Here is a 57,671-nt window from a genome sequence, read left to right as displayed (position 1 = left end):
AACAAAGGTGCTGAACAGCACCGAAAAGGAGCCGTTGATAGCTAAACCGGTGATAAAAGCCAGTAACAGCGTTCCTTTATCGCGAGGGTTTTGCTCAATCATTTCATTATCCTTATCACATTACTCTTCGGGGGTTTCCAGGGTAACCGCCAGGCGCTCTTGCTCCCGGCGATACCAGTAATACGCGCCTTTGGCGATCATTCGCAGCTGCAGCACCAGACGCTCTTCCAGTTTGCGCCGCTGTTCGATATCCACATCCAGCGCTTCCGCGCCGGCGCTGAACACAATCGTCACCATCGCTTCCGCCTGCGCTTCGGTAAAGCTGCGCGGCATGCGGTTTTCCAGCTCAAGGTAGTCGGCCAGTTCAGCGATAAAGTGCTGAATCTCCCGCGCGACCGCCGCACGAAAAGCCGCTGAGGTGCCGGAGCGCTCGCGTAGTAAGAGACGAAAAGCGTTGGGATTGTTCCCGATGAACTCCATAAACGTGGCGACCGAGGTTTTGATAATGCTGCCGCCTTTGGCAATGCGCTGGCGCGCCTGGCGCATCAGCTGGCGCAGCATCAGGCCACTTTCATCGACCATCGTCAGGCCGAGCTCATCCACATCGCGAAAGTGACGGTAAAACGAGGTCGGTGCAATGCCGGCTTCGCGTGCCACTTCGCGTAAACTCAGGCTGGCAAAACTCCTTTCTGCACTTAACTGACTGAATGCCGCTTCAATCAGTGAACGTCGTGTACGTTCTTTTTGTTGCGCTCGAACGCCCATTTTCCCGGCCTTGTGAGTAATCAGGCAGGCACTATAACAAACTTTTCAGCGTACAGCGGCGCAAAGTTTGTGACCGCCTGTTAACCTCACTGATTGTCAAACTTTGCCAATTTACGCTGTTAGAATTCAGATGTGCGCGGCGAGATGTTAGAATCTCGTTGTAAAAATGTATAGAAACATAGGACGTACTGGTATGCAAAAGTCTTACGATTACGATGCCATTGTGATTGGCTCCGGTCCGGGCGGCGAAGGTGCGGCGATGGGGCTGGTGAAGCAGGGAGCGCGCATTGCAGTGATCGAACGCTACCACAACATCGGCGGCGGTTGTACTCACTGGGGAACCATCCCTTCCAAAGCTCTGCGTCACGCTGTCAGCCGTATCATCGAGTTCAATCAAAACCCTCTCTATAGCGATCACACCCGACTCCTGCGCTCCTCGTTCGCCGACATTCTGAATCATACTGAGAACGTCATCAGCCAGCAGACTGCCATGCGTCAGGGCTTTTACGAGCGTAACCGCTGTGAGCTTTATCAGGGCGACGCCCATTTTGTTGATGCCAACACCATCGAAGTGGAACAGCCAGACGGCACGCGGGAGCGCTTAACCGCAGAGAAGTTTGTCATCGCCTGTGGTTCCCGCCCGTATCACCCGGCGGACGTCGATTTTACCCATCCGCGCATTTACGACTCCGACTCCATCCTCAACCTGCATCATGAACCCGGCCACGTCATCATTTATGGTGCGGGCGTGATTGGCTGTGAATATGCGTCGATTTTCCGCGGCCTTAACGTCAAGGTTGACCTGATCAACACCCGCGATCGCCTGCTGGCGTTCCTCGATCAGGAGATGTCCGATTCGCTCTCTTATCACTTCTGGAACAGCGGCGTGGTGATTCGTCACAACGAAGAGTTTGAGAAGATTGAAGGTGTCAGCGATGGCGTCATCATGCACCTCAAGTCCGGCAAAAAGGTCAAAGCCGATTGCCTGCTGTACGCTAACGGCCGTACCGGTAATACCGATTCACTGGCGCTGGAAAACGTCGGGCTGGAAGCTGATGGCCGTGGACTGCTGAAAGTGAACAGTATGTATCAGACCGCGCAGCCGCATATCTATGCGGTGGGCGACGTGATTGGCTACCCGAGCCTGGCCTCTGCCGCTTACGATCAGGGCCGCATTGCCGCGCAGGCGATCATCAAAGGGGAAGCCACCGCGCACCTGATTGAAGATATCCCGACCGGGATTTACACCATTCCGGAAATCAGCTCCGTCGGCAAAACCGAACAGCAGCTGACGGCGATGAAAGTGCCGTATGAAGTGGGCCGTGCACAGTTTAAGCATCTGGCACGCGCGCAGATTGTCGGCATGCACGTCGGCAGTCTGAAGATCCTGTTCCACCGCGAAACCAAAGAGATTCTGGGTATTCACTGCTTTGGCGAGCGTGCGGCGGAGATCATCCACATCGGCCAGGCCATCATGGAGCAGAAGAACGGCGGTAACACGATTGAGTATTTCGTGAACACCACCTTCAACTACCCCACCATGGCCGAAGCCTACCGCGTGGCGGCGTTAAACGGCTTAAACCGCCTGTTTTAACGAACGGTCCAGGTAACCCTGCATGTGGGTTTTAATTGCTTCTGCCAGCTGCTCATAGCGGCTGCGCAGAGGCGATCCCGGACGATACACCAACGCGATGGTGCGCTGCGGCACCGGTTTGTAACACGGCAGATAGCACACGCCATCACGCACGCGCTCATTCGGCACCGCCAGCGACGGCAGCAAAGTGATACCGCTGCCGGCTGCTACCATGTTGCGCAGCGTTTCCAGGCTGGTCGCGCGGAAATGGGTATCTTCATCAGCGCCGGCTTCGAAGCAGAAGCCCATCGCCTGATCGCGCAAACAATGACCATCTTCCAGCATCAGCAGTTTCTCACCAGCCAGATCCGACATCGGCACACGATCGCGATCGTGCCACGGGTGATCCTGGTAGATCGCCAGCTTCATCGGCTCATCAAACAGCGGCACTTCAATAAAAGCTTCGCTCTCTTTTACCAGCGCCAGAATCGCGCAGTCGAGCTTACCGCTGTCGAGCTGCGCCAGCAGCTGCTGCGTTTGCGCCTCGTGCAGATACATCTCGAGTTTCGGGAAGGTCTGATGCAGCATCGGAATAATATGCGGCAGCAGATAGGGACCGGTAGTCGGAATCAGACCAATGTGCAGCGGCCCGGACATGGTTTCGCCCTGCTGGCTGGCCATCTCCTTCAGTACCTTCACTTCACGCAGCACGGTTCGCGCCTGATCCACCAGCAGCAGTCCAGCCTGAGTAAACAGCACCTTACGGCTGGTCCGTTCCAGCAGCATCACACCCAGTTCATCTTCCAGCTTGCGAATCTGCCCGCTCAGGGTCGGCTGGCTGACATGACAGGCATCAGCGGCACGACGAAAGTGGCGATGTTCCGCCAGCGAAACCAGATATTCCAGATCACGAATGTTCATTGATAGCCTCCAAACCACGATAGCCCGTGGCGATAGATAGAATAGCAATGAACGATTAGCCCTATCAAGCGGTGAACAGGAATAATACCGGCCATCTGATTAAGACCACAGATTGTTAAAGCGGCTAACGCAGACACGCAACAACAACAATCTGGAGCAGCACCTGCAACCTGCTCACGAAATCACTGAGTTGGCCGGGAGTGCCAGCCCTTTGATGATGTGCCTATAACTATATGTAATTCCGAAGCTAGAGGTTGGCGGGCTACTTAAAGCCCGCTTTTTTTTTGCCTCTGCATCACAGTGGCACATCACCCAGCAACTGCTGCAAATCCTGCTCCGTCAGCACCAGAGAGTGGCCAACGATACCGGACTGCGTCAGCTCCTGCTGCAGATCGTCATTATTCAGCACCAGCTCATACTGCTGCGTGGCCGGGTTAAGCTCCGCGTCCTGGAACAGGTTAACCGGCACGCTGGCCAGCAGATCATGCAGATGCAGGCCGCTGAGTGCCTCCGGCCGGGCCACATCTCCCGTAATATCATCCGCGACGATCAGGCTGACCGGCGCACTGACATTCCCTGCGCCGCATGTCACCACGATCTGATGCTCGCCAGCGGCCAGCGCATAAGACGGCGTAAAGGTCCATTTGTGATCGCTATCGACCAGCGCGCTGCCGAGCGGCTCATCGTTATCAAACAGCTCAACCCGGCTGCCAGGCTGGCCTTTACCGGAAAAGGTCGGCTGGGTTTGCGTGGTGCTCTCTTCCGGCCAGATAAACTGCGTGCCGCTGTGCATGGCGGTTAGCGTGACCGGCACAAAACCGGCGTCTTCGACGATCAGCGTAAAGGGGGCGCTGGCGCTCTGCGGCATTGCCGCCACCTGTGCCACGAACTGATGACTCCCGCCCGCCAGCGCGGCAGGCAGCGTAAAACTGAAGTAGCCGGTCTGAGCATCGCTGAGCGTGCTGCCCACTAACTCGCCGTGATGGTAACACTCAAGCGTGACGCCACGGCCGGCATAGCCGTTCAGCGCAGGGCGCGTATCGCGGGTGATCTCGCCATCGACAATAAAACCGCCGTCATTCACCGAGGCGGAATCGAAGGTGACAGGAACCTGGTTTTCAACGGCCGGCTCCAGAGGAAAGAAAGGGTAGCCAAAGCGTGAAGTGCTCATTTATGTTCTCCAAATTAACTGCGAGCACACTTTAAGAACTCTTCACGCCAGGCCGATCAAGAATTGTCTCTTTTTTACGAAAGAAATTTCCTGGCGCGCATTACGCCAGGTTTAAGCGCTGCTTCGCTTCGCCAATCGCCAGCGCCACCTGCTGTGGTGCTACGCCGCCGCGCGCGTTACGCTTATCGAGACAAGACTGCAGCGACAGCACCGGATAAACATCTTCCCCGATCGCCGCGCTAAACTGCTTAAACTGCGCCAGACTTAATGCTTCCAGCGCGACGCCTTGTTTGATCGCTTCCACCACGGTTTCGCCGACGATATGGTGCGCTTCGCGGAACGGCACGCCTTTGGCTACCAGATAATCGGCCAGTTCGGTCGAGTTGGCGTAACCCTGCTCGGCGGCTTCCTGACAGCGCGGACGCTTCACCTGAATGCCATCCAGCACCAGCGCTGACATATGCAGGCAGTCAAGCCAGGTATCGAGCGCATCGAACAGCCCTTCTTTGTCTTCCTGCATATCTTTGTTGTACGCCAGCGGCAGCCCTTTCAGCGTCATCATCATGCCGGTCAGTGCGCCCTGCACGCGACCGCACTTGCCGCGGATCAGCTCCAGCGCGTCCGGATTTTTCTTCTGCGGCATCAGCGATGAGCCCGACGTCACTTTATCGGACAGCTCAATAAAGCCGGCTTCACCGGTGTTGAAGAAGATCATGTCTTCAGCGAAGCGCGATAGGTGCACCATGCCAATCGAGGCATCAGACAGCAGCTCCAGCACGTGATCGCGGTCGGACACGGTATCCAGGCTGTTACGCGTGGCAGAGGCGAAGCCGAGCCAGCCGGCCAGCTGCTCACGGTCGATCTCATAAGCAGTACCGGCCAGCGCGCCGCAGCCCAGCGGGCTGACGTCCAGCCGCTTCAGCGTATCCTGCAGACGGCTCTCGTCGCGCGCCAGCATCTCAACGTAGGCCAGACACCAGTGGGCAAACGTCACCGGCTGCGCCCGCTGCAGGTGGGTGTAGCCCGGCATCACGGCATCCTGATTGGCCTCAGCCGTGGCTACCAGCGCCGACTGCAGCTCGCGCGTGGCTTCCAGCAGCAGTGCCACCTGCGTTTTACACCACAGTTTGAGATCGGTCGCCACCTGGTCGTTACGGCTGCGCCCGGTGTGCAGCTTTTTGCCCAGCGCGCCGACTTTATCGATCAGCTTGCCTTCCACCCAGCTGTGAATATCCTCGGCATCGCTCTGCAGAATCTGCTGCGGATTGGCGCGAACCTCTTCCAGCAGCGCATTCAGCGCGGCTTCCAGCTGCTGCTGCTCTTCACTGCTCAGCACGTTTACCGTGACCAGCGCTTTTGACCAGGCCACCGAACCGATGATGTCCTGCTCCGCCAGGCGGTAGTCAAACCGCAGTGAGTCGTTGAACTGTTTAAACCGTTGATCTGCCGCCTGCGAAAAACGTCCGCCCCAAAGTGCCATCTGCTTGCTCCTGAATCTGTTAAACAAAGGGCGGCCCGAAGCCGCCCCTGCAAAATATGTCGCCTGCCGCCGGTATTACTTCTTCTGCTCGTTCAGCGCGCGAATGCGTGAAGAGAGCGAGAACAGACGGATAAAGCCGCCCGCGTGACGGTGATCGTACACTTCGTCTTCGCCGAAGGTGGCAAACTCTTCTGAGTACAGGCTGTTCGCCGATTTTTTCTGGATCGCCGTGGCCTGGCCTTTATACAGCTGCAGTACCACTTCACCGTTCACCAGCTCTGCCAGCGATGCGGCAGCGGCCTGGATTGACTGACGCAGCGGTGCGAACCAGCGGCCGTCATACACCACGTAAGACATCTCCTGACCCAGCTGTTCACGCCATTTAAAGCTGTCGCGATCCAGTACCAGCTGCTCAACCGCACGCAGCGCGTTAACCATGATGGTGCCGCCAGGGGTTTCGTAGCAGCCGCGTGATTTGATGCCCACCAGACGGTTTTCCACGATATCAATCCGGCCTACGCCGTGTTTCGCCCCCAGCGCATTGAGTTTTTCCAGACACTGGAACGGGCTCAGTTTCTCACCGTTCACCGCAACAACCTGGCCTTTCTCCACGCTGACGGTGACGTTTTCGGGCTGATCCGGCGCTTCCAGCGGATCGACGGTCCACACCCAGCAATCTTTGTTTGGCGCGTTCCACGGGCTCTCCAGCACGCCACCTTCGGTCGAGATGTGCCAGGCGTTCTCATCACGGCTGTAGATTTTTTCCAGCGATGCGGTGGTCGGGATATTGCGCTCTTTCAGGTAATCCAGCAGCGCTTCACGCGAACGCAGGTTCCACTCACGCCATGGCGCCACCACTTTAAGCTGCGGTGCCAGCGCGGTATAGGTGGTTTCGAAACGCACCTGATCGTTGCCTTTACCGGTTGCGCCGTGGCACAGCGCGTCTGCGCCCACTTTCAGCGCCAGTTCAACCTGCGCTTTGGCGATGATAGGACGCGCCATTGAGGTGCCCAGCAGATAGGTGCCTTCGTACAGCGCACCGGTCTGCAGCACCGGGTAAACGTATTCGCTGATAAACTCTTCACGCAGATCGACCACGTGGCACTCAGACGCGCCCGACTGCAGCGCTTTCTTCTCTACGCCTTCCAGATCGGCCGGATCCTGACCAATGTTGGCCACGAACGCCACCACTTCACAACCACCGTAGTTCTCTTTCAGCCAGGGAATGATGGCCGAGGTATCCAGACCGCCCGAGTAAGCCAGAACGATTTTTTTGATGTTTTGCGTGCTCATGTCGTAATCCTTGATTATGCGAGAATCCGGGTGCCAATCGACACGCCGTTGAAAAGGGTTGGCAGCTGTTCAGCATGACGCCAGCTGGCGATATCCACCGGGCGGCCCAGCGTACGCGCCGCGTCGAGCGCCGCATGCACTTTCACAATCATGCCATCGGTAATAATGCCCTGGGCAATCAGCTGCTCGGCTTTGGCTGCAGTCATCTCGGCGATGCGCTGACCTTTGCCGTCGAGAATACCGCTGACGTCCGACAGCAGCACCAGATCGGCACCGATCGTCGCCGCCAGCGCGGTCGCGGCCTGGTCGGCGTTGACGTTCATCAGTTCGCCGCCGTCGGTGATGCCAATCGAGCTGATCACCGGCATATAGCCTGCATCCAGCAGCGTATTGAGCAGCTGCGGATTACCCGGCGTGGCGTTGCCAACATGCCCCAGTTCCTCATCGAACTGTGCCACGTTCACCAGGCCGGCATCGCCGAGGCATAAACCCACTGCGCCAATGCCGTACTTCTTCGCCCATGCCAGCAGCGTTTTGTTGGCGGTGCCGGCCAGCGCACCGGTAATAATGTCGATCTGATCGGCTGGCGTCACGCGCAAACCGTTCTTCTTTTTCACCGGCAGCGCCAGTTTCTTCATCAGCTCGTCCACCAGGCAGCCACCGCCGTGGACGATGATCAGCGGACGCTGATACTGCGTGCGGTACGCCAGCAGGGCATCAAACAGACGCGCCAGCGCTTCTTCGCTATCCAGCAGTACGCCGCCCAGCTTAATGATCAGAGGATTGCTCATGGTCAGGTTATCCGTCCGTTAAATCAGAGACAGCGTTTCGGGGAAGCCGAAACGAATATTGAGACACTGCACCGCCTGTGAGGAGGCGCCTTTCAGCAGGTTGTCTTCCGCTGCGACAACAATCAGGTGCTCGCCCTGCACGGCAAAGCCGATATCGCAGAACGGCAGGCCAACCACCCCTTTCAGCGCCGGTACGCCTTTGTCGTACAGCCGCACCAGTGGTTTATCGTGGTAAGCGCTGTGGAACGCCGCCGCCACATCCTGCTGGCTCACACCGGCGTTCAGACGGCAGGTGATGGTTTCCAGAATGCCGCGCGGGAAATTACCGAGATGCGGCGTGAAGATCACCGGCGTGCCGAGGTGGGCCACAATCTCCGGATGGTGGCGGTGATTGAAGAGACCGTACGGCTGCAGGCTGACCTCACAGAAGCTGGTGGTGACGCTGGCTTTACGTCCGGCACCGCTGACGCCGCTGGTGGCATTGATGACCGGCCACTGAGCCGGATTAAGCAGGCCAGCCTTAATCAGCGGTTTAAGCGCCAGCTGCGCGGCGGTCGGATAGCAACCCGGCACCGCCACCAGCTGCGCGTCTTTAATCTGCTCGTGGTTCCATTCGGCCAGGCCGTAAACGGCTTTGTCGAGCCACGCCTGGTGCTGATGGCTGAAACCGTAATACTGTTGATAAAAGCCGTCGTCGTTAACGCGGAACGCGCCTGAGAGGTCGAACACCACGCAGCCGGCTTTCAGGAATTCCGGGGCCAGATCGTGGCTGACTTCGTGTGCGGTGGCGAGGAACACCACATCGACCTTGCCGGCCCACTCTGCGGCATCACCCAGCGGCTGCAATGGCAAATCGACCCTGCCTTTCAGCTGCGGATGGAGATCGGAGAGTAACTTTCCGGCATCCGGGCTTTGCGCTGAAACCGCCAAAGCGGTTATGTTCATATGCGGGTGGCGATTCAGGTAGGTGGCAAGCTCTACGCCAGCATAACCACTGGCACCAACGATCAGCGTATTCAACATCAGGCTGTATACCTTATTACAGTCACACGTATCGGGTCGCGGCATTGCCCCGTTGCCCACGATGCCGTTTGCAGCTTTTTTCAGTTCACATGCAGACGACGTTAATGTATTTTTATTCACTATTAATGCATTAATATTGATACATCCTAACCCAGGGACCGTCAACAGTGAAGACAAAAATTCCACCTTTTATCGAACTCTACCGCCAGCTGATTGCAACACCGTCGATCAGCGCCACCGACAGCGCGCTGGATCAGAGCAATGAAACTTTAATCAATTTGCTGGCGGGCTGGTTCCGCGATCTCGGCTTCAGCGTGGAAGTCCAGCCGGTGCCGGGTACGCGCCACAAATTCAACCTGCTGGCGCGCAGCGGCAGCGGCGCAGGTGGCCTGCTGCTGGCGGGCCATACTGACACCGTGCCGTATGACGATGGCCGCTGGACGCGCGATCCCTTTACCCTGACCGAACACGATAACAAGCTGTACGGCTTAGGCACCGCCGACATGAAAGGCTTCTTTGCCTTTATTCTTGATGCGCTGCGTGACGTTGACGTGACGAAGCTCAGCAAACCGCTGTACATCCTCGCCACCGCCGATGAAGAGACCACGATGGCCGGCGCGAAATACTTCTCTGAATCGACCCAGCTGCGGCCGGACTGCGCCATCATCGGCGAACCGACGTCGCTGAAACCGGTGCGTGCCCACAAAGGCCATCTGTCGCACGCCATCCGCATTCAGGGTCAGTCCGGGCACTCCAGCGATCCGGCGCGCGGCGTGAACGCGATCGAGCTGATGCATGAATCCATTACTCAGCTGATGCAGCTGCGTAATACGCTGAAAGAGCGCTATCACCATGACGGCTTCGCCATTCCGTATCCGACCATGAACTTTGGCCATATCCACGGCGGCGACGCGGCGAACCGCATCTGCGCCTGCTGTGAGCTGCATATGGATATTCGTCCGCTGCCGGGACTGACGCTGAGCGATCTCGACGGTTTACTCAATGAAGCGCTGGCACCGGTGAGCGCGCGCTGGCCGGGCCGTCTGACTGTCGGTGAGCTGCATCCGCCGATTCCCGGTTACGAATGCCCGGCCGATCATGAACTGGTCAAAGTGGTGGAGAAGCTGCTGGGCGTGCCGACAGAAGTGGTGAATTACTGCACCGAAGCGCCGTTTATCCAGCAGTTGTGCCCGACGCTGGTGTTAGGGCCTGGATCCATCAATCAGGCGCACCAGCCAGATGAGTTTATTGATACCGCATTTATTAAGCCAACTCATGCGCTTATCACTCAGGTTGTGCAGCATTTTTGCCATTGATGATTAAAAGATGGGGCATTTCACTGCGAAATCAGCAAATTGCCCCGTCATTATCCGGGATTTGATAATAAGAATAACTTATCCCACCTCCTGTCAATTAAATTCGATGAATTTCCGATAGTTAGCAGCACGATACCGGCAATTTAAGTCAATTGACGAACAGGAAGAACCGTGGCTAGATAAAAGACGATGTTATGCCCGTTGGGTATAGAGGTTTTATATTTAAGACGATAAGGGTGTCAGGGTCACATGAACGAACAATATTCCGCAATGCGAAGTAATGTCAGTATGCTCGGCAAACTGCTCGGGGATACGATAAAGGATGCACTGGGAGAGAACATCCTCGATCGGGTGGAGACCATCCGCAAGCTCTCTAAGTCATCCCGTGCAGGAAATGACACTCATCGTAAGGAACTGCTCTCCACGCTGCAAAACCTGTCTAACGACGAGCTGCTGCCGGTGGCACGCGCGTTCAGCCAGTTCCTTAACCTCACCAACGTGGCAGAACAGTATCAAACCATTTCGCGCAGTGGCGACGGTGCTAACCATCCGGAGCTGCTGAAAAAGACCTTCGAGCGCCTGAAGCAGCAGAGCGATCTCAGCGAGCCGGCCATCCGCCAGGCGATTGAGGAGCTGTCGCTGGAGCTGGTGCTCACCGCCCACCCGACCGAAATTACCCGCCGCACGCTGATCCACAAGCTGGGCGAAGTGAACAGCTGTCTGCAGCAGCTCGACCACAGTGACATCACCGACTACGAACGCAACCAGGTTATGCGCCGTCTGCGTCAGCTGGTAGCGCAGGCATGGCACACCGATGAGATCCGTAAATATCGCCCGACGCCGGTAGATGAAGCCAAATGGGGCTTCGCGGTGGTGGAGAACAGCCTGTGGGAAGGCGTGCCGGCGTTTCTGCGCGAGCTGAACCAGCAGGTGGAAGAGAGCTTCGGCATCCAGCTGCCGGTGGATTTTGTGCCAATCAAATTTACCTCGTGGATGGGCGGCGACCGTGACGGTAACCCGAACGTCACCGCACCGATTACCCGCCACGTAATGCAGCTAAGCCGCTGGAAAGCCGCCGACCTGTTCCTGCGCGACATCGGCGTGCTGGTGTCCGAGCTGTCAATGTCCGAGTGCAGCGACGAAGTGCGCGAACTGTGTGGCGATGCGGAGGCGCTGGAGCCGTATCGTGTGATTCTGAAGCGTATCCGCAGCCAGCTGATGAGCACCCAGAGCTATCTGGAGCGCCGCCTGAAGGGCGAGCGCCTGCCGCGTCCGGCCGATCTGCTGGTTTCTAACGATCAACTGTGGCAGCCGCTGTTTGCTATTTACCAGTCGCTGCAGCAGTGCGGCATGGGCATCATCGCCAACGGCCAGCTGCTGGATACGCTGCGCCGCGTGAAGTGCTTCGGCGTGCCGCTGGTGCGTATCGATATCCGTCAGGAGAGCACCCGCCACACCGAAGCGATTGCCGAAGTGACGCGCTATCTCGGACTGGGCGACTACGAAAGCTGGTCAGAAGCCGACAAGCAGGCGTTTCTGATCCGTGAACTGAATTCCAAGCGGCCGCTGCTGCCGCGGCAGTGGGAGCCCAGCGACAATACGCGTGAAGTGCTGGATACCTGCAAAGTGGCGGCAGAAGCGCCGCAGGGCTCGATTGCCGCCTATGTGATTTCGATGGCCAAAACGCCGTCTGATGTGCTGGCGGTGCACCTGCTGCTGAAAGAGGCCGGCATCCCTTACGCAATGCCGGTGGCGCCGCTGTTTGAAACCCTCGACGACCTCAACAACGCCAATGACGTGATGAGCCAGCTGCTGAATATCGACTGGTATCGCGGCTTCATCAACGGCAAGCAGATGGTGATGATTGGCTATTCCGACTCGGCAAAAGATGCCGGCGTGATGGCAGCCAGCTGGGCACAGTATCAGGCCCAGGATGCGCTGATTAAAACCTGCGACAAAGCCGGCATTACCCTGACGCTGTTCCACGGACGCGGCGGTTCGATTGGCCGCGGTGGCGCACCGGCGCATGCAGCTCTGCTGTCACAGCCGCCGGGCAGCCTGAAAGGCGGCCTGCGCGTGACCGAACAGGGCGAAATGATCCGCTTCAAATATGGCCTGCCGGAAGTCACCATCGCCAGCCTGTCGCTTTACACCGGGGCGATTCTGGAAGCCAACCTGCTGCCACCGCCAGAACCAAAACGCGAATGGCAGGAGATCATGAACGGCCTGTCAGCCTATTCGTGCGCCATGTACCGCGGCTATGTGCGTGAAAATCCGGACTTCGTACCCTACTTCCGCTCGGCGACGCCAGAGCAGGAGCTGGGTAAACTGCCGCTCGGATCGCGCCCGGCGAAACGGCGTCCGACCGGCGGCGTAGAGTCGCTGCGCGCCATTCCGTGGATCTTTGCCTGGACGCAGAACCGCCTGATGCTGCCCGCGTGGCTGGGGGCCGGCGCGGCGCTGCAGAAAGCGATGGACGAAGGCCATCAGGATCAGCTGGAAACCATGTGCAGCGAATGGCCGTTCTTCGCCACGCGCCTCGGCATGCTGGAGATGGTGTTCTCGAAGGCTGACCTGTGGCTGGCGGAGTATTACGATCAGCGTCTGGTGGATAAATCGCTGTGGCCGCTCGGCAAACAGCTGCGCGATCAGCTCGATGCCGACATCAAAGCGGTACTGACCATCGCGAACGATGCGCATCTGATGGCGGACCAGCCGTGGATCGCCGAATCCATCGCGCTGCGTAACGTCTACACCGATCCGCTCAACGTGCTGCAGGCGGAACTGCTGCAGCGTGCGCGTGCGCAGGAAGAGCGCGGCGATGAACCTGATGCGCGCGTAGAACAGGCGCTGATGGTCACTATCGCTGGCGTCGCGGCCGGCATGCGTAACACCGGCTAACGGCTGGCAGCGCATCACAGCAAGAAGGGGGCCCTGAGGCCCCCTTCTCTTTTTTATCCTTTCACGCTTATGCCGCCAGCGTCGGGCGAACACCCAGCGTGTGGCAGATGGCGTAGCTCATCTCGGCGCGGTTCAGCGTGTAGAAGTGAAAGTCCTTCACCCCTTCGCGCGACAGGATTTTCACCATGTCCATGGCGATGTTGGCACCGACCATTTTGCGCGTCTCCGCATCATCATCCAGCCCGTCGAACATGGCGTTCATCCAGCCCGGTACGCGCACGTTGGTCATGGTGGCGAAACGTTGCAGCTGTTTAAAGTTGGAGACCGGCAGAATGCCCGGCACGATCTCCACGTCGATACCGGTGGCCACGCAGCGATCGCGAAAGCGCAGATAGCTCTCCACGTCGAAGAAAAACTGGGTAATCGCGCGACTGGCGCCGGCATCAATTTTTCGCTTCAGATTGATCAGATCCGCCTGCGCACTCTTCGCTTCCGGATGCACTTCGGGATAGGCCGCTACCGAGATGTCGAAATCACCGACCTCTTTCAGCAGCGACACCAGATCGCTGCCGTACATGTCCGGTTTGCCGCCGCCCGGTGGTAAATCGCCGCGCAGCGCCACGATATGGCGAATGCCGTTATTCCAGTAGTCACGCGCAATGGCGCGCAGTTCATCGCGCGTCGCATCAATACAGGTGAGATGCGGTGCCGCTTCCAGTCCGGTGCGCTCTTTAATGCCTTTGATGATGCTGTGAGTGCGGTCGCGCTCGCCGGAGTTGGCTCCGTAAGTGACCGAGACGAATTTGGGTTTCAGGCTGCTCAGGCGGTCGATGGAGTTCCACAGGGTTGTTTCCATTTCGCTGGTGCGGGGCGGGAAAAACTCAAAAGAGACATTAATTTGCCCGTTCAGCTCAGCCAGGCTCTGGTTCAGCGCTTCGCGCTGATTGGCATGAAAGAAACTCATCCTGTTACCTCATCATCACATATCGATTAATTTGCGAACCGCGAACATCCATACGTTTAGACGTCCAGATGCACAAAATGAACGATCTTCAGCTTAGCGTCAACATAAAATTGCTTGCCGGGCGTGACAAATATTCAACCAAAGTGAAAGGGATTCACCTGACGGGGAAGCAGAGGGAAAAACGCAGACAGCAGACGCCGTCTGCGCAGCAGGTTTACAGCAGTTGGGCGAGACGATTGATATCAGACTGGAGCGCCCCGGCGGTGACATCCCGGCCGGCACCCGGCCCACGGATCACCAGCGGATTGTCGCGATACCAGCGGCTTTCGATGGCAAACACGTTATCGCACGGCAGCAGCGCCGCCAGCGGATGTTCCGGACGCACTGCTTCCACGCCGACGCGCGCTTTACCGTTGGCATCGAAACGCGCCACGTAGCGCAGCACCAGCCCCATCTCCTGTGCGGCTTCGAAGCGCTGCAGCATCTGCTCGTTCAGCTCGTCGGCGTTTTCGAAGAAGTGGTCGATGGATTCGCCCTCGCACTGTGACGGCACCAGCGATTCAACCCGCACCTGATCCGGTTCGATGTCGTAACCGGCTTCGCGCGCCAGAATCACCAGTTTGCGCATCACGTCCTGACCGGAGAGATCGACGCGCGGGTCGGGCTCGGTTAAGCCCTGCTGCCACGCCTGATCGACCAGCTCGCTGAACGGCACCGTGCCGTCAAACTGCAGGAACAGCCACGACAGCGTGCCGGAGAAGATACCGCTGATCGCCAGAATGCTGTCGCCGCTTTCACGCAGGTCGCGCACCGTGTGATTGACCGGCAATCCGGCACCCACGGTCGCGTTATACAGCCAGTGGCGACCGGTTTTGGCGAAGGCATCGCGTACCTGACGCCAGCTCTGGCCGCTGGCAGCGCCGGCCACTTTGTTGGCGCTGATGACGTGGAAGCCGTGGCTGGCAAAATCGTGATACTGCTGCGCCAGCGAATCACTGGCGGTGACGTCGAGCACCACCAGATCGTCAAACGGGTGCGCGCGCATCCACAGGAACAGCGACTCTTCGTCGCGCGCTTCGGCTTCATCATCAAAGAAGGCCAGCGCCCGGCTGGCGTCGAGGCCGTCGTAGCTCAGCAGGCTGCGGCTACTGTCCGCCACGCCCGCCAGCACAAATTCAAACCCGGTACGCGCCGACAGCGTCTCCTGCTCGCGCGCGAACAGCTCCAGCCAGCGTGAGCCGATATTGCCTTTGCCGAACAGAATCAGGCCGATGCGCTTCTCGGCGCGGAACAACGACTGGTGCAGTCCCTGAATCAGATGCTGGGTCGGGCCGACGCGCAGCACCGCTACCAGGCTGATGTGATCTTCTGACTGCCAGACGAATTCGACCGGCTGGTCTTTGATCTGCTGCCAGAAGCGATGGCTGTGCAGCGGATTACGCGTTACGCCAGCACCGACCAGCGCCACCAGCGCCAGACCGTCGCGCAGCTGCAGATGACCGGGCAGCGCCGCGTCCTGCAGCAGGTTAAAGGCGCTGTTGACCACTTCCGAGGTGTAACACAGCTGCAGCAGGCGACGATCCGGATGGATACCCATCGCCAGCGGACGCAGCTGCGCGCGCTTCAGCAGCAGATCAATCTCTTTCTGCTGGGTGGCAAAATCGTGGCTATCGGGAATCTGAATCTCAACCAGGCAGACATCGTCGTGGCTGGTGACAATGCGCGCGCCGGTGCCGGACGCCAGCACACGCTCAATGCGCGTTGAGCCCTGCTCCGGCTGATAGCTGCAGCGCAGCTGTAAATCGATGTCGCTGTTGGAGACCGGCTGCAGCGTACGCGTGTGCAGCACCGGCGCCGCCAGTCGGGCCAGCTCGCTGGCCTCATCCAGCCGCAGCAGCGGCAGCAGGCAGGCATCGGAGACCTTGCGCGGGTCCGCGCTGTAAACGCCAGCCACGTCGCTCCAGATGGTGACGCGGTTCACGCCCGCCAGCGCGCCAATCTGCGTTGCCGAGTAGTCAGAGCCGTTACGGCCGAGCAGTACGGTTTCGCCCGCTTCGCTGCGGCTGATAAAACCCGTCACCACCAGACGCTTATGCGGATGCTGCGCCAGCAGCGCCTGCAGCAGCGGCCAGGATTTGCCTTCATCTACCTGCGGCTGTGCCGCACGTTCGGCACGCAGGAAGTCGCGTGCGTCCAGCCACGCCGCTTCGATATCGCGCTGGCTGAGCACCGCCGCCATCAGGCGCGCCGACCAGATTTCGCCGTGGCCAACCACTTCGGCGTACACCGCATCGGTGATGGCGCCGTCGAGCAGCGCCGCCAGGCGTTCAAGATCGCGGATGAAGGCTGCGGTCAGGGTTTCTGCATATTCAGCAGGCAGCAGTGCAGCGATCAGTTCGCTGTGAAAACGGCGTAACGCCTGTTGCACCTGATGGGCCGATAAGCGATCGCTCTGGCTCAGCTTGAGCCAGCTGATCAGCTGGTTAGTGGTGCTGCCTGCGGCTGAGACCACCATTAAGTCGCCCGGCTGGCTGTAATCGGCCATGATACCGGCGACGCGCTGATAACAGCGCGCGTCGGCCAGGCTACTGCCACCAAATTTATGCAACTGCTTGATCGGCGTTCCCGCGCCTGCTGAAATCGTCATGGTTACCCCTCGGCTGCGATCCTGAATGCATTATCCAGGTCGGCGATTAAATCTTCGTGATCTTCAATTCCGACAGAAATACGCAGCAGCGAGTCGGAAATGCCCGCTGCGGCACGCGCGTCCGCCGACATGCCGGCGTGCGTCATGGTGGCGGTGTGCGAAATCAGACTTTCCACGCCGCCCAGCGACTCCGCCAGCGTGAACAGCTGCAGCGCTTTCAGGAAGCGGCGCAGCCGCGCCTCATCGGCGTCGAGTTCAAAACTGAGCATGGCGCCAAAACCGCGCTGCTGACGGGCGGCAAACTGGTGTCCGGCATTCTCTGGCAGAGACGGATGATACAGCTTTTTCACCAGCGGTTGTTGCTTCAGGTAATCAACAATCGCCAGGGCGTTACGCTGCGCCGCCGCCATGCGCGGTGCCAGCGTGCGCAGGCCGCGCAGCAGCAGGTAGCTGTCAAACGCCGCGCCGGTGACGCCAATGTTATTCGCCCACCAGGCGAGTTCCGTGACCAGCGCCGGATCTTTAGCGATGACCGCACCGGCCACCACGTCCGAGTGACCATTGAGATATTTGGTGCAGGAGTGGATCACCAGATCGGCACCCAGCGCCAGCGGGTTCTGCAGCGCCGGGCTGAGGAAGGTATTGTCCACTACGCTCACCGCACCGGCAGCACGCGCGGCGGCGCAGATGGCCGCAATATCCACCACGCGCAGCAGCGGATTGCTCGGGCTTTCGACCAGCACCAGCTTTGGTTTTTCCGCCAGCGCCGCCGCCAGCGCCGCTTCATCGCCCTGATCGACAAACTTCACGCGGTAAGCGCCGCGCTTGCTCAGGCTGTCAAACAGACGATAGCTGCCGCCGTAGCAGTCGTGCGGCGCCACCAGCAGATCGCCTGGCTTCAGGAACACCGTCGTCACCAGATGAATCGCCGACATCCCGGTGTTGGTCAGCACCGCGCCCGCGCCCCCTTCCAGCTCAGCCAGCGCGCGCTGGACCACATCGCGCGTCGGGTTACCACGGCGTGAATAGTCATGCGCGCGCGGCTCGTTGAAATCGAGGAAGTTATAGGTGCTGGAGAGGTGAATCGGTGGGACAACGCAGCCATATTGCTCGTCATCATTCAAACCGCTGCGTACTGCGATGGTTGCCTGTTTACGCGTCATGGTGCTTACTGTTCCTGAAGTGTAATAAAAAAGTGGCAACAGAATAACATTCCGCAACTGGACGTCAATACATCTGGACATCTAAATGTCTTTGCGTATAGATTGAGCAAAGCCGCAATACCCGCTAAAATTACGCGTCATCGCCTGGTGTTCAGCGCGCTTTCCTGTGAAACGCGATGTGTAAGCATAAAACCGGCAGTTTAAGCGGTCAGGCATCGAAAAATCGGGCATAATCAACGGATTTCCCCATATTCAACTTTTTATTGATTAAGGTAACCCATGGCTGAATGGAACGGCGAATATATCAGCCCTTACGCTGAACACGGTAAGAAGAGCGAGCAGGTTAAGAAGATTACAGTTTCTATCCCGCTGAAAGTGCTGAAGATTTTAACGGATGAGCGTACCCGCCGTCAGGTGAACAATCTGCGTCACGCCACCAACAGCGAACTGCTGTGCGAAGCCTTTTTGCATGCCTTCACCGGGCAACCGCTGCCGAATGATGTTGATCTGCGTAAAGAGCGCAGCGACGAGATTCCGGAAGAAGCAAAACAGATTATGCGTGAGATGGGCATCGATCCCGACAGCTGGGAATACTGAGGCCAGAAATAAAAAAACCCAGCCGAGGCTGGGTTTTTTCTTGCAACCGAATCGTGAAGATTCGCCGGCAAATAATCTTATTTCTTGCTGCCTGGGATGCTGAAACGCTTGTTGAAGCGATCAACACGACCACCAGAGTCAACAACACGCTGCTTACCGGTGTAGAGCGGGTGGCATTTGCCGCACACGTCCAGGTTCAGGGTACCAGTCATGGTTGAACGGGTGTTGATCACGTTGCCGCAAGAGCAGGTGATGGTCACAGCTTCGTATTTCGGGTGAATACCTTGTTTCATGGGAGAACCTCATAAAAGGCCGTGTCGCTCTCCGTGCCAGGCGAACCTGCACAGCACCACACGCGGTTAATAAATGTTGTATCTCTGACGAGTCATCTCATCAAAGGCGGCATAGTATACAGAAAATGAGCGCATTGATCAAATCCGCGCAATGCGCCGTGCTCTGCCATGCCGGGGAAACGCCTGCAGACAGCGCCGCCGCGCGCTGAAGTATGACGGGGGTGACGCCAGCGTGTACACTACTTCTCCTTTTTACAGAACCGGATAGAGATCGACATGCCCGTTGTTCAGGTTGCCCTGCCCGTTCCGCTGCCTCGCCTGTTTGACTACCTGTTGCCCGCCGATGCGCCGCAGCCGGTGGCCGGCGCGCGCGTGAGCGTACCGTTCGGCAACCGGAAAATGACTGGCATCGTGGTTAGCACGCGCGCCACCAGCGATCTCCCCCTTGCCCAGCTGAAGCAGATTGATGCGTTGCTCGACGACCGCTCGCTGTTCTCACCCGCGCTGTGGCGCATCCTCAACTGGGCCGCCGGCTACTATCACTCTCCGCTCGGCGAAGTGCTCAGCCATGCGCTGCCGGTGCTGCTGCGTCAGGGCAAGCCGGCCCAGGAAGCGCCGCTGTGGCAGTGGGTAGTGAACGAAGCCGGGCGCGAAGTGGCGCTGGAAAGCCTGAAGCGCGCGCCGAAACAGCAGCAGGCGCTGGCGGCGTTGCGTCAGCGGCCGCTGTATCGGCATCAGATCGGCGAGCAGGATTTTACCGATGCCGCGCTGCAGGCGCTGCGTGCCAAAGGCCTGTGCGACCTGCGCGAACATGCGCCACAGCAGCACGACTGGCGCACCAGTTTCGCGGTGAAAGGTGAACGGCTGCGGCTGAATACCGATCAGGCGATGGCGGTGGGCGCCATTCGCAGCGAGGACGAACATTACGCCGCGTGGCTGCTGGCAGGCATTACCGGATCGGGTAAAACCGAGGTCTATCTCAGCGTGCTGGAGAATGTGCTGGCGCGCGGCAAACAGGCGCTGGTGCTGGTGCCGGAAATTGGCCTGACGCCGCAAACCATTGCCCGCTTTCGTGAACGCTTCGATGCGCCGATTGATGTGCTGCACTCGGCGCTCAATGACAGCGAGCGTCTGGCGGTCTGGTTGCGCGCGCGCAGCGGCGAGACCGCCATCGTCATCGGCACACGATCCGCGCTGTTCACACCGCTGGCGCGGCCGGGCGTGATCATCATTGATGAAGAACACGACAGCTCCTACAAACAGCAGGAAGGCTGGCGCTACCAGGCGCGCGATCTGGCGGTATTCCGCGCTCACGAAGAAGATGTGCCGATTGTGATGGGCTCGGCGACACCGGCGCTGGAGACGCTGCACAACGTGCGTGTCGGCAAATATCGCCAGCTCAACCTGACCAAACGTGCCGGTAACGCCAAACCGGCGCTGCAGCAGCTAATCGATCTAAAGGGGCAGCAGCTGAAAGGCGGCCTCGCGCCGGCGCTGCTGGGCAAGATGCGCCAACACCTGCAGGCGGATAATCAGGTTCTGCTGTTTCTCAATCGCCGCGGCTTTTCGCCAGCGCTGATGTGCCACGACTGCGGCTGGCTGGCGGAGTGCCAGCGTTGCGACAGTTATTACACGCTGCATCAGCAGCATCGTCAGCTGCGCTGCCACCACTGCGACAGCCAGCGTCCGCTGCCGCATCAGTGTCCGGGCTGCGGTTCCACCCATCTGCTGCCGGTCGGCGTGGGCACGGAACAGCTGGAGCAGCAGCTCAGCACGCTGTTTCCTGGCGTACCGGTGTCGCGCATCGATCGCGATACCACCAGCCGCAAAGGCGCGCTGGAACAGCATCTGGCCGATGTGCATCGCGGCGGGGCGCGCATTCTGGTCGGCACGCAGATGCTGGCCAAAGGCCATCACTTCCCGGACGTGACGCTGGTATCGCTGCTGGATGTTGATGGCGCGCTGTTTTCTGCGGATTTCCGGGCCGCCGAGCGCTTTGCCCAGCTCTACACACAGGTCGCCGGCCGCGCCGGCCGGGCCGGTAAGCAGGGCGAAGTGTTACTACAGACGCACCATCCGGAGCATCCACTGCTGCAAACGCTGCTGCATCGCGGCTATTTTGCGTTTGCCGATCAGACGCTGCTGGAGCGCCAGTCAGTGCAGCTGCCGCCGTGGACCAGCCACGCACTGTTTCGCGCTGAAGATCTGGATAATGCGCAGGCGGCGGAGTTCCTTACTCAGCTGCGTAACCTGCTGGAAGCCAGCCCGCTCAAAGATGAGGCGATGTGGCTGATGGGGCCGGTCCCGGCGCTGGCACCGAAGCGCAGCGGACGCTGGCGCTGGCAACTGCTGCTACAGCATCCATCGCGCAAGCGGCTGCAGCAGTTGCTGAGCAGTTCACTGCCGCTGGTCACCACCCTGCCCGCCGCGCGTAAAGTCAAATGGACGCTGGATATCGACCCCACCGAGAGTTAAGCCGCGCCACATCTGCGAGCCAGATCGAAAAAAGTCGCACAAGTCACAATTTTTATGCAAATTAAGTAACAACCTCACACGGCGTTGGGTTAACAATAGTGCCCGTCCCGGCACTGGGCCGGCTATGTGTGAATATCTATGCGCTGTACCGCGTCAGGAGTTAACGTTGGATCAGAAGCAACCCTCATCGGCAGCCACCATGAAAGATGTGGCCGAGCAGGCTGGCGTCTCCACCGCCACGGTTTCGCGCGCGCTGATGAATCCGGAAAAAGTCTCCGCCGCGACCCGGCAGAAAGTGGAACAGGCGGTGCAGGCGGTCGGCTATGCGCCGCACGGTCTGGCGCGCAACGCTAAACGCGGCGACACGCAAACCATTCTGGTGATTGTGCCGGACATCTGTGACCCTTTCTTCAGCGAGATTATCCGCGGCGTGGAAGTGACTGCCGCGCAGGAAGGCTATCTGGTGCTGATTGGTGACTGCGCGCATCAGGATCAGCAGGAGAAAACCTTCCTTAACCTGATGCTGACGCGCCAGATTGACGGCATGGTACTGCTGGGTTCGCAGCTGCCGTTCGACGCCGGCATTGAAGATCAGCGTAATTTGCCGCCCATGGTGATGGGCAACGAGTTCGCGCCGGAGATGGCGCTGCCCACGGTGCATATCGATAACCTGACCGCGGCCTTTGAAGCGGTGAATCACCTGTTACAGCTGGGCCATCGGCAGATCGCCTGCATCACCGGACCGGAACATATCCCGCTCAGCCAGTATCGTCTGCAGGGTTATATCCAGGCGTTGCGCCGCAGCAATATCGCCATCGATCCCACGCTGATTGTGCACGGCGACTTTACCTTTGAAGCCGGTGCCAGCGCGCTGAAGCAGCTGATGAGCCTGCCGCAGCCGCCGAAAGCCCTGTTTTGCCATAGCGATCTGATGGCGCTGGGCGCGATGAACCAGGCGCGTAAGCTGGGAATGCGTATTCCGCAGGATCTGTCGGTGGTCGGCTTCGATGATATCGAGCTGGCACAATACTACGATCCGCCCCTGACCACCGTGGCACAGCCGCGTTTTGCCATTGGCCGCGAAGCGATGCTGCTGCTGCTGGATGAGCTGCAGGGCAAACGGGTCAATAACGGTTCACGCCTGCTCGACGCCGAACTCCGCGTCCGCGGTAGTACCGCACCGGCAGCAAAACGCGAAAAATGAATGCGGGAACCCTGCATTTTCAGCAGATTCTGAAGGCAGACTGTGCTGGTCAAAGTTCCAGCCCTTGAGTAACATGACGCATTCCTTGCCGGGCAAAATTAACACCCCATTTACACGCCCAGTGGCATTTTTTTGAAGGGTATCAGAACGAAAGTGGCACAGAGAGATTACGTAGGCCGCGGGCGTTCAACAGGGACGCGTCGCAAAAAACCCGCAGGCCGCAGCAAGAAAAGCAAAGGCGGCTCCGGCACTTCAAAGCTGATGATAGTACTGGCCGTGGCAGTGCTGGTGACCTTTGCCGGTGGTTTATGGTTCATCTCGCATCACAAAAAAGAAGAAACACCGGTGATTCCGAATCATAAAGCCAACGGTAATGGCCTGCCGCCGAAGCCGGAAGAGCGCTGGAAGTACATCAAAGAGCTGGAAAATCGTCAGGTGACCGTGCCGTCGCCCACCGAGCCGTCTGCCGGGGGCGAAATCAAGTCGCAAACTCAGCTGACCGACGAACAGCGTCAGCTGCTGGAGCAGATGCAGGCCGATATGCGCCAGCAGCCAACCCAGCTGAATGAAGTGCCGTGGAACGAACAAACCCCGGCTCAGCGCCAGCAAACCCTGCAGCGTCAGCAGCAGGCACAACAGCAACAACAGCAGTTGCAGCGTCAGCAACAGCAGTTACAGCAGCAGCGTCAGCAACAGTTGCAGCAGCAGCGCCAGCAGGAATTGCAGCAGCAGGCGGCACGCCAGCAGCAGCAACAGGCCGCACCGATCACTCGCGAGCCGGCGAAGCCGCAGGAGAGCGCCAAAGCCAAAACGGAAGAGAAAGCGAGCACCCAGCGCTGGATGGTGCAGTGTGGCTCGTTTAAAGGTACCGATCAGGCGGAATCGGTACGCGCCGGTCTGGCGTTTGAAGGTTTCGAAAGCCGCATCACGACTGGCGGCGGCTGGAATCGCGTGGTGATTGGGCCGTTTAAAGACCGCAGCAGCGCAGACAGCACCGTGAAGCGCCTGCACAGCTCCGGCCACAGCAGCTGTATCCCGCTCGCCCTGCCTTAACCCTCCCTGCTCGCCCCCGGCAATTTGCAGCATCAGATATTGCCGGGGGTTGAAACCCCACAGGATTACCCCATATCTGGTTGCATGATACGCCGCGCCCGCTGCGCGGTGTCTTTTTTCCACTGCAACAAGGGGTCTGCCCGTGACAACAATAGTAAGTGTACGACGCAACGGCCGGGTCGTGATCGGCGGTGATGGCCAGGCGACGCTCGGCAATACCGTAATGAAAGGCAATGTTAAAAAGGTGCGTCGTCTTTACAACGACAAAGTGATCGCGGGCTTTGCTGGCGGCACCGCAGATGCCTTTACCCTGTTTGAACTGTTCGAACGTAAACTGGAGATGCATCAGGGCCATCTGGTGAAAGCCGCGGTCGAACTGGCGAAAGACTGGCGTACTGACCGGATGCTGCGCCGCCTTGAAGCGCTGCTGGCGGTTGCCGATGAGAACTCCTCTCTGATCATCAGCGGTAACGGTGACGTGATTCAGCCGGAAAATGACCTGATTGCCATCGGTTCCGGCGGGCCTTACGCCCAGGCAGCCGCCCGCGCGCTGCTGGAGAACACGGAGATGGGTGCGCACGATATCGTAGCCAAAGCGCTGAATATCGCCGGTGATATCTGCATCTACACCAACCACAACATTAACTACGAAGAATTACCGTCTAAGGCGTAAGGACCAAAACCATGTCTGAGATGACTCCACGCGAGATTGTCAGCGAGCTTAACCGCTTCATCATCGGCCAGGACGGCGCCAAAAAAGCGGTCGCCATTGCGCTGCGTAACCGCTGGCGCCGCATGCAGCTTGACGAAGAGCTGCGCCATGAAGTGACCCCAAAAAACATCCTGATGATCGGCCCGACCGGCGTCGGTAAAACCGAAATCGCCCGCCGTCTGGCGAAGCTGGCCAATGCGCCGTTCATCAAAGTTGAAGCCACTAAATTCACCGAAGTGGGCTATGTCGGGAAAGAAGTGGATTCGATTATTCGCGATCTGACGGACTCCGCCATCAAGATGGTGCGCAGCCAGGCGATCGAGAAAAACAAATACCGCGCTGAAGAGATGGCAGAAGATCGCATTCTGGATGTGCTGATCCCGCCAGCGAAAAACAACTGGGGGCAGCCGGAGCAGAGCGCTGAGCCGTCCGCTGCGCGCCAGTCGTTCCGCAAAAAACTGCGCGAAGGCCAGCTGGATGACAAAGAGATTGAGATCGATCTGGCTGCTGCACCGATGGGCGTTGAAATCATGGCGCCTCCGGGCATGGAAGAGATGACCAGCCAGCTGCAGTCGATGTTCCAGAACCTCGGCGGCCAGAAGCAGAAACCGCGTAAGCTGAAAATCAAAGATGCGATGAAGCTGCTGATTGAAGAAGAAGCGGCCAAGCTGGTGAACCCGGAAGAGCTGAAGCAGGATGCCATCGACGCGGTTGAACAGCACGGTATCGTGTTCATCGACGAAATCGACAAAATCTGTAAGCGCGGCGGCCAGTCGTCGGGCCCGGATGTGTCACGTGAGGGCGTACAGCGCGATCTGCTGCCACTGGTGGAAGGCTGCACCGTGTCCACTAAACACGGCATGGTCAAAACCGACCATATCCTGTTTATCGCCTCCGGTGCGTTCCAGGTGGCCAGCCCGTCGGATCTGATTCCGGAGCTGCAGGGTCGTCTGCCGATTCGCGTTGAGCTGCAGGCGCTGACGGTCAATGATTTCGAACGCATCCTGACCGAGCCGAACGCGTCCGTGACCGTGCAGTACAAAGCGCTGATGGGCACCGAAGGCGTTAACGTTGAATTCACCGATGACGGCATCCGTCGCATCGCCGAAGCGGCGTGGCAGGTGAACGAAACCACCGAGAACATCGGTGCACGTCGTCTGCACACCGTGCTGGAGCGTCTGATGGAAGACATCTCCTACGACGCCAGCGATCGCCACGGCGAATCGATCACCATCGATGCCGAATACGTTGGTCAGCATCTGGATGAACTGGTGGCCGACGAAGATCTCAGCCGCTTCATTCTGTAATTCCAGTCAATACCCAGCCTTGCGCTGGGTATTTTTTTGCCCGCCCGCCCGCTGCACCCGATTATCCCGTTGCCTCTGTTGTCGCTGCGCTGCAAAAGCGGGCGGATTTGATGTATCCTTTGCCTGTTTTCCTTAATGAGTTTTCCCAATGAAAGAACAAGAAAAAGCCGAGATTAAACGTCTCAGCGACCAGCTGGACGCGCTGAATCGCAAAGAACCGCAGCTGCTGGAAGCGGGCGATGCCGAAAAGCTTGGCGCGCTGCTGAAAGAGAAAGAGACGCTGGTGCAGGAAATTGAACGTCTGCGCAACGTGCGCGAAGAGAAGCTGAGCAAAGAAGCCCAGCAGCTGAAAAAGCTGCCGTTCAGCCGTGAAATCACCAAAAAAGAGCAGGCGAACATGGGCGCGCTGAAGAAAAGCGTGCGCGGCCTGGTGGTGGTACACCCGATGACCGCGCTGGGACGCGAGATGGGGCTGAAGGTGATGACCGGCTACGCGAAGCAGCCGTTCTGATTACCGTTACGCGGCGTGGGCCACGTCGCGTTCTGCCCCGGCAGCCTGCAGCACCTGCTGCGCCAGCGTATCCAGCAAGGCATAGCGGCGGCGATACTCCGCGCGCTTCTTGCTGGCAATCTCTTCCAGATCTTTACGTGCCATGCTCAGCGGCAGCGTAAACAGCTCATCACCCCGCATTTCCCCGCCCAGTGACAGCCAGAACTCGCTATAGCTGGCAAAGAATTTATCACCTTTGCTGTGACGGTAGCGCAGACTGCGGAAAACATGGGTGGTATCGCCGACGGCGGTAATGGCCTCTACGCCGCACTGTGCCGCCAGAATAAATACTGCTTCCATCAGCAGACGCTTGGGAAATACGCCGTGCGCGGCTTTGGTGGCATCGCGAATAACGTCACTGGAAATATGTTTCCGCGGCCCCTGCAAGCCCCCAATTAATAGCGTGCGCTGCTGCTGTTCCTGAATAATAGAGAATGACAGCGAGGCCAGCGTCATATCCTGATAATTAAGCAGCAGCGTAATTTCCCCTTCCCGGTCGTAATGGCCGGAGCAGCAATAAATCGCAAACTGCTCCTCGTTTTTGCCGGTGAAACGGGCAAGGAGATTACCGCTCGGGCTCAGCAGCAACTGGCGCAGCTGATTATTCGCCAGCCGATCCATTAATTGATAATGATCGAGAATCGCCTGCGCACGCTGCGCCACGCTGAAACCTGCGCGCAAATACGGGCGATGCGGCTTAGCCGGCAGTAAGCCCTGGCTGTTTAACAGCTGCGGCAGAAAAGAGAGTTTGGCCAGCTGATGGAGATAATTAAAGGTAGTCAGTGGAAATACCGCTGACCTTAAGGCAAATTTCAGGCGAAATTGCTGGCTATTCCACAGCTTATTTGGCCGCAGCTTTCCACTGACTAAAGGTATAAACAGCGCGGCCGACGAAACGGAGTCCGGCTCAGAATGTGTAATAATAGACATGATTATTTTTACGTCGCGAGATAACTGAAGGCTACTGTATGCCCCAAATTATCAACGGCGCGTTAATAACCACTTTAGCCTGGTCATGACGTGGAGTTTGTTGAGCTGCGGTTTAAGATGGCGATAAAAAAACCGGTGCACGCAGGCACCGGTTATTCACATAGCGTAAGCCAGAACTTATTTTGCCGAGGCGAAACGTGCCGCTGCTTCGTCCCAGTTCACCACGCTCCAGAACGCTTTGATGTAGTCAGGGCGCTTGTTCTGATACTTCAGATAGTAAGCGTGCTCCCACACATCCAGACCGATGATTGGGAAACCAGACACGCCAGCGATGGCTTCGCCCATCAGTGGGTTGTCCTGGTTAGCGGTTGAAACGACCGCCAGCTTGTCGCCTTTTTTCACCAGCCACGCCCAGCCAGAGCCAAAACGGGTCGCGGCCGCTTTCTCGAACTCTTCCTGGAATTTCTCAACGCTACCGAAATCTTTTTCGATTGCCGCTTTCAGGTCGCCCTGCAGCGTGGTGCCGGTTTTCAGGCCTTTCCAGAACAGGCTGTGGTTAGCGTGGCCGCCAGCGTTGTTACGCAGTGGGCCTTTTTTGTCTGCTGGCAGCTGATCCAGTTTGGTGATCAGTTCATCAACCGGCAGGTTTGCGAATTCGGTACCTTCCAGCGCCGCGTTGGCGTTGTTAACGTAGGTCTGGTGATGTTTAGTGTGATGGATTTCCATCGTCTGCTTGTCGAAGTGCGGTTCCAGTGCGTCGTAGGCGTACGGCAGGGATGGCAGTGAATAACTCATGTTCTTCCTCTCCATTTAGTGTTTGGCAGCACAACCTTGCTGGTGTGCCGCATAAGCAGTCGGATCATTATAGTTAAAATCATGATCCGGAAAAGGGTTATCAATGCCTTAGTAATGATAAGGATTTGATCAATCTGGCAAAAGGTGCGCACACACGGCTACACCTTGTGCGTACTGGCGCGCAGCTTAAGCTGCACCGGCAGCTCATTGATGGCAGGCGGCTCGTCGCCGTTGAGTGCCGCCAGCAGGCGTTTACCGGCCATGCGCCCCATCTCCTCGTACGGCAGCACAATGCTGGTCAGCGGCGGCGAACATACCGCCGCCAGCGGGCCACCGCCGATGCTGGCAATCGCCAGCTGGCTGGGCACCGAGACGCCGGCTGCGTGACAGGCCATGATGGCGCCGCACGCCACTTCATCGCTGGTACAGATCAGGACGTCCAGTTCCGGCCAGGTGAGACGGATCTCTGCCAGCAGGCTGTGGCCGGCGGCAAAGGTGGGCATTTTTGGTGAGGTCACCACGCGGTGCGGTGCCAGATTCAGCGCCAGCATCCCGCTGTGCCAGCCATTGAGCAGCTGACGGAAAATAGTGCTATGCGTTTGTGTGCACAGCAGGCCGGGATGGCGATAGCCGCGCTCCACCAGGCTGTTTACCAGCTGACGAATGGCTTTCGCATAGTCCACGCCGATGCTGATGCCGGCAGAATCCTGATGCACGCCGCCGATGTCCATCACCGGCAGGCCGGAGTTGCTCAGCAGGCGCTGCGCTTCGGCGGCATTGTCGAAATTGAAGTGCACCATCGCGGCCGGGTTGTAAGAGAGTAGCATCTCAATCAGCTCGCTCTCCTCCGCCGCCGAGTGATTGGCTTCGGCCAGCATCATGTTATAGCCCTGCGGCCGCAGCACCTCCTGCAGCGCCTCTGACACAATCGCGCTGCCCGGCGTAGCAAATGAGGGTACCACCATGGTGATCAGCCGCGACGAGGCTGACGCCAGGTTACGCGCCTGCACGTTGGGCACATAGGCCAGTTCCGCGACGGCCGCGTCGATCCTTGCGCGAATTTCGGGCGACACTTTCTCCGGCATACGCAAAGCGCGCGACGCCGTCATGGCGCTGACACCGACCAAACGGGCAACATCGGCCAGCGTGCTTTTGCCGGTACTGCGCCGTCGTTTTTCTGTCATGCGTTCTCCTGTCTCTACCCTGCTGGTTCCGGGTAGCGCTCGATTTATCCGCACGCAGCTTAAAACCAAAAGCAAATTGGTGCCATGTTAAAAACCACAGAATCGGGCATGTCTCATTGGCTGCGTGATTTTCGCTGGCCTGAGCATGTCACCCCGGTCTCAGCGTGACAAACCGCGCGCGCAAAAATGTTATCGCTAACACACTTTTTAACATCATTCATGTTAGCGCTAACTTTTGCGAGCAACATCACAGAACCCAGGCGATAAAATCACCTACAGTGCACCGCATCGACGAATAAACAGGAATTACTGATGCTCACTCAATGGCTGACACCGCAACATATCCGGATAGTAGACGACGTTAGCGACTGGCAGGAAGCGGTGCGTTTATCGGCCGAGCCGCTGCTGGCGGAGGGGGCAATTACCCCGGCTTATCTGGATGCAATCTTTACGTCGCACGCTGAGCTGGGGCCCTATTATGTGCTGGCGCCGGGTCTGGCGATGCCGCATGCGCGTCCGGAACAGGGTGCGCGCAAAAACGGCCTGTCGCTGCTGCACGTAAAACAAGGCGTGAATTTTGCCGCCGATGAAAACGACCCGGTGTTTGTCGTTATTATGCTGTGCGCCCTGTCTGGCGACGATCATATTCAGATGATCACCGCGCTGGCTGAGGTGTTCAGCGACGAATCCCGCCTGCAGCAGTTGCTGTCGGCATCGACCCTGCCAGCGATTGAAGCTGTCATTAAAGATTAATCACCAGAGAAACCTGAAAATGAAAAAAGTACTGATTGTGTGTGGAAACGGTTTAGGCAGCAGCTTCATTGTGGAAATGAACGTGAAGAAAATTATTAAGGAGCTGGGTAAAGAGGCTGAAGTGGGTCATACCGATTTAACCTCAGCCAAATCCGAGCAGGCCGATATTATCATCAGCGCTAAAGATATCGCTGACCAGCTGTCGAGCCACAGCGCCCAGGTATTTGGCCTGAGCAATTTACTGGATAACGCCAGAATTAAAGAAATTCTCGCCGACAACCTGTAATTGACCCGACGAAATTTACTCACACGGAGTAATTTATGCTGCAATTTATAATTAAGGATGTTCTTGGAACACCCGCTATACTTGTCGGCCTTTTTTCCCTGATTGGTTTATTACTGCAAAAGAAACCGGTATCCGATGTGATTTCCGGTACGCTAAAAACCATCATGGGTTTTGTTATTCTTATCGCCGGGGCCAACTTAATTGCGGCCACCCTGACAATCTTTAGCCAGCTATTCGAGCACTCGTTCAATATTCAGGGCGTAGTGCCGAATACCGATGCGATGGCCGCGCTGGCACAGAAAAACTACGGTACCGAAACCGCGATGATCATGGTGTTCGGTATGCTGGTGAATATTGTGCTGGCGCGCATCACGCCGCTGAAATACATCTTCCTGACCGGGCACCATACGCTGTATATGTCGGCCATGCTGGCGGTGATCCTGTCGGTGGGCGGCGTGCACGGCTTCTGGCTGGTGCTGATCGGCTCGCTGATCCTCGGCACCATGATGGTGGTATGTCCGGCGATTCTGCAGCCGTTCACCCGCAAAATCACCAACTCGGACGATCTGGCGCTGGGCCACTTTGGCTCCACCGGCTACCTGTTGTCAGCGCTGGTTGGCAAAGCGGTGGGCAAAGGCAGCCCGTCAATTGAAGAGCTGAAAGTACCCAAAACGCTCAACTTCCTGCGCGACTCGTCCGTGGCAATTTCGCTGACCATGATGATTCTATTTGTCGCGCTGGTACTGGTCGCCGGTAAAGAGTTTACCGAAAGCCAGGTGAGCGGCGGCCAGAACTTCATCGTCTTTGCCATTATCCAGTCAATCACCTTTGCTGCGGGTGTTTACATCATTCTTGCCGGTGTACGCATGGTGATTGCCGAGATCGTCCCGGCGTTCAAAGGCATCGCCGATAAACTGGTGCCCAACGCAAAACCGGCGCTGGATTGCCCGACGGTCTTCCCGTTCGCGCCGAACGCCGTGATCATCGGCTTCCTGTGCAGCTTCGCCGCCGGGCTGATCAGCATGTTCCTGTGTCCGCTGTTCGGTCTGAGCGTGATTGTGCCGGGTCTGGTGCCGCACTTCTTCTGCGGCGCGACCGCTGGCGTCTACGGCAATATCACCGGCGGACGGCGCGGCGCCATCATCGGTTCCTTTGTCCAGGGGCTGCTGATCTCCTTCCTGCCCGCCATTCTGCTGCCGCTGATGGGTGACCTTGGCTTCGCGTCCACCACCTTTGGTGATGCGGACTTCGGTATCGTCGGCATTGTGCTCGGCCATATTATTTCGTTCTTCCATTGATGTCACAGACAGCGCCTGCGGGCGCTGTTTGCGTAATGAGGAAATCAGCATGAACGCCCGCTTTTCACCGTCCCTGATGTGCATGGATTTGACCCGCTTCCGCGAGCAGATCGAAGCGATGAACGCCAGCGCCTCGTTCTATCATGTCGATATTATGGATGGCAGCTATGTTAAGAATATTACGCTGTCGCCGTTCTTTATTGAGAACCTGCGTAAAATTACCGATGTGCCGATTGATGTGCATTTAATGGTGAACCACCCGGAAGATATTATTCCGATGTGCATTGACGCCGGCGCGGATATTATCAGCTTCCATCCGGAGACGGCGAATAACAAAATTTTCCGTTTGCTGACGCAAATTAAAGAGGCCGGCCGTCGTTGCGGCGTGGTGCTGAATCCGGCGACGCCAGCCGACAGCATTCGTGAATATGCGCATCTGCTGGATAAAGTGACGGTGATGTCCGTCGATCCCGGTTTCGCCGGGCAGAAATTTATTCCGGAAACGCTGAACAAAATTCGCCAGCTGATCGCCATGCGGGAAACGCACGGTTATCACTATCTGACCGAAATCGATGGGTCGTGCAATGCGCGCACCTTTAAGCAGATTGCCGCCTCGGGCGTCGACGTGTTTATTGTCGGTACCTCCGGCCTGTTCAATCTCGATGATGATGTGGCACAGGCGTGGCAGAAGATGGAGCAGATTTTTATGCAGGAAACTGCCGCAGCGTGATGTTCTTTCACGCCCTGCCAGATGCGCATCAACGCGCATCTGGCACATTATGCTGAAGGGTCGCCATTCATGGCGACCTGATATCTGAGTAATTAACGCCCCAGCTCGGTCAGCGACTTATCCAGCGCTCCCACCAGCCAGTCGATATCACCGCTCTGGAACGCCAGCGGCGGACGCAGTTTCAGCACGTTGCCGTACGGCCCGGCCACCGACGTCAGCACATGGTGATCGCGCAGCTTCTCGATCAAGTCCAGCGCCAGCGCTTTGTCCGGCGTCTTACTGCTGCGATCCTGCACCAGCTCAAACCCAATAAACAGCCCGGCACCGCGCACATCACCAATGCAGTCATGGCTGTCCATCAGCTTCTGCAGCTCCGCCAGCAGCTGTGCGCCGACCACGCGGCTATGCTCCTGCAGCCCCTCTTCCTGAATCACCGTCAGCACCGCCTGCGCAGCGGCCATCGCCACCGGATTGCCGCCGAAAGTATTGAAATAAGGGATCTCATCGCTGAACGCGGCCAGCACGTCGCTTTTCGCCAGCAGGCCGGAAACCGGAATACCGTTGCCCATCGGCTTACCGGTGGTGACCACATCCGGCACCACGCCGTGACGGGCAAAGCCCCAGAAGGCATCGCCGGTACGGGCAAAGCCGGGCTGCACTTCATCAGCGATAAAAATGCCGCCGTTAGCATGCACCACATCTACCGCTTGCTGCAGGAATCCGCGCGGATTAGGCAGCACGCCGTCGGAGGAGAAGATCGAGTCGGCGAGGAAACCGGCGAATTTAATGCCGTGCGCTTTCATGTCATCAATCTGCTGCTGAATCTGATCGGCGAACCATGCCCCGAGGTCGGGCGCATCGACGCGATAAGCATCCGGCGGTGGCACCAGACGGGTGGTCGCGGCCAGCGGCTGACCGCTACCCAGCGCCGGTGACGCGCCAGAGGTCAAATCACTGGTACCGTGGTACGCCTCCTGCGAGACAATAATGCCGGTGCCACCGCTCCAGGCGCGCGCCACGCGAATCGCCAAATCGTTGGCTTCTGAGCCGGTACACATATACATGGCGCGATCGATGGCTTCCGGCGTAGTCGCCAGCAACGCTTCGCTGTAGTCAAGAATGCGCTCATGCAGATAACGCGTGTGCGTGTTCAGCATCTTCATCTGCTGATTCACCGCCTCAATGACCGCCGGATGGCAGTGGCCGATACTCGCCACATTGTTATACACATCCAGATATTTATTACCCGCCGCATCCCATAAATACTGCCCTTCGCCGCGCACCAGATGCACCGGCTTGCGATAAAACAGACGATACGATTCGCCCAGCACTTTGCTGCGCTTGTCCGTCAGAGTGCGGGTGGCCGGATCCAGCGCGTCGGCGTGTTCGGCGCGAAAACTGTTGGTATCCATGATGGTGGAACGTGTAACCATGGTAACTCCCGTTGCGAAGGTGAAAGGGGTGTTTGCAGCCTGATCTCTGCGAACATCATGCCTGCTTTAGTGAAAAATGCAACCAAATACACAAATACAACCAAATACACATGACGCCACGATGACACTCAGGTAAGCTTAGGCCCAGCTTCGCTCTGCCACAGGGAAACGTCATGCTGCAGGAAACCCGTTTACATCGCATCCGCGCGCTGCTGAGCACGCAACATCAGCTCAGCACTGAACGCATCATCAAAGAGCTGGGCATTTCGCGGGAAACGGCACGGCGCGATATCATTTCGCTTGAGGCGCAGGGGCTGGCGCGCCGCGTACATGGCGGTCTGGTGGCGCTGGAGAGCCCGCCGGAGCCACCGCTGCAGGTGCGCCGTAACGCACAGGCCAGAGAGAAACGCGCGATTGCCGCCGCGGCGGTACAACATCTGCAACCCGGCCAGACGCTGTTCCTCGATGCCGGCACCACCACCACGCTGCTGGCTGAAGAGCTGCGCACCATGTCCGGCCTGACCATCATCACTAACAGTCTGCAGGCGGCACTGGCGCTTAGCGCGGCCGAAGAGCATGAAACCCTGAATAACCAGGTGCTGCTGCTGGGCGGCATGATGATGGCCGGCGCGCAGCAGACGCGGGGAGAAATGACGGTGGGGGAAATTTATCGATATCGCGCCGACGTGGCGCTGCTGTCACCGGTCGGCATCGATGCCCGAAACGGCGCCAGCAGCTTCCATCCGCATGAAGCCGCCATCGCGCACGCCATGGTACAGCAGGCCAGCCGCACCCTGCTGCTGGCGGATCACAGTAAACTCGGCGTGATCAGCCGTACCCAGTACGCCCCTGTCGGCGATATCGATCTGTTGATTTGCGACGGCGGCGCGGCAAAGCCCGGTGCGCTCAGCGCTCTGCAGCAGGCGTTAGCGGTGCAGGTGGTGTAAGGAACTGCCCGATGCACGGTCACCGTACTGACGGCACGGTGACCTCATCGATTATGGCTGAACCAGCGTGTGGATTTTTTGGCTTATTTTCTCAACCAGCCGTCCGTCATTTTTAAAAACAAACTCATCGGAAAATATCTGATGGCCGTTACTGTAGCCAGGCGACCACAGCTGATTATTTTTCAGTGAGTCCTGATAGATGCCAACCAGGGCTTTGTTATAAGCCGCCGAGATATGCACCACGGCGGTATCGGGAGTAATCACGCAATCACTTTTCTTAACCGCAGCGAAAGCGTGATACAGCGAGGGAACGCGGTATAACTTCGCGGGGTGCAGCGACGCCTGTTCCAGCGCGCCTTTGTGATCGAGCACCACGATATTGGTGGCCGCATTGTGCCTGACAATCGCCCCGATTAGCTCTTTCAGCTGCTGCTCAGAGAGGTCACGATCGGCATGACTGGCATAAATATTGATTAAAATATTGTGCTCATCAGCGGAAAACATGCCGGACTGGTGAATTTCGGCATCAATTCGCTCAGGGTAAAATATTTCATAATTCAGTCCATCAACCGTCTCAACCTGAAGATAGTCAAGAACCGCACGATAGATATTTTTAACGTGGTTATTAAGGTGATCGAACTGAATGTTGATATCGTAAGGTTTAAGCCAGCCAGGCTTGTTGAAACCCAGCGTCATTTTAGGATTGATATCGGCAATCATTTTGGGCATATACAGCGCGGTTTGCCAGATAGCCGTATCGATCAATAAATCGTAAGCATTGTCTCTCAGGAGGGTAACGACCTCACTCCCGATGGCGGTGTCATATTTATCGCGCTGATGACAATCGCAGAAACTGTCCGAGAGATAGATGTTGTGAATATACGGGTTATGTCGGAAAAGGCTCTCATTCTCCTTTACCGCCAGAATATCTACACGATACCCGGCTTCAAACAGCGCTCTGAGAAAACACGTAGAAACAATGGCATCGCCGATTTTACCTTCATTGCGAACCAGCAGAATGGATTTGATATCCTGTTTATTCTGTTTGTGGCATGAAGACTTTTTCCATTTCCTTGCTGCAAAATAAAGATCAAGAGAATATTTAATCTCTTTCTTTAAATAATTACGCCTGCGATTCAGCTGCCGCAGCTTTTTAATTAAAGCCATAATGGATATATTATTATTGATTGAGACGTTAATGATAGCGCATCAACTTCTTCATTCCTATCAAAAAGAATGTCACATTAAAAACTATTGCATGCATATTATTTAGCAGGCTAACCAGAAAAGCGCGGCGTAATAAAAGATTGCCTGACACCTCCCGGTACGCCGCATGCCGCGAACGATGAAATTCCCGGCATGTATCGCACATCAACCGTTAATCAGACGCTGCGGATGGCTGTACACCGTGGCGCGTCCCGGTTTAGAAAAACCGACCAGCGTCAGGTTACAGCGCTCGGCCACCTCAACGGCCAGCTGGGTGGCGGCCGAGACGGCAAACAGAATCTCTACGCCGCACATGGCAGATTTTTGCACCATCTCATAGCTGGCGCGGCTGGAAACCAGCACCGCGCCCTGCTGCCAGTGCTGCTGGCTGCGCTGGCCCAGCAGCTTATCCAGCGCCACGTGGCGCCCCACGTCTTCGCAGCCGCCCTGCAGTTCGCCCTGCGGCGACATCCACGCGGCGGCGTGCGTACAACCGGTCAGATTGCCGATGGGCTGGAAATCGCGCAGCTGTGCCAGCCCGTTATCGAGGCAGGCCAGATCGAAGGTCTGCGTAAACGGCAGCGGCTGCACCGGCTTGCCGATTTGATCCAGCTGCTCCACCCCGCACACGCCGCAACCGGTGCGGCCCGCCATGGCGCGACGCTGCGCCTTCAGCGCCATAAAACGCCGGCTGGAGAGTTCGATCTGCACTTCGAACCCATTGCAGCCCGGCACCACATCCATGCCATAGATCTCGCCGGGTTGCTCAATAATGCCTTCGGAAAGCGAAAAACCGAGCGCAAAAGCCTGCAGATTATCCGGCGTCGCCATCATCACCACGTGTGAAATACCGTTGTAGACCAGCGCCACCGGCACTTCCTGCGCCAGCCAGTCGCTTTCCGCTTCAGTAATCGCGTGGCGCTGCCATACGGTGGTCTGGCTCAGTCCTGCGATCTCATTCACATTCTGGTTACTTTTTTGCTGTTTCGCTTTCACTTCTCTCGTCTCGCATAACAACCACATTAAAGTAGTGGTAATATCAGGTCGCTTTTGACGCAATCCTGCGTGGAGCCATTCTGAACCCCGGCTCCATCCAGCGCAAAAAAATTATTACAGCAATGTCGACTCAAGGATTACCCATGAACGTCAGCCGAAGAAAATTCTTCAAGATCTGCGCTGGCGGTATGGCAGGAACCACGGCAGCACTGCTCGGCTTTACGCCGGAAGCCGCGCTGGCGGAAACACGGCAGTATAAGTTGCTGCGTGCCCGCGAAACCCGTAATACCTGCACTTACTGCTCAGTCGGCTGTGGCCTGTTAATGTACAGCCTCGGCGATGGCGCGAAAAACGCCAAAGAGACCATTTTCCACATCGAAGGGGATCCGGACCATCCGGTGAGCCGCGGCGCGCTCTGTCCGAAAGGCGCGGGCCTGCTTGATTTTGTCCACAGCGACAGCCGTCTGAAATATCCGGAATACCGTGCGCCAGGCTCCGACAAATGGCAGCGCATCAGCTGGGATGACGCCTTTACGCGCATCGCGCAGCTGATGAAAGCCGATCGCGACGCCAACTTTATCGCGCAGAACGCCGCCGGCGTGACGGTAAACCGCTGGCTCTCTACCGGCATGCTGTGCGCTTCGGCCTCCAGCAACGAAACCGGCTACTTAACGCAAAAATTTACCCGATCGCTCGGTATGCTGGCGGTCGACAACCAGGCACGCGTCTGACACGGACCAACGGTAGCAAGTCTTGCTCCAACATTTGGTCGCGGTGCGATGACCAACCACTGGGTCGACATCCGTAATGCCAATCTGGTTGTGGTGATGGGCGGAAACGCTGCTGAGGCGCATCCGGTCGGTTTCCGCTGGGCGATGGAAGCCAAAATTCACAACAAAGCCAAACTGATTGTTATCGATCCGCGCTTCACCCGCACGGCATCGGTGGCAGACTTTTACACGCCTATCCGCCCCGGCACCGACATTGCCTTCCTGTCGGGTGTGCTGCTGTGGCTGCTGCAGAATGACAAAATTCAGCATGAATATGTGCAGGCGTATACCAATGCCAGCCTGATTGTGCGGGAGGATTACCATTTCGACGATGGCCTGTTCAGCGGCTACGACGAAGCCAATCGCAAATATGACAAAACCAGCTGGAACTACGAGCTGGGCGACGACGGCTTTGCCAAACGCGATGACAGCCTGAGCCATCCGCGCTGCGTCTGGAATCTGCTGAAGCAGCACGTCAGCCGTTATACGCCGGAAATGGTCGAGCGCATCTGCGGCACGCCAAAGGCGGATTTCCTGCACGTCTGTGAGCTGATTGGCGAAACCAGCGCACGCGACCGCACCACCTCGTTCCTGTATGCGCTGGGCTGGACACAGCATTCGGTCGGGGCGCAAAACATTCGCACCATGGCGATGATTCAGCTGCTGCTGGGCAATATGGGGATGGCCGGCGGTGGCGTCAATGCGCTGCGCGGACACTCCAATATTCAGGGTCTGACCGATCTCGGCCTGCTGTCGCAAAGCCTGCCGGGCTATATGACGCTGCCGTCGGAAAAACAGACCGATCTCACCAGCTATCTGGCGGCGAACACGCCGAAGCCGACGCTGCCGGGCCAGGTGAATTACTGGGGCAACTACCCGAAATTCTTCGTCAGCATGATGAAAGCCTTCTTTGGCGATAAAGCGCAGGCGGAGAACAGCTGGGGCTTTGACTGGCTGCCGAAGTGGGACAAAGGCTACGACGTGCTGCAGTACTTCGAGATGATGTCGCAGGGCAAGGTTAACGGCTATCTGTGCCAGGGCTTTAACCCGGTGGCGTCGTTCCCGAACAAGCGCAAAGTGATCGATTCGCTGTCGAAGCTGAAGTTCCTCGTCACCATCGACCCGCTCAACACCGAAACCTCGACCTTCTGGCAAAACCACGGCGAGTTTAACGATGTCGATCCGGCGCAGATTCAGACCGAAGTGTTCCGTCTGCCGTCAACCTGCTTTGCCGAGGAGAACGGCTCAATCGTTAACTCCGGCCGCTGGCTGCAGTGGCACTGGAAAGGTCAGGATGCGCCGGGCGAAGCGCTCAACGACGGTGAAATTCTTTCCGGTATCTATCTGCGTCTGCGTGAGATGTATGCGCGCGAAGGCGGTGCACAGCCAGAGCCGGTGCTGAACATGACCTGGAACTACCTGACGCCCGACAATCCGGCCTCGGAAGAGGTGGCGATGGAGAGCAACGGCAAGGCGCTGGCGGACATCTACGATGACAAAGGCACGCTACTGGTGAAAAAAGGCCAGCAGCTCAGCACCTTTGCCCATCTGAAAGATGACGGCAGCACCAGCAGCGGCTGCTGGATTTTCGCCGGTAGCTGGACACCGGACGGTAACCAGATGGCGCGTCGCGATAACACCGATCCGAGCGGGCTGGGCAATACGCTGAACTGGAGCTGGGCGTGGCCGCTGAACCGCCGCATCCTGTATAACCGCGCCTCCGCCGACCCACAGGGCAACCCGTGGGATCCGAAACGCCAGATCCTCAAATGGGATGGCAGCAAGTGGGGCGGTATGGATATTCCGGACTACAGCACGGCCGCGCCGGGCAGTAACGTCGGGCCGTTTATCATGCAGCCGGAAGGCATGGGTCGCCTGTTCGCCATCGACAAAATGGCAGAAGGACCGTTCCCGGAGCACTACGAGCCGTTTGAAACGCCGCTCGGCACCAACCCGCTGCATCCTGACGTGGTCTCCAACCCGGCCGCGCGCGTGTTCAAAGACGATCTGGCGGCGATGGGCAAAGCGGAGCAGTTCCCGTATGTCGGCACCACGTATCGTCTGACCGAGCATTTCCATTACTGGACCAAACACGCGTTGCTTAACGCCATCGCGCAGCCGGAACAGTTTGTGGAGATTGGCGAGAAGCTGGCGAACAAGCTCGGCATCGCTCAGGGCGACACGGTGAAGGTGAGCTCCAACCGCGGCTATATCAAAGCCAAAGCGGTGGTCACCAAGCGCCTGCGTCCGCTCAACGTCGATGGCAAAACTGTCGATACCATTGGCATCCCGATTCACTGGGGCTATCAGGGCGTGGCGAAAAAAGGCTTTATCGCCAATACCCTGACGCCGTTTGTCGGTGACGCCAACACGCAAACGCCGGAGTTTAAGGCGTTCCTGGTTAACGTCGAGAAGGTGTAACGGAGAACGAAGATGGCTTATCAATCGCAAGACATTATCCGCCGCTCCGCCACCAATGGTTTCACGCCTGCCCCGCAGGCGCGTGACCATCAGCAGGAAGTGGCGAAACTGATCGACGTCACCACCTGCATCGGCTGTAAGGCGTGTCAGGTCGCGTGTTCAGAGTGGAACGACATCCGTGACGAGGTCGGTCATAACGTCGGGGTGTATGACAACCCGGCGGATTTGACCGCCAAATCCTGGACGGTGATGCGTTTCTCGGAAGTCGAGGAGAACGGCAAGCTGGAGTGGCTGATCCGCAAGGATGGCTGTATGCACTGCGCCGACCCCGGCTGCCTGAAAGCCTGTCCGTCGGAAGGCGCGATTATTCAGTACGCGAACGGGATCGTCGATTTTCAATCGGAACAGTGCATTGGCTGCGGCTACTGCATCGCCGGCTGTCCGTTTGACGTGCCGCGGCTGAATAAAGACGACAACCGCGTGTATAAATGCACGCTGTGCGTCGATCGCGTTAACGTCGGTCAGGAACCGGCGTGCGTGAAAACCTGTCCGACCGGGGCGATTCACTTCGGCAGCAAAAGCGATATGCAGCAGCTGGCTGCCGATCGCGTCGCCGAGCTAAACACGCGCGGCTATGCCAACGCCGGGCTGTACGATCCGGCTGGCGTCGGCGGCACGCACGTCATGTACGTGCTGCACCACGCCGACAAACCGCAGCTGTATCACGGCCTGCCGGCCAACCCGAGCATCAGCCCGGCGGTCACCTTCTGGAAAGGCGTCTGGAAACCGCTGGCTGCTATCGGCTTTGCCGCCACCTTCGCCGCCGCGGTGTTCCACTACGTTGGTGTCGGTCCGAACCGGGTGGAAGAGGACGACGACGAAAACCTGCATGAAAAAGAGGAGCGCGAATGATGAAAAAGCGCGATCGTCTGGTGCGCTACAGCGCGCCGGAACGCATCAATCACTGGATTGTCGCGTTCTGTTTTGTGTTTGCCGCGCTCAGCGGACTGGGTTTCTTTTTCCCGTCGTTTAACTGGCTGATGCACGTGCTCGGTACGCCACAGCTGGCGCGTATTCTGCACCCGTTCGTCGGCGTGGTGATGTTTGCAGCCTTTATTATCATGTTCTTACGCTACTGGAAGCACAATCTTATCCAGCGCGACGATCTGGTATGGGCGAAAAATATCCGCAAAATCGTGCGTAATGAAGAGGTGGGCGATACCGGGAAATACAACTTCGGGCAGAAGTGTGTGTTCTGGGCTGCTATCATCAGCTTAGTCTTGCTGCTGGCGAGCGGAATTGTCATCTGGCGCCCCTGGTTCGCCGGGTACTTCACCATTCCGCTGATTCGCGCCGCGCTGGTGGTGCATTCGGTCTCGGCTGTGGCACTGATCATGACGATTATGGTGCATATTTATGCCGCCCTGTGGGTGAAAGGCACCATTACCGCCATGGTTGAGGGCTGGGTACCGGCCGCGTGGGCGAAGAAACATCACCCACGCTGGTATCGCGAGCAGCGCCAACGCCAAACACAACAGGAAAAACGTCCCTGATGAGTATTCGCATCATCCCGCAGGAGCAGCTGGAGAAGAGCGAAAAGAACACGGCGGAGCAAGTTCCGCCGTTACTTTTCCCCCGGCTGAAAAATCTCTACAGCCGCCGTGCGGCGCGGTTGCGTGATCTGGCGGCGAAAAATCCGCTGGGCGACTACCTGCGTTTTGCCGCGGTGATCGCGCAGGCCCAGGAAATCGTGCTGTATGACCATCCGCTGCAGATCGATCTGCATCAGCGGCTGGCCGAGAGCGCGCAGCAGGGCAAACCGCCGCTGGATATTCACACTTACCCGCGCGATGTGCACTGGCAGCGGCTGCTGCATTCGCTGATCGCCGAGCTGAAGCCAGAGATGAGCGGCCAGGCGCTGGCGGTGCTGGAGAATCTGGAGAAGGCCTCGTCCACCGAGCTGGAAACCCTTGCCAGCGCGCTGCTGGAGGGCGAATTCGCCCAGGTCAGCAGTGATAAAGCCCCGTTCATCTGGGCGGCGCTGTCAATTTACTGGGCGCAGATGGCAGCGATGATCCCCGGCAAAGCGCGGGCCGAATATGGCGAGCACCGTCAGTTCTGCCCGGTGTGCGCCAGCGTGCCGGTCGCCAGCGTGGTGCACATGGACGTTGGCCAGCAGGGTCTGCGCTATCTGCACTGTAATCTGTGCGAAAGCGAGTGGTACGTGGTGCGCAGCAAGTGCTCGAACTGCGAGCAAACGCGCGATCTGCATTACTGGTCGCTGGACAGCGAGCAGGCCGCCGTGAAAGCCGAAAGCTGCGGCGACTGCGGTACCTATCTGAAGATGCTATACCAGGAGAAAGATCCGGCGCTGGAACCGGTGGCCGACGATCTCGCCTCGCTGGTGCTGGATGCCCGCATGGAGCAGGAAGGATTCGCGCGCAGCAGCCTGAATCCGTTTATGTTTCCCGGGGATTGATGTGCAGTAAATTTACTCATTCTGCGATTTGTAGCGGCGCGATTTATCGCGCGGTTTTGCACCATCAAACCCTGCGCGATAAATCGCGCCGCTACAATGTGGAGCCTGGCATTTATCGCAACGGAGACACCTGATGAAACTGATTGGCAGCTATACCAGCCCGTTTGTGCGCAAAATCTCAGTGATCCTGCTGGAAAAGGGCCTGGTGTTTGAATTCGTCAACCACTCTCCGTGGGAGCCTGACAGCCACGTCCCGCAGTACAATCCGCTGGGTAAAGTGCCGGCCTTCATTGATGACCAGCAGCTGACCTGGTTTGACTCCTCAATTATTGCTCAGGTGATTGAGCTGCGTGGCGATGCGCCTGCCCTGCTGCCCGACGACGCGCTGCGCGCCCTGCAGATCCGCCAGCTGGAGAAGCTGGCCGACGGCATCAATGATGCGGCGGTGATGATCGTGCGCGAACAGATGCGTCCCGGCGATCGGCAATCGGAAGAGGTGCTGCTGCGTAATCGCGAGAAAATCGCGCGCGGCCTCGACGCGCTGGAAACCGCCGCCGCACAGGGCGAGTTGCTCAACAGCGGCACGCTCAACCTCGCCGATATCGCTACCGGCTGCACCCTGGGCTATCTCAATTTTCGCCGCGTGCTGCCCAACTGGTGCGTCAATCGCCCGGCGCTGGTTAAACTGGCAGAAACGCTGTTCGAGCGGGAAAGCTTTGCCCGTACGGTTCCGCCCACCCACTAAGTGATGTGATGAAAGCCCTCTACAGTCAGCTCCCTGCCATCGACAGCCTGCTGCGCGCTCCGGCGCTGCAGCCGCTGCTGGCACAATCCGGTACCGCCTTTATCACGCGCCAGCTGCGCGGCATGCAGCAGGAGGCGCGCGACCACATTCAGCAACATCAATCGTTACCGCACTGGCACGCCAGCTGGCCGGATGAAGCGCTGCGCCGCGCACAGCAGCAGCAGCAAAGCGCGCTGCGCCCGGTGTTTAACCTGACCGGCACCGTGCTGCACACCAATCTGGGGCGCGCGCAGCTCAGCGATCGCGCCATCGCGGCGGTCAGCGCCTGTCTGCGCCAGCCGGTAACGCTGGAGTATGCGCTGGACGACGCGGCGCGCGGTCATCGCGATCGCGCAGTCAGCGCACTGCTGTGCGAGCTAACCGGCGCCGAAGCTGCCTGTATCGTCAATAACAATGCCGCTGCGGTACTGCTGATGCTGGCCAGCCTGGCAGCGGGTCGCGACGTGATTATGTCGCGCGGCGAACTGGTGGAGATCGGCGGCGCATTCCGTATCCCTGACGTGATGCGCCAGGCGGGCTGCCGATTGGTGGAGGTTGGCACCACCAATCGCACCCATCTGAAGGATTATCGCGGCGCCATCGCCGGGGATAGCGGCCTGCTGATGAAGGTACACACCAGTAATTACCAGATTCAGGGCTTTACCCATGCCGTGTCTGAAGCCGAGCTGGTGCAGTTAGGCGACGCGCACGGCCTGCCGGTGATCAGCGATCTCGGCAGCGGTTCGCTGGTGGATATGACGGCGTACGGGTTGCCGCCTGAACCGATGCCGCAGCAGCTGATTGCGGCCGGCGTGAGCCTGGTGAGTTTCTCCGGTGACAAACTGCTGGGTGGCCCGCAGGCCGGGATTATCGTCGGCAAAAAAGCGCTGATTGACCAGCTGCAACAGCATCCGCTGAAGCGCGCACTGCGCGTCGATAAAATGACGCTGGCGGCGCTGGAAGCGACGCTGCAGCTCTACCGTCAGCCGGAAACCCTGCACGAGGCGCTGCCAACACTGCGCCTGCTGACGCGCAGCGCGCACGATATTCTGCAACAGGCTGAACGTCTGATGCCGGCGCTGGAGCACGCCTTCAGCGCCGATTTTTTGCTGGCGATCGCTGCCTGTTCCTCGCAAATTGGCAGCGGTTCGCTGCCAGTCGAACGTCTGCCCAGCTTTGCTATCACCTTCACGCCACGCGACGGTCACGGCAGCCAGCTCAACGCCCTGGCGCAGCGCTGGCGCCAGCTGGCACGCCCGGTGATCGGCCGCCTGCAGGAGGGCAAACTGTGGCTGGATTTGCGCTGCCTTGATGACGAAGCCGCCCTGATACGGACTTTAGTACCATGATTATTGCCACGGCCGGACATGTCGATCACGGTAAAACTGCGCTGTTGCAGGCCCTGACCGGGATTGATGCCGATCGCCTGCCGGAAGAGAAACGGCGCGGCATGACCATCGATCTCGGTTATGCCTACTGGCCGCAGCCCGATGGCCGCACGCTGGGCTTCATTGATGTGCCTGGCCATGAAAAATTTCTCGCCAACATGCTGGCCGGCATCGGCGGCATCCATCATGCGCTGCTGGTGGTGGCCTGTGACGATGGCGTGATGCCGCAGACGCGTGAGCATTTACAGCTGCTGAGCCTCGCCGGACAGCCGCCGCTGAGCGTGGCGCTGACCAAAGCCGACCGCGTTGACGCCGCACGCATCGCGGAGGTGCAGCAGCAGGTCGCGCAGCTCACGCAGCAGCTCGGCTGGCCAGCGGCAGCGCAGTTTGTTACCAGCAGCCATACGCTGCAGGGCATTGAAACGCTGCGCCAGCACCTCTGCAGCCTGAACGCACCGGCGTTTGAGCCTGGCCGCCGTTTCCGGCTCGCCATCGACCGCGCTTTCACGCTGAAAGGCACCGGGCTGGTGGTCACCGGCACCGCGCTGAGCGGTGAAGTCAGGGTGGGCGACACGCTGTGGCTCAGCAGCCTGAACCTGCCGCTGCGCGTGCGGGCGCTGCATGCGCAGAACCAGCCGGTGACGCGCGCGCAGGCGGGCGAGCGCATCGCGCTGAATATCGTCGGTGACGTGGAGAAAGCACAGATTACGCGCGGCGACTGGCTGCTGGCGCAGCCGCGTCCCGCCGGCACGCAGCGGCTGATCGTCGCACTGCGCCTGCTGCAGCCGCTGAAAACGGCCTCGCAGCCGGTGCATCTGCATCACGCGGCCAGCCACGTCACCGGCCGCTTAACGCAGCTCACGGACGATGTGGCTGAACTGGTGCTCAGCCAGCCGCTGTGGCTGGCGGAAAACGATCGGATAATTATCCGCGACAGCAATGCGCAGCACACGCTGGGCGGCGGATGCGTACTGCTGTGCGACAGCAAAAAGCGCGGTAAACGCCAGCCGGACTATCTGCAGTGGCTACAGCAGCTGGCCGCGGCGCGCGATGACAGCGCCAGCCTGCAGGCGCATCTGGCGTATCAACCGGCCGCGTATGACGAGCTCGGCTGGGCGCGCCAGCTCACTGCGCCGGCGCTGGACGCGCTGCTGCTGCCGCTGAATCCGGTACGGCTGGGTACCAGCCTGATGAGCGACACAATGGCCAGCGCCTGGCAGCAGCGTTTACGGGAAGCGCTGAGCGCCTTCCACCAGCAGCACCCTGAGCTGCCGGGCATCGGCCACGATCGCCTGCGCCGTGTGGCGCTGCCGCATGCGCCGGCACCGCTGGTGCCGGGATTAATCGATCAGATGCTGGCACAAGGCGAGCTGCGGCAGAAACAGGGCTGGCTGCACCTGCCCGACTTCGCGCCGCGCTTTAATCCGCAGGAAGCCACGCTGTGGCAGCAGGTCGAGCCGCTGTTCAGCGACCAGCCGCTGTGGGTGCGCGATATTGCCGATGCGCTGCAGCAGGATGAAGAGCAGATTCGCGGTTTATTACTCACCGCGGCGCGTCTCGGCCATATCACAGCGATCGTGCGCGATCGCTACTACCGCAGCGCGCAGATCCAGATCTTCGCCGATCTGATTCGTCAGCGTGCGGCCGCCGGAGGCAGCACCAGCGCCGCTGACTTCCGCAACCAGCTGGGTACCGGCCGCAAAGTCGCGGTGCAGATTCTGGAATTCTTTGACCGCAGCGGCTTTACCCGCCGTCGCGGTAACGATCACCTGCTTCGCGACGCGCGCCTGTTCACCCCTTCTGCCGCCTGAAACAAAAAAAGGGACGATTGCTCGTCCCTTCGGTTCACTTCTGCCCATCGCTTACTGCAGCAGCGAAATGTCCGCCACCTGCAGGAACAGTTCGCGCAGTTGCGCCAGCAGCGTCAGGCGATTGATACGCACCGCTTCGTCATCGGCATTCACCATGACGTTGTCGAAGAAGTTATCCACCGCTTCGCGCAGCTGCGCCAGCTCCACCAGAGCATCCTGATAGCGGCCTTCCGCAAAGTACGGCTGCAGCTTGTCGCCCAGCGCGGTGACAAAGGTCGCCAGCTGAATTTCAGCGTTCTCTTTCAGCAGGGACGCCTGCACGCTGTCGTTCAGGGTTTCGGTGGCTTTCGCCAGGATATTCGACACGCGCTTGTTAGCCGCCGCCAGTGCCGAGGCCGCTTCCAGCGTACGGAAGTGCGAAACCGCCTTCATACGTGCATTGAAATCGGCCGGACGGGTTGGACGACGCGCCAGCACCGCCTGAATGGTGTCAACGCTGTGGCCCTCTTCCTGATACCAGGCGCGGAAACGACCCAGCATGAAGTCGATGACATCATCAACCACGTTGGCGTTGCTCAGCTTGCTGCCGTACAGGCGCACCGCTTCTTCCGTCAGGGTTTGCAGATCGAGCGGCAGGTTCTTCTCAACGATGATACGCAGCACGCCCAGCGCGGCACGACGCAGCGCAAACGGGTCTTTATCGCCTTTCGGATGCTGTCCGATGCCGAAGATACCGGCCAGGGTATCCATTTTATCGGCAATCGCCACGGCGCAGGCCACCGGACTGGACGGCAGATCGTCACCGGCGAAACGCGGCTGGTACTGCTCGTTAAGTGCGACCGCCACATCTTCCGCTTCACCATCGTGGCGCGCGTAGTGCATGCCCATCACACCCTGGGTGTCGGTGAACTCGAACACCATATTGGTCATCAGGTCGCACTTCGACAGCAGGCCAGCGCGCGTGGCGTGATTGACATCAGCGCCAATCTGCGCGGCAATCCAGCCGGCCAGCGCCTGAATACGGTCGGTTTTGTCACGCAGCGTACCCAGCTCTTTCTGGAACAGCACGGTTTCCAGACGCGGCAGGTTATCTTCCAGACGCTTTTTGCGGTCGGTGTTGAAGAAGAACTCGGCATCGGCCAGACGCGGACGCACCACTTTTTCATTACCGGCAATGATCTGCTGCGGATCGCGCGATTCAATGTTGGTGACGAAGATGAAGTTGGGCAGCAGCTGGCCGTCTTCGGCGTACACCGGGAAGTATTTCTGATCCCCTTTCATGGTGTACACCAGCGCTTCAGCCGGTACCGCGAGGAACTTCTCTTCAAACTTCGCCGTCAGCACCACCGGCCACTCCACCAGCGAAGCCACCTCTTCCAGCAGGCTGTCGCTCAGGTCGGCTTTACCGCCCAGCTGCTGCGCGGCGGCTTCGGCATCGGCTTTGATTTTGGCTTTACGCGTGGCGTAATCGGCGATCACTTTACCGCGCTCCTGCAGCAGCTGCGGATATTGATCGGCATTGTCCAGCGTCAACTCCGGCTCGCCCATGAAGCGGTGGCCGCGAATAACGCGATCGGACTGAATACCGAGGATGGTGGCCGGAATCAGCTCATCACCCAGCAGCAGCGTCACGGTGTGCACCGGACGCACGAACTGCACGTCGCTGGCGCCCCAGCGCATCAGTTTTGGAATCGGCAGCTTGCTTAGCGCGGTCGCGACCATCGCCGGCAGCAGCGCCTGCGCGCTTTCGCCTTTTACTGCAGCACGATGCACCAGCCACTCGCCTTTGTCAGTGCTGAGACGCTCAGCCTGCTCTACGGTGATGCCGTTGCCACGTGCCCAGCCTTCTGCCGCTTTAGTCGGCTTGCCTTCGGCATCAAACGCCGCAGCGACAGCCGGGCCACGCTTTTCTACTTCGCGATCGGGCTGCGCGGCCGCCAGCTGTGCCACTTTCAGCGCCAGACGACGCGGTGCCGCAAACCAGCTGACGTCGCCATGCGCCAGACCGGCGCTGTCGAGCTCAGCGGTAAAGTGCGCAGCAAAGGCTTCTGCCAGGCTGCGCAGGGCTTTCGGAGGCAACTCTTCGGTGCCAATTTCCACCAGGAAAGTTTTATCGGTCATGGCTGCCTCTTACTTATTACGGTTGCACATAGGGAAGCCGAGCGCCTCGCGGGAGGCATAATAGGCTTCCGCCACGGCTTTCGTCAGGGTGCGGATACGCAGGATATAGCGCTGGCGCTCGGTCACTGAGATCGCCTTGCGCGCATCAAGCAGGTTGAAGCTGTGCGCGGCTTTGAGAATGCGCTCATAGGCCGGCAGCGGCAGCGGTTTTTCCAGCGCCAGCAGCTGCTGTGCCTCTTTTTCATACTGCTCGAAGCAGCTGAACAGGAAATCGACGTCGGCGTACTCAAAGTTGTAGGTCGACTGCTCCACTTCGTTCTGGTGGAACACGTCACCGTAGGTGGTTTTGCCGAACGCGCCGTCGCTCCAGGTAAGATCGTACACGCTGTCCACGCCCTGGATGTACATCGCCAGGCGCTCCAGACCGTAGGTGATCTCGCCGGTCACCGGCTTACACTCCAGGCCGCCGACCTGCTGGAAGTAGGTGAACTGCGTGACTTCCATGCCGTTCAGCCACACTTCCCAGCCGAGTCCCCAGGCACCCAGCGTTGGGTTTTCCCAGTTATCTTCGACGAAGCGAATGTCATGCACGCCAGGGTCGATACCGAGCTCTTTCAGCGATCCGAGGTACAGCTCCTGAAGGTTGTCCGGGTTCGGCTTAATCACCACCTGGAACTGGTAGTAGTGCTGTAAACGGTTCGGGTTTTCACCGTAGCGGCCATCGGTGGGACGGCGCGATGGCTGCACGTAGGCGCTCGCCATCGGCTCTGGCCCGAGAGCACGCAGGCAAGTCATAGGGTGAGAAGTGCCAGCGCCCACTTCCATGTCCAGCGGCTGGACGATGGTGCAGCCCTGACGCGCCCAGTAATCCTGCAAGGTCAGGATCAGGCCCTGAAAGGTCTTGGTATCAAACTTTTGCATGTTGAATTCGCACGCGATACGGGTGGATTTAAAAAGAGTGCGACAGTATACCCTTTGACCGCGCATTGTGCAGCCGGAAATCCTGGCGCAGGCGGCTGCGGTTGTGCGGCGGTTAACAGAGAGCTCCGAAATCCAGGCTGCGGGGGTTGTTGGCCCGCTGTGCACTGGCTACCCTTCTTCGCACGGAGTACGCACGAGGAAGCCATGTCGCAAAAAATCTGCTGGATTGATAACTTACGCGCGGTCGCCTGTCTGATGGTGATCGTCATTCACACCACCACCTGGTACATCACCGGACCGATGGCAGTCACCGGACCCAGCTGGGACGTCGCCAATCTGCTTAACTCGGCTTCGCGCGTCTGCGTGCCGCTGTTCTTCATGATTTCCGGTTATCTGTTCTTTGGCGAACGCAGCGCGCAGGGCCGCCATCTGCTGCGCATTGTGCTGTGCCTGCTGTTCTACAGCGCCGTCGCGCTAGCCTACATCACCTGGCTGACGCCGATCAGCGAAGGCCGTTCGCTGCTGAAGCTGTTGCAGAAGCCGGTGTTCTACCATCTGTGGTTCTTCTTCGCCATTATCGGCATCTACCTGCTGTCTCCGCTGATTCAGGTGAAAAACGTGCCGCCGCGCTATGTGGCGCTGCTGGTGCTGGTCCTCGCGGTGATCGCCAATCCGAACACCGTCAGCCAGTCGCTGGGGCCGTTCCACTGGCTGCCGGTCAATCTGTATGTCAGCGGCGACTCGATTTACTACCTGCTATACGCGCTGCTTGGACGGGCGATTGGCGTGATGGATACCGACAGGCGCGGCATCAGCTGGCTGGCCGGGCTGAGTTTTATCGCCTGCGTCATCGGTATCGCGCTTGGCACCAGACAGATGCTGAAGATTAACGGCGCGTTTAATGACACCTGGTATCTTTACTGTGGCCCTCTGGTGTTTATCGCGGCGATAAGCCTGCTGGTGCTGTTTAAAAATGTGCTGAACCACCGGCCGCTGCCGCTGCTGGCAACCATTTCACGCTATTCGCTGCCGATTTATGGTTTCCATGCGCTATTCATTCACTATCTGCGCACCCATCATTACGACGATATGTCGCGGCCGTGGCTGGATCTGCCGTGGGTCTTTGGCGTAACCCTGCTGGGCAGCCTGCTGCTGGCGATGTTGCTGAAACGCGTGGACAAGCATCATCTGGTGAGCTGATCGTCCCAGCGCTGCCGGGCGCGACGCAGCTGGCGTGCCGAGGAGAAGCCGGCGGCCAGCGCCGCTTTCTCCGCCGCTTCCCCCTGCTGCTGGCGCTGGCGCGCAATCACCAGCCGCAGCTGCTCGTGGTATTCCCGCACGCTGATACCCAAATGCTGGCGAAACAGGCGCGTCAGATGGCGCTCGCTGACGTGGGCGCGTTCGGCCAGCGCGCTCAGCGACCAGTCATGTTCCGGATGTGCAATCATCGCGTCCTGCGCGCGATGAATCGCCGGATGCAGATGATTACGATAACGCAGCCACGGCGAGAGTTGCGGATCGTCACCCGAGCGGCGGAACCACACCACCATCTCCCGCGCCACCGTTAGCGCCTGCCGCGCGCCGCACAGACGGTTGATCAGGTGCAGCGCCAGATCGATACCCGCAGTAATTCCCGCGCTGGTCCAGATGCCGGCATCTTCCACAAACACGCGGTTGTCTTTCACCAGCGCAGCCGGCGCGGCAGCTTTCAGGCGCGGCAACACATCATGGTGCGTGGTGCACTGTACGCCATCCAGCAGACCAGCCTGCGCGGAGAGCAGCGCGCCGGAGCAAATACACACGAGGGTAATGCGCCGCGTATGAATCGCGCCGTGTTGCTGGCGCAGCCAGTCACGCGCCTGCCCGGCTGCCCCGGTATCGAACCAGATGCGGGAATCGAACACGCCGGGCACAATCAGCAGACTGTTATCGGGTAGCGTGGCGGGCAGCGGTGCAATATCAGCAATGGTCATGCCGGTCGAGCAGGTGACGCTCGCCTGTGGGCCGATGTAGTGCAGCGCAAAATGTCCGCCCGCCAGCTGCAGCGTCTCTGCCGGCCCGGTGAGGTCGAGCGCCATGACGCCCGGCAGGACAAGAAAATAGACGGGCTGCGGCATGGTGGGTTCCTCAGGCGATGAAGGGTAACGATGGGCGAAGATGCGCAGCCAAATCCGGCCACGTATCTTCATCGATTCTTCCCATCATACCCGACTCTGTTCACGCCTTGCGACCTCATCCGGCCATGCGTCAGCCAAATCAGGACATCAGTGGTAACAGCTGCTGATATAGCTGCGCAAAGCGCGCACGGCGCGGCTGATAGGCCTGATGCTGCGCGGCGTCCGGCTGATGGCGCTGCACTAACGCCGGTGCCGGCCATTCGCTGGCCGGGTCCACCGCCAGCTGCGCCAGACGTGCGGCACCGAGCGCCGGCCCCACCTCGCCGCCGTGACAATAATCCAGCGTCAGTCCACTGATGTCCGCCAGCATCTGCCGCCAGTACGCGCTGCGCGCACCGCCGCCAATCAGCATCACCGCGTTGGGCAGTACGCCACACTCATGCACCGCATCCATGCCTTCCGCCAGCGCAAAGCCCACACCTTCCAGCACCGCGCGCGCCAGTTCCGGCCGGCCGTGCTGGTGCGTCAGGCCAAAGAAAGCCCCCTGTGCCTGCGGATTATTGTGCGGCGTGCGCTCGCCGGAAAGGTAAGGCAAAAACCACACCGGCGTGGCCTGCGCGCTGGCGCGTTCAGCTTCGGCCAGCAGGTGCGGCACGTCGTCGCAGCCGGTCAGCGCAGCGGCCCAGTCCAGACAGGCGGCGGCACTCAGCATCACCGACATCAGATGCCAGCGCTGCGGCAGCGCATGACAGAAACTGTGCACGGCGCGTTGCGGATTGCTGAGATAGCCTTCGCTCACCAGAAAATAGACGCCGGAGGTGCCGAGCGACAGCATGCCCTGTCCTGGCTCAACCATGCCAACGCCCACAGCGCCAGCCGCATTGTCGCCGCCGCCGGCCACCAGCGGCACCGGCTCCATCCCCCAGCGCGCCGCAATTTCCGGCAGCAGCGTGCCGGTAATCTGGTTGCCTTCAAACAGCTGCGGCATGTGGCTGCGGTTCAGTCCGCACGCCGCCAGCATTGCATCGCTCCAGTCGCGCTGTGCCACATCCAGCCACATCGTTCCCGCCGCATCTGACATATCGGTGGCGAAATCGCCGCTCATCCGCCAGCGCAGATAATCTTTCGGCAGCAGCACTTTTGCTACCTGCGCAAATATCGCCGGTTCATGCTGCTGCACCCACAACAATTTGGGCGCGGTAAAACCCGGCATCATCAGGTTGCCGGTAATCTGACGCGACGACGGTACGCGCTGCTCCAGCTCGTGGCACTGCGCGCTACTGCGCCCGTCGTTCCACAATATCGCCGGACGCAGCACCTGATGCGCGGCGTCCAGCAGCGTCGCGCCGTGCATCTGGCCGCTAAAGCCGATGGCGCTGACGTGGCGTAAATCGTGCTGCTGCGCCAGCGCCTGCATGGCACTATCGGTGGCCTGCCACCAGCTTTCGGGATCCTGTTCGCTCCATAGCGGCTGCGGACGCGTCACCTGCAGCGGCGCGCTGGCCGTTGCCTGAACCTGGCCGTGCGCATCCAGCAGCGCCACTTTAACGCCGGAGGTGCCTAAATCGATCCCGATAACCATGCTTCGCTCCCGATGGATTAGAAATTATACAAATAGTGATTCACCAGATTTTCCAGCTGCTCCTGGCGTCCGCTGCGATGCTGCGGATTGAGTTGCTGTTGCTGAGCATGCGCCGCCAGCGAGGCAAGAGAAAACTCGCCTTTCAGAATTTGCTGGCCGAACTCACCATTCCAGCCGCTATAGCGCTGCGCCACACGCTTATCCAGCTCACCATCGTTCACCATACGCGCCGCCACTTTCAGCGCCAGCGCCATGGTATCCATCGCGCCAATGTGGCCATAAAACAGATCGTATTTGTCGGTGCTCTGGCGCCGTACTTTGGCATCAAAGTTTAAGCCGCCGGTGGTGAATCCGCCCGCTTTGAGGATTTCGTACATCACCAGCGCGTTTTCTTCGACGCTGTTCGGGAACTGGTCGGTATCCCAGCCGCACTGGCTGTCACCGCGGTTGGCATCGACCGAACCGAAGATGCCCAGTGCAATCGCCGTCGCAATTTCATGATGGAAAGAGTGACCCGCCAGCGTGGCATGGTTGGCTTCCACATTCACTTTGATCTCTTTTTCCAGGCCAAACTGCCGGAGGAAACCGTAGACCGTCGCGACATCAAAGTCGTACTGGTGTTTAGTCGGTTCCTGCGGCTTCGGCTCAATCAGCAACATCCCCTGGAAACCGATTTTATGCTTGTGCTCCACCACCATCTGCATGAAGCGCCCGATCTGCTCGCGCTCCTGCCGCAAATCGGTATTCAGCAGCGTTTCGTACCCTTCGCGTCCGCCCCACAGCACATAGTTTTCACCGCCCAGCGTCTGCGTCGCCTGCATCGCGCTGCACACCTGGCTGGCTGCCCAGGCGAAAATTTCCGGATCCGGGCTGGTCGCCGCGCCGGCCGCATAGCGGGGATGCGTAAAGCAGTTCGCGGTGCCCCACAGCAATCTGACGCCGGTTTCCTGCTGTTTTTCCAGCAGTTTATCGGTCATTACCGCCAGGTTTTCCTGGTAGCTGCGCAGTGAATCACCTTCCGGTGACACATCGACATCATGGAAGCAGTAATAAGGCACGTTGAGTTTGTAAAAGAACTCGAACGCGACATCCGCTTTGAGCTTCGCCAGCTGCAGCGCATCGCCATTTTTCTGCCACGGGCGATCAAAGGCCCCCACGCCGAACATATCCGCCCCGTTCCAGCAGAACGTGTGCCAGTAACAGGCGGCAAAACGCAGGTGTTCCGCCATGGTTTTACCCAGAATCACTTCCTGCGGATTGTAATGACGAAACGCCAGTGCGTTAGTGGTATTGGCCCCTTCATAACCAACGCGCTCAAGCTGGTCGAAATAAGCGTGCATGTTGTGCTCCTTAGCATCAGACCCGAATGGTCAGCAGTGAAGCGTTATTTTGCGGAGGCGTAAGCGTTCAGCTCAATTACGATATTTCACACTGAACTTAAGATAATTATTATTTGTGCGGCAGCTCGCAAATCCATGTATTTAATTACATCGCGTACCGGCGCGCAGCGCCGCTGCAAGATTTAACAGATGGGCGCGTAAAATTTCGATCGCGCTCAAAGAATCACAAATAAACAAAAAAACGTAATAGCAGGATAAAAATCAGTAATTGATGTTGTTCACGTCGCGGGGCAACAATTCATCCGCCCTGGTTCATAGCCTTACAACGACAATAGCCTCAACCTACAGGATGACCATGATGAAAATGAGACACACGCTGTTAGCCCTCAGCGCTGCACTGGCCCTGTTCAGCCACGCCGGGCTGGCGAAAGAAGTGAAAATCGGTATGGCGATCGATGATTTACGTCTGGAACGCTGGCAGAAAGACCGGGACATTTTTGTCAGCCAGGCGGAAAAGTCTGGGGCCAAAGTATTTGTCCAGTCGGCCAACGGCAATGAAGAGACGCAAATCTCACAGATTGAAAATATGATCAACCGCGGTGTCGATGTGCTGGTCATCATTCCTTATAACGGTCAGGTATTGAGTAATGTGGTGGCCGAAGCGAAACGCGAAGGCATAAAAGTCCTCGCTTATGACCGCATGATTAATAATGCCGACATCGATTTTTATATCTCGTTTGATAATGAAAAGGTCGGCGAGCTGCAGGCCGAAAGTCTGGTTAAACAGGTACCTAAAGGGAACTACTTTTTGATGGGCGGATCGCCGGTGGATAATAACGCGCGTCTGTTCCGTGCCGGCCAGATGAAAGTGTTAAAACCTTACATCGATAACGGCAGCATTAAAGTGGTGGGCGATCAATGGGTTGATGCCTGGCTGCCAGAGAATGCGCTGAAAATCATGGAAAACGCGCTGACCGCTAACAGCAACCACATTGATGCTGTCGTTGCCTCCAACGATGCCACCGCCGGTGGGGCCATCCAGGCGCTGAGCGCGCAGGGACTGGCGGGCAAAGTCGCCATTTCCGGTCAGGATGCCGATCTCGCCGCCATCAAACGCATCATGAACGGCACGCAAACCATGACGGTGTACAAACCCATCACCGAACTCGCCACCGAAGCGGCAAAAATTGCGGTGGAACTGGGCGACGGCAAAACGCCCGCCAGCAACAGCAAGCTGAATAATGGCCTGAAAGAGGTGCCGTCGCGCCTGCTGAAGCCGATTCCGGTCAATAAAGACAACATCGAAAGCACCGTGGTGAAAGACGGCTTCCATAAACAGAGCGAACTCTAAGCGCCTGAAACGCGAAGGAGCAGATCGATGCTGCTGGAAATGAACAACATCACCAAGCGCTTTGGCGCGGTGAAAGCGCTGGATGCGGTCAGCCTGCGGCTCGAAGCCGGTGAAGTCATGTCGCTGTGCGGTGAGAACGGCTCGGGCAAATCGACGCTGATGAAAGTGCTGTGCGGGCTTTATCCGCACGGCGAATTTGACGGCGAAATTCGCTTTGCCGGCGATCGCATTGAGGCGCAAACCATCCGCGACACCGAGCGCAAAGGCATTGTGATTATTCATCAGGAGCTGGCGCTGGTGCGGCAGCTTACGGTCATGGAGAACATTTTCCTCGGTGCCGAGCTGGGTCGCTTCGGTATGGTCGATGATGAAACCATGACGCTGCGCTGCCAGCAGCTGCTGGAGCGGGTCAAACTTAAGGTTTCGCCTGCCACCAAAGTTGGCGAGCTCGGCCTCGGCCAGCAGCAGCTGGTAGAGATCGCGCGGGCGCTGAATAAGCAGGTGCGATTGCTAATCCTTGATGAGCCGACCTCGTCGCTCACCGAACAGGAAACCGAAGTGCTGCTTGGGATTATCACTAACCTGCGCGAGCACGGTATTGCCTGCATCTACATCTCCCACAAGCTTAATGAGGTCAAAGCAATTTCGGACACCATCTGTGTGATCCGTGATGGTCAGCACATCGCCACACGGCCAGCAGCCGGGCTGAGTGAAGATGACATCATCACGATGATGGTGGGCCGCGAACTCACCGCGCTCTATCCGCACCAGCCGCACGAGATCGGCGAAACGGTGCTGAAAGTGGAAAACCTCACCGCCTGGCATCCGGTCAACCGCCACGTGCGCCGCGTCAATAATGTGTCGTTCAGCCTGAAGCGCGGCGAAATTCTCGGTATTGCCGGGCTGGTGGGCGCAGGACGCACCGAAACGGTCCAGTGCCTGTTTGGTGTCTGGCCCGGTCGCTGGCAGGGCGAAATCTGGATTGATGGCCAGCAGGTGAAGATCGACGATTGCCGGGCAGCGATTGCGCACGGCATCGCCATGGTGCCGGAAGACCGGAAAAAAGATGGCATCGTGCCACTGATGGGCGTGGGGAAAAACATCACGCTGGCCGCGCTGGATCACTACAGTCATCGCTTCTCCACGCTGGATGAAGCCCAGGAGCAGCAGGCGATCAACGATGCTATCCGCCGTCTGCGTGTCAAAACCTCCTCACCCGAGCTGGCGATTGGCCGACTCAGCGGGGGCAATCAGCAAAAAGCGATCCTCGCCAAATGCCTGCTGCTCAATCCGCGCATTTTGATTCTGGATGAACCGACGCGCGGCATCGACGTCGGCGCTCGCCAGGAGATCTATCTGCTGATTAACGCGCTGGTGCAGCAGGGCATCGCGGTGATTGTTATCTCCTCCGAACTGCCTGAAGTGCTGGGTCTGAGTGACCGCGTATTGGTGATGCACGAAGGGCAAATCAAAGCCGATCTGATTAACGACAACCTGACTCAGGAGCAGGTCATGGAAGCTGCCCTGCGGAGCGAACATTATGCTTAAAACTGAAAGTAGCCAGAGCCTGTCCGGTACCCCGGGCAAGCCAGCGCCGGGCAAGTTTCCGCGCTTCAATCTGCAGGTGCTGGTGATGCTGGGAGCGATTGTGCTTATCGCTCTGTTCTTCACCTGGACCACCGACGGTGCCTGGCTTAGCCCACGCAACGTCTCTAACCTGCTGCGCCAGACCGCCATCACCGGCATCCTCGCGGTGGGCATGGTGTTTGTCATTATCTCGGCGGAGATCGACCTTTCCGTCGGTTCGATGATGGGCCTGCTGGGCGGTG

The 57,671-nt window shown here is 58.5% G+C and carries 49 protein-coding genes (2 of these 49 only partly in view); 26 read left to right on the top strand and 23 right to left on the bottom strand.

The annotated features are described in order from the left end of the window. Positions 1–102 carry the start of a YijD family membrane protein gene (locus ABVR31_RS00790; RefSeq protein ID WP_021506823.1) on the bottom strand. 255 nt of this gene lie to the left of the window's left edge, so only the first 102 of its 357 coding nucleotides appear in the window; it begins with the start codon at positions 100–102; its stop codon lies beyond the left edge, outside the window. 18 nt (positions 103–120) lie between these two features. Then, the gene (gene fabR / locus ABVR31_RS00785) at positions 121–765 is read right to left on the bottom strand and encodes an HTH-type transcriptional repressor FabR (protein WP_031279587.1); all 645 of its coding nucleotides are present in this window, start codon (positions 763–765) and stop codon (positions 121–123) included. 193 nt (positions 766–958) lie between these two features. Between fabR and sthA the strand changes: the two genes are divergently transcribed. Continuing rightward, positions 959–2,359, top strand: a complete 1,401-nt coding sequence (sthA, locus tag ABVR31_RS00780; protein ID WP_021506825.1) for a Si-specific NAD(P)(+) transhydrogenase — start codon at positions 959–961, stop codon at positions 2,357–2,359. Here the strand turns inward: sthA and oxyR are convergent. The 6 genes from oxyR to argC form a co-directional block, all read right to left on the bottom strand. Further along, positions 2,342–3,259: a DNA-binding transcriptional regulator OxyR gene (oxyR, locus tag ABVR31_RS00775; protein ID WP_021506826.1), complete on the bottom strand. Its 918-nt coding sequence runs from the start codon at positions 3,257–3,259 to the stop codon at positions 2,342–2,344. The genes sthA and oxyR overlap by 18 nt on opposite strands. Positions 3,260–3,554: 295 nt before the next feature. Beyond that, a complete protein-coding gene (locus ABVR31_RS00770; protein ID WP_372771699.1) occupies positions 3,555–4,430 on the bottom strand; it encodes an Ig-like domain-containing protein in 876 nt (291 codons plus the stop codon). Positions 4,431–4,530: 100 nt separating this feature from the next. Beyond that, entirely contained in the window at positions 4,531–5,910 is a 1,380-nt protein-coding gene (gene argH, locus ABVR31_RS00765) for an argininosuccinate lyase (RefSeq protein WP_104094280.1), read from the bottom strand. Between the two features lie 75 nt (positions 5,911–5,985). Next, on the bottom strand, positions 5,986–7,203 hold the full coding sequence (locus ABVR31_RS00760) for an argininosuccinate synthase (RefSeq protein WP_021506829.1): 1,218 nt from the start codon (positions 7,201–7,203) through the stop codon (positions 5,986–5,988). Positions 7,204–7,217: 14 nt separating this feature from the next. Next, positions 7,218–7,994, bottom strand: a complete 777-nt coding sequence (argB, locus tag ABVR31_RS00755) for an acetylglutamate kinase (protein ID WP_021506830.1) — start codon at positions 7,992–7,994, stop codon at positions 7,218–7,220. An 18-nt stretch (positions 7,995–8,012) separates the two neighbouring features. Beyond that, entirely contained in the window at positions 8,013–9,017 is a 1,005-nt protein-coding gene (argC, locus tag ABVR31_RS00750; protein WP_058781919.1) for an N-acetyl-gamma-glutamyl-phosphate reductase, read from the bottom strand. A gap of 167 nt (positions 9,018–9,184) precedes the next feature. On the opposite strand from argC, the gene argE reads away from it, so the two are divergent. Continuing rightward, complete coding sequence (gene argE / locus ABVR31_RS00745) at positions 9,185–10,333, top strand: acetylornithine deacetylase (RefSeq protein ID WP_021506832.1); 1,149 nt, start codon at positions 9,185–9,187, stop codon at positions 10,331–10,333. Positions 10,334–10,582: 249 nt separating this feature from the next. After that, positions 10,583–13,234 (top strand): phosphoenolpyruvate carboxylase, encoded by a 2,652-nt coding sequence (ppc, locus tag ABVR31_RS00740; protein WP_031279588.1) that lies wholly within the window; start codon positions 10,583–10,585, stop codon positions 13,232–13,234. Between the two features lie 67 nt (positions 13,235–13,301). Here ppc and metF read toward each other — a convergent pair whose 3' ends face one another. The 3 genes from metF to metB all read right to left on the bottom strand — a co-directional run bounded on the left by metF (position 13,302) and on the right by metB (position 18,008). Continuing rightward, positions 13,302–14,198 carry a methylenetetrahydrofolate reductase gene (gene metF, locus ABVR31_RS00735; RefSeq protein WP_150361689.1) on the bottom strand — a complete coding sequence of 299 codons (897 nt, stop codon included), beginning with the start codon at positions 14,196–14,198 and terminating at the stop codon, positions 13,302–13,304. A gap of 214 nt (positions 14,199–14,412) precedes the next feature. Beyond that, entirely contained in the window at positions 14,413–16,845 is a 2,433-nt protein-coding gene (locus ABVR31_RS00730) for a bifunctional aspartate kinase/homoserine dehydrogenase II (RefSeq protein WP_021506835.1), read from the bottom strand. Positions 16,846–16,847: 2 nt separating this feature from the next. Continuing rightward, a complete protein-coding gene (gene metB, locus ABVR31_RS00725) occupies positions 16,848–18,008 on the bottom strand; it encodes a cystathionine gamma-synthase (RefSeq protein ID WP_021506836.1) in 1,161 nt (386 codons plus the stop codon). Positions 18,009–18,287: 279 nt separating this feature from the next. Between metB and metJ the strand changes: the two genes are divergently transcribed. Beyond that, positions 18,288–18,605 carry a met regulon transcriptional regulator MetJ gene (gene metJ / locus ABVR31_RS00720; protein WP_007885403.1) on the top strand — a complete coding sequence of 106 codons (318 nt, stop codon included), beginning with the start codon at positions 18,288–18,290 and terminating at the stop codon, positions 18,603–18,605. 77 nt (positions 18,606–18,682) lie between these two features. On the opposite strand, the gene rpmE is transcribed toward metJ, so the two are convergent. Further along, the gene (gene rpmE, locus ABVR31_RS00715) at positions 18,683–18,898 is read right to left on the bottom strand and encodes a 50S ribosomal protein L31 (protein WP_372771698.1); all 216 of its coding nucleotides are present in this window, start codon (positions 18,896–18,898) and stop codon (positions 18,683–18,685) included. A gap of 276 nt (positions 18,899–19,174) precedes the next feature. Here rpmE and priA point away from each other — a divergent pair, with 276 nt between their 5' ends. The 6 genes from priA (at position 19,175) to ABVR31_RS00685 (ending at position 26,160) form a co-directional block, all read left to right on the top strand. Continuing rightward, positions 19,175–21,373: a primosomal protein N' gene (gene priA, locus ABVR31_RS00710; RefSeq protein ID WP_058770775.1), complete on the top strand. Its 2,199-nt coding sequence runs from the start codon at positions 19,175–19,177 to the stop codon at positions 21,371–21,373. 166 nt (positions 21,374–21,539) lie between these two features. Continuing rightward, on the top strand, positions 21,540–22,577 hold the full coding sequence (cytR, locus tag ABVR31_RS00705; protein WP_021506839.1) for a DNA-binding transcriptional regulator CytR: 1,038 nt from the start codon (positions 21,540–21,542) through the stop codon (positions 22,575–22,577). A 153-nt stretch (positions 22,578–22,730) separates the two neighbouring features. Beyond that, on the top strand, positions 22,731–23,630 hold the full coding sequence (ftsN, locus tag ABVR31_RS00700; RefSeq protein ID WP_072208558.1) for a cell division protein FtsN: 900 nt from the start codon (positions 22,731–22,733) through the stop codon (positions 23,628–23,630). Positions 23,631–23,772: 142 nt separating this feature from the next. Next, positions 23,773–24,303, top strand: coding sequence for an ATP-dependent protease subunit HslV (gene hslV, locus ABVR31_RS00695; protein WP_031279590.1), 531 nt, complete (start codon positions 23,773–23,775; stop codon positions 24,301–24,303). A gap of 11 nt (positions 24,304–24,314) precedes the next feature. Then, the gene (hslU, locus tag ABVR31_RS00690) at positions 24,315–25,649 is read left to right on the top strand and encodes an HslU--HslV peptidase ATPase subunit (protein ID WP_058781914.1); all 1,335 of its coding nucleotides are present in this window, start codon (positions 24,315–24,317) and stop codon (positions 25,647–25,649) included. Positions 25,650–25,797: 148 nt separating this feature from the next. After that, entirely contained in the window at positions 25,798–26,160 is a 363-nt protein-coding gene (locus tag ABVR31_RS00685) for a YibL family ribosome-associated protein (protein ID WP_021506843.1), read from the top strand. A gap of 6 nt (positions 26,161–26,166) precedes the next feature. Here the strand turns inward: ABVR31_RS00685 and ABVR31_RS00680 are convergent, their stop codons facing one another. The 3 genes from ABVR31_RS00680 to ABVR31_RS00670 form a co-directional block, all read right to left on the bottom strand. Beyond that, positions 26,167–27,129, bottom strand: a complete 963-nt coding sequence (locus tag ABVR31_RS00680) for a VirK/YbjX family protein (RefSeq protein WP_222951487.1) — start codon at positions 27,127–27,129, stop codon at positions 26,167–26,169. A 177-nt stretch (positions 27,130–27,306) separates the two neighbouring features. Beyond that, positions 27,307–27,924, bottom strand: a complete 618-nt coding sequence (gene sodA / locus ABVR31_RS00675; protein WP_372771697.1) for a superoxide dismutase [Mn] — start codon at positions 27,922–27,924, stop codon at positions 27,307–27,309. Between the two features lie 158 nt (positions 27,925–28,082). Continuing rightward, positions 28,083–29,108 carry a LacI family DNA-binding transcriptional regulator gene (locus ABVR31_RS00670; RefSeq protein ID WP_021506846.1) on the bottom strand — a complete coding sequence of 342 codons (1,026 nt, stop codon included), beginning with the start codon at positions 29,106–29,108 and terminating at the stop codon, positions 28,083–28,085. 312 nt (positions 29,109–29,420) lie between these two features. Here ABVR31_RS00670 and ABVR31_RS00665 point away from each other — a divergent pair, with 312 nt between their 5' ends. From ABVR31_RS00665 to alsE, 4 genes are read left to right on the top strand one after another with little or no spacing between them, the layout of a single operon-like run. After that, positions 29,421–29,861: a PTS sugar transporter subunit IIA gene (locus tag ABVR31_RS00665; RefSeq protein ID WP_058758147.1), complete on the top strand. Its 441-nt coding sequence runs from the start codon at positions 29,421–29,423 to the stop codon at positions 29,859–29,861. A gap of 19 nt (positions 29,862–29,880) precedes the next feature. Continuing rightward, positions 29,881–30,147 carry a PTS sugar transporter subunit IIB gene (locus ABVR31_RS00660; RefSeq protein ID WP_021313417.1) on the top strand — a complete coding sequence of 89 codons (267 nt, stop codon included), beginning with the start codon at positions 29,881–29,883 and terminating at the stop codon, positions 30,145–30,147. Positions 30,148–30,182: 35 nt separating this feature from the next. Then, a complete protein-coding gene (locus tag ABVR31_RS00655) occupies positions 30,183–31,445 on the top strand; it encodes a PTS ascorbate transporter subunit IIC (protein ID WP_058758148.1) in 1,263 nt (420 codons plus the stop codon). A 49-nt stretch (positions 31,446–31,494) separates the two neighbouring features. Next, a complete protein-coding gene (alsE, locus tag ABVR31_RS00650) occupies positions 31,495–32,175 on the top strand; it encodes a D-allulose 6-phosphate 3-epimerase (protein ID WP_058758149.1) in 681 nt (226 codons plus the stop codon). Positions 32,176–32,267: 92 nt separating this feature from the next. Here alsE and ABVR31_RS00645 read toward each other — a convergent pair whose 3' ends face one another. Continuing rightward, positions 32,268–33,608 (bottom strand): aspartate aminotransferase family protein, encoded by a 1,341-nt coding sequence (locus tag ABVR31_RS00645; RefSeq protein ID WP_371222002.1) that lies wholly within the window; start codon positions 33,606–33,608, stop codon positions 32,268–32,270. A 173-nt stretch (positions 33,609–33,781) separates the two neighbouring features. Here ABVR31_RS00645 and ABVR31_RS00640 point away from each other — a divergent pair, with 173 nt between their 5' ends. After that, positions 33,782–34,555: a DeoR/GlpR family DNA-binding transcription regulator gene (locus tag ABVR31_RS00640; protein ID WP_088516188.1), complete on the top strand. Its 774-nt coding sequence runs from the start codon at positions 33,782–33,784 to the stop codon at positions 34,553–34,555. Between the two features lie 51 nt (positions 34,556–34,606). On the opposite strand, the gene ABVR31_RS00635 is transcribed toward ABVR31_RS00640, so the two are convergent. Next, positions 34,607–35,722 (bottom strand): glycosyltransferase family 9 protein, encoded by a 1,116-nt coding sequence (locus ABVR31_RS00635; RefSeq protein ID WP_283341831.1) that lies wholly within the window; start codon positions 35,720–35,722, stop codon positions 34,607–34,609. A gap of 204 nt (positions 35,723–35,926) precedes the next feature. Then, complete coding sequence (fdhD, locus tag ABVR31_RS00630; protein ID WP_058758153.1) at positions 35,927–36,757, bottom strand: formate dehydrogenase accessory sulfurtransferase FdhD; 831 nt, start codon at positions 36,755–36,757, stop codon at positions 35,927–35,929. Between the two features lie 143 nt (positions 36,758–36,900). Here fdhD and fdnG point away from each other — a divergent pair, with 143 nt between their 5' ends. From fdnG to selB, 7 genes are all read left to right on the top strand, one after another. Continuing rightward, positions 36,901–39,948, top strand: coding sequence for a formate dehydrogenase-N subunit alpha (fdnG, locus tag ABVR31_RS00625; RefSeq protein WP_081049407.1), 3,048 nt, complete (start codon positions 36,901–36,903; stop codon positions 39,946–39,948). Between the two features lie 12 nt (positions 39,949–39,960). Then, on the top strand, positions 39,961–40,860 hold the full coding sequence (gene fdxH / locus ABVR31_RS00620; protein ID WP_021506856.1) for a formate dehydrogenase subunit beta: 900 nt from the start codon (positions 39,961–39,963) through the stop codon (positions 40,858–40,860). After that, positions 40,860–41,501: a formate dehydrogenase cytochrome b556 subunit gene (gene fdoI, locus ABVR31_RS00615; RefSeq protein WP_031279592.1), complete on the top strand. Its 642-nt coding sequence runs from the start codon at positions 40,860–40,862 to the stop codon at positions 41,499–41,501. Before fdxH ends, fdoI begins: the two co-directional genes overlap by 1 nt. Next, positions 41,501–42,427 carry a formate dehydrogenase accessory protein FdhE gene (gene fdhE, locus ABVR31_RS00610; protein ID WP_058770768.1) on the top strand — a complete coding sequence of 309 codons (927 nt, stop codon included), beginning with the start codon at positions 41,501–41,503 and terminating at the stop codon, positions 42,425–42,427. Before fdoI ends, fdhE begins: the two co-directional genes overlap by 1 nt. Positions 42,428–42,560: 133 nt before the next feature. Next, complete coding sequence (locus tag ABVR31_RS00605; protein ID WP_021506859.1) at positions 42,561–43,172, top strand: glutathione S-transferase; 612 nt, start codon at positions 42,561–42,563, stop codon at positions 43,170–43,172. A gap of 8 nt (positions 43,173–43,180) precedes the next feature. After that, positions 43,181–44,560: an L-seryl-tRNA(Sec) selenium transferase gene (gene selA, locus ABVR31_RS00600; protein ID WP_372771696.1), complete on the top strand. Its 1,380-nt coding sequence runs from the start codon at positions 43,181–43,183 to the stop codon at positions 44,558–44,560. Then, positions 44,557–46,410 carry a selenocysteine-specific translation elongation factor gene (gene selB / locus ABVR31_RS00595; RefSeq protein WP_372771695.1) on the top strand — a complete coding sequence of 618 codons (1,854 nt, stop codon included), beginning with the start codon at positions 44,557–44,559 and terminating at the stop codon, positions 46,408–46,410. Before selA ends, selB begins: the two co-directional genes overlap by 4 nt. Before the next feature lie 51 nt (positions 46,411–46,461). On the opposite strand, the gene glyS is transcribed toward selB, so the two are convergent. Together glyS and glyQ are read right to left on the bottom strand one after the other, a co-directional pair. Next, positions 46,462–48,531: a glycine--tRNA ligase subunit beta gene (gene glyS, locus ABVR31_RS00590; protein ID WP_372771694.1), complete on the bottom strand. Its 2,070-nt coding sequence runs from the start codon at positions 48,529–48,531 to the stop codon at positions 46,462–46,464. 9 nt (positions 48,532–48,540) lie between these two features. After that, entirely contained in the window at positions 48,541–49,452 is a 912-nt protein-coding gene (glyQ, locus tag ABVR31_RS00585; RefSeq protein ID WP_021506863.1) for a glycine--tRNA ligase subunit alpha, read from the bottom strand. Between the two features lie 204 nt (positions 49,453–49,656). Between glyQ and ABVR31_RS00580 the strand changes: the two genes are divergently transcribed. Continuing rightward, the gene (locus ABVR31_RS00580) at positions 49,657–50,652 is read left to right on the top strand and encodes an acyltransferase (RefSeq protein ID WP_058758160.1); all 996 of its coding nucleotides are present in this window, start codon (positions 49,657–49,659) and stop codon (positions 50,650–50,652) included. Here ABVR31_RS00580 and ABVR31_RS00575 read toward each other — a convergent pair. The 3 genes from ABVR31_RS00575 to xylA form a co-directional block, all read right to left on the bottom strand. Next, a complete protein-coding gene (locus ABVR31_RS00575) occupies positions 50,637–51,569 on the bottom strand; it encodes a GlxA family transcriptional regulator (protein ID WP_260642156.1) in 933 nt (310 codons plus the stop codon). The genes ABVR31_RS00580 and ABVR31_RS00575 overlap by 16 nt on opposite strands. A 139-nt stretch (positions 51,570–51,708) precedes the next feature. Next, entirely contained in the window at positions 51,709–53,151 is a 1,443-nt protein-coding gene (xylB, locus tag ABVR31_RS00570) for a xylulokinase (protein ID WP_215786916.1), read from the bottom strand. A 17-nt stretch (positions 53,152–53,168) separates the two neighbouring features. Next, complete coding sequence (gene xylA / locus ABVR31_RS00565) at positions 53,169–54,491, bottom strand: xylose isomerase (protein WP_058758163.1); 1,323 nt, start codon at positions 54,489–54,491, stop codon at positions 53,169–53,171. Between the two features lie 358 nt (positions 54,492–54,849). Between xylA and xylF the strand changes: the two genes are divergently transcribed. The 3 genes in view from xylF to xylH are tightly spaced (at most 27 nt apart) and all read left to right on the top strand, a layout consistent with a single transcriptional unit that may run on beyond the window. Then, positions 54,850–55,842: a D-xylose ABC transporter substrate-binding protein gene (gene xylF / locus ABVR31_RS00560; protein WP_058758164.1), complete on the top strand. Its 993-nt coding sequence runs from the start codon at positions 54,850–54,852 to the stop codon at positions 55,840–55,842. Between the two features lie 27 nt (positions 55,843–55,869). Continuing rightward, positions 55,870–57,390 (top strand): xylose ABC transporter ATP-binding protein, encoded by a 1,521-nt coding sequence (locus ABVR31_RS00555; RefSeq protein WP_372771693.1) that lies wholly within the window; start codon positions 55,870–55,872, stop codon positions 57,388–57,390. After that, positions 57,383–57,671 carry the 5' portion of a xylose ABC transporter permease XylH gene (gene xylH / locus ABVR31_RS00550; RefSeq protein ID WP_058758166.1) on the top strand. The gene runs 893 nt beyond the window's last position, so the window shows 289 of its 1,182 coding nt (coding positions 1–289); its start codon is at positions 57,383–57,385; the stop codon falls past the right edge of the window. The genes ABVR31_RS00555 and xylH overlap by 8 nt, the downstream gene beginning before the upstream one ends.

Origin of the sequence: Pantoea sp. WEP (genome assembly GCF_041678305.1) — a bacterium.
Lineage (GTDB): Bacteria > Pseudomonadota > Gammaproteobacteria > Enterobacterales > Enterobacteriaceae > Pantoea > Pantoea dispersa.
This window is presented reverse-complemented; position numbering and strand designations above follow the sequence as displayed.

What these genes read in the sequence shown, in the direction of transcription:
- fabR (WP_031279587.1), bottom strand. Translation starts at nt 765, where the DNA reads ATGGGCGTTCGAGCGCAACAAAAAGAACGTACACGACGTTCACTGATT.
- metB (WP_021506836.1), bottom strand. Translation starts at nt 18,008, where the DNA reads ATGACGCGTAAACAGGCAACCATCGCAGTACGCAGCGGTTTGAATGAT.
- ABVR31_RS00645 (WP_371222002.1), bottom strand. Translation starts at nt 33,608, where the DNA reads ATGGTTACACGTTCCACCATCATGGATACCAACAGTTTTCGCGCCGAA.
- alsE (WP_058758149.1), top strand. Translation starts at nt 31,495, where the DNA reads ATGAACGCCCGCTTTTCACCGTCCCTGATGTGCATGGATTTGACCCGC.
- ABVR31_RS00575 (WP_260642156.1), bottom strand. Translation starts at nt 51,569, where the DNA reads ATGCCGCAGCCCGTCTATTTTCTTGTCCTGCCGGGCGTCATGGCGCTC.
- argB (WP_021506830.1), bottom strand. Translation starts at nt 7,994, where the DNA reads ATGAGCAATCCTCTGATCATTAAGCTGGGCGGCGTACTGCTGGATAGC.
- glyQ (WP_021506863.1), bottom strand. Translation starts at nt 49,452, where the DNA reads ATGCAAAAGTTTGATACCAAGACCTTTCAGGGCCTGATCCTGACCTTG.
- oxyR (WP_021506826.1), bottom strand. Translation starts at nt 3,259, where the DNA reads ATGAACATTCGTGATCTGGAATATCTGGTTTCGCTGGCGGAACATCGC.
- ABVR31_RS00655 (WP_058758148.1), top strand. Translation starts at nt 30,183, where the DNA reads ATGCTGCAATTTATAATTAAGGATGTTCTTGGAACACCCGCTATACTT.
- ABVR31_RS00580 (WP_058758160.1), top strand. Translation starts at nt 49,657, where the DNA reads ATGTCGCAAAAAATCTGCTGGATTGATAACTTACGCGCGGTCGCCTGT.
- hslU (WP_058781914.1), top strand. Translation starts at nt 24,315, where the DNA reads ATGTCTGAGATGACTCCACGCGAGATTGTCAGCGAGCTTAACCGCTTC.
- ABVR31_RS00640 (WP_088516188.1), top strand. Translation starts at nt 33,782, where the DNA reads ATGCTGCAGGAAACCCGTTTACATCGCATCCGCGCGCTGCTGAGCACG.
- xylA (WP_058758163.1), bottom strand. Translation starts at nt 54,491, where the DNA reads ATGCACGCTTATTTCGACCAGCTTGAGCGCGTTGGTTATGAAGGGGCC.
- ABVR31_RS00685 (WP_021506843.1), top strand. Translation starts at nt 25,798, where the DNA reads ATGAAAGAACAAGAAAAAGCCGAGATTAAACGTCTCAGCGACCAGCTG.
- argC (WP_058781919.1), bottom strand. Translation starts at nt 9,017, where the DNA reads ATGTTGAATACGCTGATCGTTGGTGCCAGTGGTTATGCTGGCGTAGAG.
- fdoI (WP_031279592.1), top strand. Translation starts at nt 40,860, where the DNA reads ATGAAAAAGCGCGATCGTCTGGTGCGCTACAGCGCGCCGGAACGCATC.
- ABVR31_RS00760 (WP_021506829.1), bottom strand. Translation starts at nt 7,203, where the DNA reads ATGAGCACGCAAAACATCAAAAAAATCGTTCTGGCTTACTCGGGCGGT.
- fdxH (WP_021506856.1), top strand. Translation starts at nt 39,961, where the DNA reads ATGGCTTATCAATCGCAAGACATTATCCGCCGCTCCGCCACCAATGGT.
- ABVR31_RS00605 (WP_021506859.1), top strand. Translation starts at nt 42,561, where the DNA reads ATGAAACTGATTGGCAGCTATACCAGCCCGTTTGTGCGCAAAATCTCA.
- fdhE (WP_058770768.1), top strand. Translation starts at nt 41,501, where the DNA reads ATGAGTATTCGCATCATCCCGCAGGAGCAGCTGGAGAAGAGCGAAAAG.
- metF (WP_150361689.1), bottom strand. Translation starts at nt 14,198, where the DNA reads ATGAGTTTCTTTCATGCCAATCAGCGCGAAGCGCTGAACCAGAGCCTG.
- selB (WP_372771695.1), top strand. Translation starts at nt 44,557, where the DNA reads ATGATTATTGCCACGGCCGGACATGTCGATCACGGTAAAACTGCGCTG.
- metJ (WP_007885403.1), top strand. Translation starts at nt 18,288, where the DNA reads ATGGCTGAATGGAACGGCGAATATATCAGCCCTTACGCTGAACACGGT.
- ABVR31_RS00555 (WP_372771693.1), top strand. Translation starts at nt 55,870, where the DNA reads ATGCTGCTGGAAATGAACAACATCACCAAGCGCTTTGGCGCGGTGAAA.
- ABVR31_RS00665 (WP_058758147.1), top strand. Translation starts at nt 29,421, where the DNA reads ATGCTCACTCAATGGCTGACACCGCAACATATCCGGATAGTAGACGAC.
- ABVR31_RS00670 (WP_021506846.1), bottom strand. Translation starts at nt 29,108, where the DNA reads ATGACAGAAAAACGACGGCGCAGTACCGGCAAAAGCACGCTGGCCGAT.
- xylF (WP_058758164.1), top strand. Translation starts at nt 54,850, where the DNA reads ATGAAAATGAGACACACGCTGTTAGCCCTCAGCGCTGCACTGGCCCTG.
- priA (WP_058770775.1), top strand. Translation starts at nt 19,175, where the DNA reads ATGCCCGTTGTTCAGGTTGCCCTGCCCGTTCCGCTGCCTCGCCTGTTT.
- ABVR31_RS00770 (WP_372771699.1), bottom strand. Translation starts at nt 4,430, where the DNA reads ATGAGCACTTCACGCTTTGGCTACCCTTTCTTTCCTCTGGAGCCGGCC.
- ABVR31_RS00730 (WP_021506835.1), bottom strand. Translation starts at nt 16,845, where the DNA reads ATGACGATTTCAGCAGGCGCGGGAACGCCGATCAAGCAGTTGCATAAA.
- rpmE (WP_372771698.1), bottom strand. Translation starts at nt 18,898, where the DNA reads ATGAAACAAGGTATTCACCCGAAATACGAAGCTGTGACCATCACCTGC.
- glyS (WP_372771694.1), bottom strand. Translation starts at nt 48,531, where the DNA reads ATGACCGATAAAACTTTCCTGGTGGAAATTGGCACCGAAGAGTTGCCT.
- xylB (WP_215786916.1), bottom strand. Translation starts at nt 53,151, where the DNA reads ATGGTTATCGGGATCGATTTAGGCACCTCCGGCGTTAAAGTGGCGCTG.
- argH (WP_104094280.1), bottom strand. Translation starts at nt 5,910, where the DNA reads ATGGCACTTTGGGGCGGACGTTTTTCGCAGGCGGCAGATCAACGGTTT.
- ABVR31_RS00660 (WP_021313417.1), top strand. Translation starts at nt 29,881, where the DNA reads ATGAAAAAAGTACTGATTGTGTGTGGAAACGGTTTAGGCAGCAGCTTC.
- ABVR31_RS00635 (WP_283341831.1), bottom strand. Translation starts at nt 35,722, where the DNA reads ATGGCTTTAATTAAAAAGCTGCGGCAGCTGAATCGCAGGCGTAATTAT.
- ABVR31_RS00680 (WP_222951487.1), bottom strand. Translation starts at nt 27,129, where the DNA reads ATGTCTATTATTACACATTCTGAGCCGGACTCCGTTTCGTCGGCCGCG.
- sthA (WP_021506825.1), top strand. Translation starts at nt 959, where the DNA reads ATGCAAAAGTCTTACGATTACGATGCCATTGTGATTGGCTCCGGTCCG.
- selA (WP_372771696.1), top strand. Translation starts at nt 43,181, where the DNA reads ATGAAAGCCCTCTACAGTCAGCTCCCTGCCATCGACAGCCTGCTGCGC.
- ppc (WP_031279588.1), top strand. Translation starts at nt 10,583, where the DNA reads ATGAACGAACAATATTCCGCAATGCGAAGTAATGTCAGTATGCTCGGC.
- sodA (WP_372771697.1), bottom strand. Translation starts at nt 27,924, where the DNA reads ATGAGTTATTCACTGCCATCCCTGCCGTACGCCTACGACGCACTGGAA.